Origin of the sequence: Rhizobium sp. CBN3, assembly GCF_030518245.1 — a bacterium.
Taxonomy (GTDB): Bacteria; Pseudomonadota; Alphaproteobacteria; order Rhizobiales; family Rhizobiaceae; genus Rhizobium; species Rhizobium aethiopicum_A.
The window spans coordinates 1-55,760 of record NZ_JAULSE010000022.1; the positions used below are offsets into that span (position 1 = coordinate 1).

General features: G+C 61.7%; 54 protein-coding genes, 1 tRNA gene and 1 pseudogene. 23 read left to right on the forward strand and 33 right to left on the reverse strand.

The window, feature by feature from the left end:
* Positions 1 to 145: 145 nt before the first annotated feature.
* Positions 146 to 1,534, reverse strand: coding sequence for a dipeptidase (locus QWJ46_RS25000; protein WP_302754443.1), 1,389 nt, complete (start codon positions 1,532 to 1,534; stop codon positions 146 to 148).
* A 210-nt stretch (positions 1,535 to 1,744) separates the two neighbouring features.
* Here QWJ46_RS25000 and QWJ46_RS25005 point away from each other — a divergent pair, with 210 nt between their 5' ends.
* Positions 1,745 to 4,129, forward strand: a complete 2,385-nt coding sequence (locus QWJ46_RS25005; RefSeq protein WP_302754445.1) for an EAL domain-containing protein — start codon at positions 1,745 to 1,747, stop codon at positions 4,127 to 4,129.
* Positions 4,130 to 4,135: 6 nt separating this feature from the next.
* Here the strand turns inward: QWJ46_RS25005 and QWJ46_RS25010 are convergent, their stop codons facing one another.
* Positions 4,136 to 4,552, reverse strand: coding sequence for a MarR family winged helix-turn-helix transcriptional regulator (locus QWJ46_RS25010; protein ID WP_302754447.1), 417 nt, complete (start codon positions 4,550 to 4,552; stop codon positions 4,136 to 4,138).
* A gap of 411 nt (positions 4,553 to 4,963) precedes the next feature.
* On the opposite strand from QWJ46_RS25010, the gene polA reads away from it, so the two are divergent.
* Positions 4,964 to 7,963 (forward strand): DNA polymerase I, encoded by a 3,000-nt coding sequence (gene polA, locus QWJ46_RS25015; protein WP_302754449.1) that lies wholly within the window; start codon positions 4,964 to 4,966, stop codon positions 7,961 to 7,963.
* Positions 7,964 to 8,133: 170 nt separating this feature from the next.
* Entirely contained in the window at positions 8,134 to 10,500 is a 2,367-nt protein-coding gene (locus tag QWJ46_RS25020) for a DNA translocase FtsK (protein WP_302754451.1), read from the forward strand.
* A gap of 35 nt (positions 10,501 to 10,535) precedes the next feature.
* Here the strand turns inward: QWJ46_RS25020 and QWJ46_RS25025 are convergent, their stop codons facing one another.
* The 15 genes from QWJ46_RS25025 to phnG form a co-directional block, all read right to left on the reverse strand.
* Positions 10,536 to 11,042 carry a GrpB family protein gene (locus tag QWJ46_RS25025; RefSeq protein ID WP_302754453.1) on the reverse strand — a complete coding sequence of 169 codons (507 nt, stop codon included), beginning with the start codon at positions 11,040 to 11,042 and terminating at the stop codon, positions 10,536 to 10,538.
* A 9-nt stretch (positions 11,043 to 11,051) separates the two neighbouring features.
* A complete protein-coding gene (gene phnN, locus QWJ46_RS25030) occupies positions 11,052 to 11,657 on the reverse strand; it encodes a phosphonate metabolism protein/1,5-bisphosphokinase (PRPP-forming) PhnN (RefSeq protein ID WP_184458661.1) in 606 nt (201 codons plus the stop codon).
* On the reverse strand, positions 11,654 to 12,793 hold the full coding sequence (locus QWJ46_RS25035; RefSeq protein WP_302754455.1) for an alpha-D-ribose 1-methylphosphonate 5-triphosphate diphosphatase: 1,140 nt from the start codon (positions 12,791 to 12,793) through the stop codon (positions 11,654 to 11,656). The genes phnN and QWJ46_RS25035 overlap by 4 nt, the downstream gene beginning before the upstream one ends.
* Positions 12,794 to 12,806: 13 nt before the next feature.
* Positions 12,807 to 13,502, reverse strand: coding sequence for a DUF1045 domain-containing protein (locus QWJ46_RS25040; protein WP_302754456.1), 696 nt, complete (start codon positions 13,500 to 13,502; stop codon positions 12,807 to 12,809).
* A 141-nt stretch (positions 13,503 to 13,643) separates the two neighbouring features.
* Positions 13,644 to 14,987 carry a phosphonate ABC transporter, permease protein PhnE gene (phnE, locus tag QWJ46_RS25045; RefSeq protein WP_302754457.1) on the reverse strand — a complete coding sequence of 448 codons (1,344 nt, stop codon included), beginning with the start codon at positions 14,985 to 14,987 and terminating at the stop codon, positions 13,644 to 13,646.
* Between the two features lie 7 nt (positions 14,988 to 14,994).
* Complete coding sequence (gene phnE, locus QWJ46_RS25050) at positions 14,995 to 15,954, reverse strand: phosphonate ABC transporter, permease protein PhnE (protein WP_302754458.1); 960 nt, start codon at positions 15,952 to 15,954, stop codon at positions 14,995 to 14,997.
* A 64-nt stretch (positions 15,955 to 16,018) separates the two neighbouring features.
* On the reverse strand, positions 16,019 to 16,924 hold the full coding sequence (phnD, locus tag QWJ46_RS25055) for a phosphonate ABC transporter substrate-binding protein (RefSeq protein ID WP_064800255.1): 906 nt from the start codon (positions 16,922 to 16,924) through the stop codon (positions 16,019 to 16,021).
* A gap of 87 nt (positions 16,925 to 17,011) precedes the next feature.
* The gene (gene phnC / locus QWJ46_RS25060; protein ID WP_302754662.1) at positions 17,012 to 17,857 is read right to left on the reverse strand and encodes a phosphonate ABC transporter ATP-binding protein; all 846 of its coding nucleotides are present in this window, start codon (positions 17,855 to 17,857) and stop codon (positions 17,012 to 17,014) included.
* Between the two features lie 118 nt (positions 17,858 to 17,975).
* Positions 17,976 to 18,593, reverse strand: a complete 618-nt coding sequence (locus QWJ46_RS25065; RefSeq protein WP_302754460.1) for a DapH/DapD/GlmU-related protein — start codon at positions 18,591 to 18,593, stop codon at positions 17,976 to 17,978.
* Entirely contained in the window at positions 18,590 to 19,297 is a 708-nt protein-coding gene (gene phnL / locus QWJ46_RS25070) for a phosphonate C-P lyase system protein PhnL (RefSeq protein WP_302754462.1), read from the reverse strand. The genes QWJ46_RS25065 and phnL overlap by 4 nt, the downstream gene beginning before the upstream one ends.
* A gap of 24 nt (positions 19,298 to 19,321) precedes the next feature.
* Positions 19,322 to 20,098, reverse strand: a complete 777-nt coding sequence (gene phnK, locus QWJ46_RS25075) for a phosphonate C-P lyase system protein PhnK (protein ID WP_302754464.1) — start codon at positions 20,096 to 20,098, stop codon at positions 19,322 to 19,324.
* Positions 20,095 to 20,970: an alpha-D-ribose 1-methylphosphonate 5-phosphate C-P-lyase PhnJ gene (locus tag QWJ46_RS25080; RefSeq protein ID WP_302754466.1), complete on the reverse strand. Its 876-nt coding sequence runs from the start codon at positions 20,968 to 20,970 to the stop codon at positions 20,095 to 20,097. Before QWJ46_RS25080 ends, phnK begins: the two co-directional genes overlap by 4 nt.
* The gene (locus QWJ46_RS25085) at positions 20,967 to 22,073 is read right to left on the reverse strand and encodes a carbon-phosphorus lyase complex subunit PhnI (RefSeq protein WP_302754467.1); all 1,107 of its coding nucleotides are present in this window, start codon (positions 22,071 to 22,073) and stop codon (positions 20,967 to 20,969) included. The genes QWJ46_RS25080 and QWJ46_RS25085 overlap by 4 nt, the downstream gene beginning before the upstream one ends.
* Positions 22,074 to 22,077: 4 nt before the next feature.
* A complete protein-coding gene (gene phnH, locus QWJ46_RS25090; RefSeq protein WP_302754468.1) occupies positions 22,078 to 22,686 on the reverse strand; it encodes a phosphonate C-P lyase system protein PhnH in 609 nt (202 codons plus the stop codon).
* A complete protein-coding gene (gene phnG / locus QWJ46_RS25095) occupies positions 22,686 to 23,162 on the reverse strand; it encodes a phosphonate C-P lyase system protein PhnG (RefSeq protein WP_302754470.1) in 477 nt (158 codons plus the stop codon). Before phnG ends, phnH begins: the two co-directional genes overlap by 1 nt.
* 110 nt (positions 23,163 to 23,272) lie before the next feature.
* Between phnG and phnF the strand changes: the two genes are divergently transcribed.
* Positions 23,273 to 24,010 (forward strand): phosphonate metabolism transcriptional regulator PhnF, encoded by a 738-nt coding sequence (gene phnF, locus QWJ46_RS25100; protein ID WP_302754472.1) that lies wholly within the window; start codon positions 23,273 to 23,275, stop codon positions 24,008 to 24,010.
* A 44-nt stretch (positions 24,011 to 24,054) separates the two neighbouring features.
* Here phnF and QWJ46_RS25105 read toward each other — a convergent pair whose 3' ends face one another.
* From QWJ46_RS25105 to mepA, 6 genes and pseudogenes are all read right to left on the reverse strand, one after another.
* The gene (locus tag QWJ46_RS25105; RefSeq protein ID WP_183705438.1) at positions 24,055 to 24,690 is read right to left on the reverse strand and encodes a 2,3-bisphosphoglycerate-dependent phosphoglycerate mutase; all 636 of its coding nucleotides are present in this window, start codon (positions 24,688 to 24,690) and stop codon (positions 24,055 to 24,057) included.
* A gap of 21 nt (positions 24,691 to 24,711) precedes the next feature.
* Positions 24,712 to 25,536, reverse strand: a complete 825-nt coding sequence (gene dapB / locus QWJ46_RS25110) for a 4-hydroxy-tetrahydrodipicolinate reductase (RefSeq protein ID WP_302754476.1) — start codon at positions 25,534 to 25,536, stop codon at positions 24,712 to 24,714.
* Between the two features lie 15 nt (positions 25,537 to 25,551).
* Positions 25,552 to 27,339, reverse strand: a complete 1,788-nt coding sequence (locus tag QWJ46_RS25115; RefSeq protein ID WP_302754478.1) for an ABC transporter ATP-binding protein — start codon at positions 27,337 to 27,339, stop codon at positions 25,552 to 25,554.
* 125 nt (positions 27,340 to 27,464) lie between these two features.
* Positions 27,465 to 28,490 carry a glucokinase gene (locus QWJ46_RS25120; RefSeq protein WP_302754479.1) on the reverse strand — a complete coding sequence of 342 codons (1,026 nt, stop codon included), beginning with the start codon at positions 28,488 to 28,490 and terminating at the stop codon, positions 27,465 to 27,467.
* Positions 28,491 to 28,507: 17 nt separating this feature from the next.
* Complete coding sequence (locus QWJ46_RS25125; protein ID WP_302754480.1) at positions 28,508 to 28,888, reverse strand: methylglyoxal synthase; 381 nt, start codon at positions 28,886 to 28,888, stop codon at positions 28,508 to 28,510.
* An 86-nt stretch (positions 28,889 to 28,974) separates the two neighbouring features.
* Positions 28,975 to 30,047: pseudogene (mepA, locus tag QWJ46_RS25130) on the reverse strand (penicillin-insensitive murein endopeptidase).
* Positions 30,048 to 30,300: 253 nt separating this feature from the next.
* Between mepA and QWJ46_RS25135 the strand changes: the two are divergent.
* The 7 genes from QWJ46_RS25135 to pncB all read left to right on the forward strand — a co-directional run bounded on the left by QWJ46_RS25135 (position 30,301) and on the right by pncB (position 39,118).
* Entirely contained in the window at positions 30,301 to 32,133 is a 1,833-nt protein-coding gene (locus tag QWJ46_RS25135; RefSeq protein WP_302754482.1) for an extracellular solute-binding protein, read from the forward strand.
* 150 nt (positions 32,134 to 32,283) lie between these two features.
* Complete coding sequence (locus QWJ46_RS25140; protein WP_064800271.1) at positions 32,284 to 33,372, forward strand: microcin C ABC transporter permease YejB; 1,089 nt, start codon at positions 32,284 to 32,286, stop codon at positions 33,370 to 33,372.
* Positions 33,372 to 34,520, forward strand: coding sequence for an ABC transporter permease (locus QWJ46_RS25145; RefSeq protein ID WP_302754484.1), 1,149 nt, complete (start codon positions 33,372 to 33,374; stop codon positions 34,518 to 34,520). Before QWJ46_RS25140 ends, QWJ46_RS25145 begins: the two co-directional genes overlap by 1 nt.
* Positions 34,517 to 36,154 (forward strand): ABC transporter ATP-binding protein, encoded by a 1,638-nt coding sequence (locus QWJ46_RS25150; protein WP_302754485.1) that lies wholly within the window; start codon positions 34,517 to 34,519, stop codon positions 36,152 to 36,154. Before QWJ46_RS25145 ends, QWJ46_RS25150 begins: the two co-directional genes overlap by 4 nt.
* Positions 36,155 to 36,162: 8 nt before the next feature.
* A complete protein-coding gene (locus tag QWJ46_RS25155; RefSeq protein ID WP_302754486.1) occupies positions 36,163 to 37,122 on the forward strand; it encodes a glyoxylate/hydroxypyruvate reductase A in 960 nt (319 codons plus the stop codon).
* Between the two features lie 149 nt (positions 37,123 to 37,271).
* Positions 37,272 to 37,628, forward strand: coding sequence for a hypothetical protein (locus QWJ46_RS25160; RefSeq protein ID WP_302754488.1), 357 nt, complete (start codon positions 37,272 to 37,274; stop codon positions 37,626 to 37,628).
* 185 nt (positions 37,629 to 37,813) lie between these two features.
* Complete coding sequence (pncB, locus tag QWJ46_RS25165) at positions 37,814 to 39,118, forward strand: nicotinate phosphoribosyltransferase (protein WP_302754489.1); 1,305 nt, start codon at positions 37,814 to 37,816, stop codon at positions 39,116 to 39,118.
* On the opposite strand, the gene QWJ46_RS25170 is transcribed toward pncB, so the two are convergent.
* Both QWJ46_RS25170 and QWJ46_RS25175 read right to left on the reverse strand, forming a co-directional pair.
* Positions 39,100 to 39,339, reverse strand: coding sequence for a CrpP-related protein (locus tag QWJ46_RS25170; RefSeq protein WP_302754665.1), 240 nt, complete (start codon positions 39,337 to 39,339; stop codon positions 39,100 to 39,102). The genes pncB and QWJ46_RS25170 overlap by 19 nt on opposite strands.
* Before the next feature lie 358 nt (positions 39,340 to 39,697).
* A complete protein-coding gene (locus QWJ46_RS25175) occupies positions 39,698 to 39,907 on the reverse strand; it encodes a KTSC domain-containing protein (protein WP_302754490.1) in 210 nt (69 codons plus the stop codon).
* A gap of 222 nt (positions 39,908 to 40,129) precedes the next feature.
* On the opposite strand from QWJ46_RS25175, the gene QWJ46_RS25180 reads away from it, so the two are divergent.
* Positions 40,130 to 40,381 carry a type II toxin-antitoxin system ParD family antitoxin gene (locus QWJ46_RS25180; protein ID WP_302754491.1) on the forward strand — a complete coding sequence of 84 codons (252 nt, stop codon included), beginning with the start codon at positions 40,130 to 40,132 and terminating at the stop codon, positions 40,379 to 40,381.
* A gap of 2 nt (positions 40,382 to 40,383) precedes the next feature.
* Positions 40,384 to 40,674 carry a type II toxin-antitoxin system RelE/ParE family toxin gene (locus QWJ46_RS25185; protein ID WP_302754666.1) on the forward strand — a complete coding sequence of 97 codons (291 nt, stop codon included), beginning with the start codon at positions 40,384 to 40,386 and terminating at the stop codon, positions 40,672 to 40,674.
* Positions 40,675 to 40,707: 33 nt separating this feature from the next.
* Here QWJ46_RS25185 and QWJ46_RS25190 read toward each other — a convergent pair.
* Positions 40,708 to 40,797, reverse strand: a tRNA-Ser gene (locus QWJ46_RS25190).
* Positions 40,798 to 41,024: 227 nt separating this feature from the next.
* Here QWJ46_RS25190 and QWJ46_RS25195 point away from each other — a divergent pair.
* The 9 genes from QWJ46_RS25195 to deoA all read left to right on the forward strand — a co-directional run bounded on the left by QWJ46_RS25195 (position 41,025) and on the right by deoA (position 49,610).
* Entirely contained in the window at positions 41,025 to 41,342 is a 318-nt protein-coding gene (locus tag QWJ46_RS25195; RefSeq protein ID WP_011423579.1) for a hypothetical protein, read from the forward strand.
* A 314-nt stretch (positions 41,343 to 41,656) separates the two neighbouring features.
* Positions 41,657 to 42,649, forward strand: coding sequence for a BMP family protein (locus QWJ46_RS25200; RefSeq protein WP_302754493.1), 993 nt, complete (start codon positions 41,657 to 41,659; stop codon positions 42,647 to 42,649).
* A gap of 83 nt (positions 42,650 to 42,732) precedes the next feature.
* Positions 42,733 to 44,244 (forward strand): ABC transporter ATP-binding protein, encoded by a 1,512-nt coding sequence (locus QWJ46_RS25205; protein WP_302754494.1) that lies wholly within the window; start codon positions 42,733 to 42,735, stop codon positions 44,242 to 44,244.
* 7 nt (positions 44,245 to 44,251) lie between these two features.
* Entirely contained in the window at positions 44,252 to 45,355 is a 1,104-nt protein-coding gene (locus QWJ46_RS25210; RefSeq protein WP_302754495.1) for an ABC transporter permease, read from the forward strand.
* Between the two features lie 10 nt (positions 45,356 to 45,365).
* On the forward strand, positions 45,366 to 46,337 hold the full coding sequence (locus QWJ46_RS25215) for an ABC transporter permease (RefSeq protein WP_184458690.1): 972 nt from the start codon (positions 45,366 to 45,368) through the stop codon (positions 46,335 to 46,337).
* Positions 46,338 to 46,339: 2 nt separating this feature from the next.
* A complete protein-coding gene (locus QWJ46_RS25220; protein ID WP_064800281.1) occupies positions 46,340 to 46,729 on the forward strand; it encodes a cytidine deaminase in 390 nt (129 codons plus the stop codon).
* The gene (locus tag QWJ46_RS25225; RefSeq protein WP_302754497.1) at positions 46,726 to 47,532 is read left to right on the forward strand and encodes a purine-nucleoside phosphorylase; all 807 of its coding nucleotides are present in this window, start codon (positions 46,726 to 46,728) and stop codon (positions 47,530 to 47,532) included. Before QWJ46_RS25220 ends, QWJ46_RS25225 begins: the two co-directional genes overlap by 4 nt.
* Entirely contained in the window at positions 47,525 to 48,301 is a 777-nt protein-coding gene (deoC, locus tag QWJ46_RS25230) for a deoxyribose-phosphate aldolase (protein WP_302754499.1), read from the forward strand. Before QWJ46_RS25225 ends, deoC begins: the two co-directional genes overlap by 8 nt.
* 1 nt (position 48,302) lies before the next feature.
* Positions 48,303 to 49,610, forward strand: a complete 1,308-nt coding sequence (gene deoA, locus QWJ46_RS25235) for a thymidine phosphorylase (RefSeq protein WP_302754501.1) — start codon at positions 48,303 to 48,305, stop codon at positions 49,608 to 49,610.
* A gap of 6 nt (positions 49,611 to 49,616) precedes the next feature.
* On the opposite strand, the gene QWJ46_RS25240 is transcribed toward deoA, so the two are convergent.
* The 7 genes from QWJ46_RS25240 to QWJ46_RS25270 all read right to left on the reverse strand — a co-directional run bounded on the left by QWJ46_RS25240 (position 49,617) and on the right by QWJ46_RS25270 (position 55,074).
* Positions 49,617 to 50,186 (reverse strand): TIGR02281 family clan AA aspartic protease, encoded by a 570-nt coding sequence (locus tag QWJ46_RS25240; protein ID WP_302754503.1) that lies wholly within the window; start codon positions 50,184 to 50,186, stop codon positions 49,617 to 49,619.
* A 126-nt stretch (positions 50,187 to 50,312) separates the two neighbouring features.
* A complete protein-coding gene (gene upp, locus QWJ46_RS25245) occupies positions 50,313 to 50,942 on the reverse strand; it encodes a uracil phosphoribosyltransferase (protein WP_020920114.1) in 630 nt (209 codons plus the stop codon).
* A 102-nt stretch (positions 50,943 to 51,044) separates the two neighbouring features.
* Positions 51,045 to 52,013, reverse strand: a complete 969-nt coding sequence (locus tag QWJ46_RS25250) for an adenosine deaminase (RefSeq protein WP_302754506.1) — start codon at positions 52,011 to 52,013, stop codon at positions 51,045 to 51,047.
* Positions 52,010 to 53,230 (reverse strand): phosphopentomutase, encoded by a 1,221-nt coding sequence (locus tag QWJ46_RS25255; protein WP_302754508.1) that lies wholly within the window; start codon positions 53,228 to 53,230, stop codon positions 52,010 to 52,012. Before QWJ46_RS25255 ends, QWJ46_RS25250 begins: the two co-directional genes overlap by 4 nt.
* A gap of 103 nt (positions 53,231 to 53,333) precedes the next feature.
* On the reverse strand, positions 53,334 to 53,915 hold the full coding sequence (locus QWJ46_RS25260; protein WP_302754510.1) for a TadE/TadG family type IV pilus assembly protein: 582 nt from the start codon (positions 53,913 to 53,915) through the stop codon (positions 53,334 to 53,336).
* Complete coding sequence (locus QWJ46_RS25265; RefSeq protein WP_302754512.1) at positions 53,915 to 54,550, reverse strand: TadE/TadG family type IV pilus assembly protein; 636 nt, start codon at positions 54,548 to 54,550, stop codon at positions 53,915 to 53,917. The genes QWJ46_RS25260 and QWJ46_RS25265 overlap by 1 nt, the downstream gene beginning before the upstream one ends.
* Before the next feature lie 113 nt (positions 54,551 to 54,663).
* Positions 54,664 to 55,074: a pilus assembly protein N-terminal domain-containing protein gene (locus tag QWJ46_RS25270; RefSeq protein WP_064809269.1), complete on the reverse strand. Its 411-nt coding sequence runs from the start codon at positions 55,072 to 55,074 to the stop codon at positions 54,664 to 54,666.
* Between the two features lie 380 nt (positions 55,075 to 55,454).
* On the opposite strand from QWJ46_RS25270, the gene QWJ46_RS25275 reads away from it, so the two are divergent.
* On the forward strand, positions 55,455 to 55,640 hold the full coding sequence (locus tag QWJ46_RS25275) for a Flp family type IVb pilin (protein WP_302754514.1): 186 nt from the start codon (positions 55,455 to 55,457) through the stop codon (positions 55,638 to 55,640).
* Positions 55,641 to 55,760 lie beyond the last annotated feature (120 nt).

A 55,760-nucleotide genomic window follows, 5' to 3' on the forward strand; every position in this document is an offset into this window, starting at 1 on the left:
GAATGCCCAGACTCGCGTAAACCTCAATCTCTCGAACCGCCCGGTGCGGACCCGCATGCCGGGTGGTGTGGCAGGGGTGCGATCACATCGATCGCCCCCTATGCCGATTTCTGGTTTTGGCGCCGATAGGGCGCGTCATTGCCCTTCAGCCGGCGAGCGCCTGAAGGATCCGCACCCAGGAGCGGATGCCCTTATGGTAGGAGACAAGCTCGTACTTCTCGTTCGGCGAATGGATACGGTCATCGGCGAGGCCGAAGCCGACGAGCAGCGATTCCATGCCGAGCATCTTCTGGAAATCTCCGACGATCGGGATCGAGCCGCCCATGCCGATGACGATGGCAGGTTTCGGCCACTCGTCGGAAAGCGCCGTCTTCGCCTTGGTCAGAACAGGCGAATCATAGGAGAGATGAATCGCCGGCGAGCCGCCATGCGGATGGAATTCCACCGAGCAGTCGCCCGGAATTTTCGACCTGACATAGCTGCGGAAAGCCTCGCGGATGGCGGCCGGATCCTGGGTGCCGACGAGCCGGAAGGAAACCTTGGCCGAGGCCTTTGCGGCGATGACCGTCTTGAAGCCTTCGCCGGTATATCCGCCCCAGATGCCGTTGATTTCGGCCGTCGGCCGCGCCCAGGTGAGTTCCAGCACCGACCGGCCCTTTTCGCCGGAGGGAATGGAAAGGCCGACTTCACCGAGGAAGCTCTCCGCCGTTTTGCCGAGCGTATCCCATGACGCCTTGATGTTGTCGGGCGTTTCCTCGACGCCGTCGTAAAAGCCCTCAAGCGTGATGCGGCCGGTCTCGTCATGCAGGCCGGCAAGCGCCTCGACGAGAATATGGATCGGATTGGCCGCAGCACCGCCGAAAAGGCCCGAATGCAGGTCGCGGTCGGCGGCCGTCACGACCACCTCCTCGCCGACGAGGCCGCGGAGTGCCGCGGCGATTGCCGGCGTATCGCGGTCCCACATGCCGGTATCGCAGACAAGCGCATAATCGGCCTTGAGTTCGGCGGCGTTGGCTTCGAGGAAAGGCTTCAAGGACGGTGAGCCCGATTCCTCCTCGCCCTCGAACAGAATGGTGATGCGGCAGGGAAGTGCGCCATTGATCTCCTTATAGGCGCGGCAGGCTTCGACGAAGGTCATCAGCTGGCCCTTGTCGTCGGAGGTGCCGCGCCCGGTCAGGATCTTGCGGCCATCGCCGACATCCTTGATCGATGGCTCGAAGGGATCGTTTTCCCAGAGCTCGACCGGGTCGACCGGCTGCACGTCGTAATGACCGTAGAAAAGAACATGGGGCGCGTCGGCGGAAGCGCCGGCATGGTGGGCGACCACCATCGGGTGGCCCGGTGTGTCACGCACCGAGGCGGTAAAGCCGAGGCTTTCGAGATAGGCGACCAGCCATTCGGCCGCCTTCCGGCATTCGGTCCGATAGACGGGATCGGTGGAAATCGATTGGATGCGCAGAAGCTCGAACAGCTTTTCGAGGCTTGAGGAAAGGTTCTGATCGGCGCGCGCAAGCACCTGTTGTAGATCCGTCATTTTCGACTCCTTTTTGAAATTTGGCCGGACGATAGACCAAACGATGAAGGCAGGCGAGGCGGAAAAGCAAAATGGGCGGCGCGAAAGCGACCATATCCAGATCGGGTGCAAGAAGATTGCCGGATAATATAGAAGAAGCTGCTAATTCAATTTACAGTTATTTAGTACAACCTAAATAGTCTGACAGAATTCAGCTGTTCGGGGGGACGGATGTTTTCGGTCATTACATGTATTCGGGACGATCACGATTGGCGGCTGGTGCTCGCGGCCGCCGCGGTTTGTCTGATCGGCGCAATGGCAGCGATGCTGCCGCTTTCGCGCGCTCAAGGATGCGATGCCGGGCGCCGCAGGCTCTGGATCGGCGCCTCGGCTTTCGCCTTCGGCACCGGCGTATGGGCAACGCACTTCATCGCGATGCTGGCCTATGACGGCGGCATGCCGATCAGCTACCAACTGGGGCTGACGGCGCTTTCCTTCCTCCTGTCGGTTGTCGGTTCGTGGGCGGCGATCGTCGTCGCTTCGGAGAGCCGCGGCAGGCTTTCGCGCATCCGCGGCGGCGTCCTGATGGCGCTCGGCATCGCCTCGATGCACCTGACCGGTATGCAGGCGATCGAGACACAGGCGGTCATCGTCTACGATCCCTACATGACGCTGAGTGCGGTTCTGGCGGGGGCGCTGCTGTCGAGCGCTGCCTTCGATGCCTTCTTCCAGTGGAGGGGCCTGAGGCGGCTCCTCACCTCGTCCGTCATCTTCGTTCTTGCAATCTGCGCTCTCCACTTCATTTCGATGGCAAGTATCACGCTGGTGCCGGATCCCGGCAAAGAGGTCCCGGCGATGGTGCTCGATACCAGCCTGCTGGCAGCGATCGTGGTGGTAGCGGCGACGGCTCTCATTCTGACCGCTATCGCGGTGGTCTTTATCGACAGCCATCTGACGGATCTGAGAGGGCTCGCCAATGCCTCGCAGGAAGGGTTGCTGATCCTGCGCGAAGGCAGGGTCATCGATGCCAATGAACGGTTCCAAACTCTTTCCGGCTGGAAGCTTGCCGATCTTATCGGCAAGGCGCCGTCCGCTGCTTTGACCGCCATCCAGGGGCAGAACAGGCCCGGCGAGACCTTGCTCAGCACCAGCAGCGGCAAGGAGATCGCCGTCGAAGTCAATACGAGCAGGATCGTCTATCGCGGGCACAATTGTGACGTGCTGGCGGTGCGCGATCTGACGGAGCGCAGGCAGGCCGAGGAGATGATCGAACATCTCGCCCACCACGATGTTCTCACCGATCTTCCAAACCGGTCGTTGTTCGATACGCGCATCCGCCAGGCGCTGCAGATGGCCGAACGAAAGAGCAGCAAGGTGGCCCTCTTCTATATCGATCTCGATCGGTTCAAGAGCGTCAACGATATTTTCGGCCATGCCGAGGGCGACCGAATTCTCCGCAAGGTTGCCTCCATCCTCCGTCGCGTCGCCGATGAAAGCGATACGATCGCCCGTCTCGGTGGCGATGAATTTGCCATCATTCAGCCCGCCGGACAGCAACCGGCGGCCGCGCAGAAGCTCGCAGCCGCGATCCTCGACGAATTCGCCGCCGAGATGGATACGGCACGCGACCCCACAGCCGTCGGCGTCAGCCTCGGCATCGCCCTTTATCCGGCCGACGGACGTGATGTGGACGAGATCTGCAACAATGCCGATATCGCACTCTATCGGGTCAAGCACGGCGGCCGCGGCAAGGCCTGTTTCTTCGACGCGGAAATGGACGAGGCCACGCGAGCCCGCCGCCAGATCGAAAGCGAACTGCGCCACGCCATCACCCGCAATCAGATCCATGTCAGCTATCAGCCGATTTACGGCGCACTTAGCGGCGAGGTCAGCGGTTATGAGGCCTTGATGCGCTGGAACCGGCCGGGGCACGGCATCAGCGAGCCGGATGTCTTTATTCCGATCGCCGAGGAAAGCGGATCGATCGTCCAGCTCGGCGAATGGGTGCTGCGCGAGGCCTGCGCAGAAGCTGCGCGCTGGCCGCATCCGCTGACGATCGCCGTCAACGTCTCGCCGGTGCAGTTCATGCTGCCGAACCTTTGCGAGCGGATCGAGGCAATCCTCGAGGAAACGGGGCTCGCGCCCGACCGGCTGGAAATCGAAATCACCGAGGCCGCTCTCATCCGTGACCGCGATCGGGTGATGGCCACGCTGCAGCGCCTGCGCAGTCTCGGTGTTCACATCGTCATGGACGACTTCGGCACCGGTTTTTCCTCGCTTTCCAACCTGCGAACCTTCCCGTTCGACAAGATCAAGGTCGACCGCAGCTTCACCGGCATGCTGGAACATGACGCGGCGTCACGTTCGATCGTGCGCGCAATCATCGGTCTCGGCCACAGCCTCGGCATGCCTGTCGTGACGGAGGGCGTCGAAACCGAGACGCAGCGCCAGATCGTCCTCGAAGAAGGCTGCGCGCAGGTGCAGGGCTTTTTGCTCGGCAAGCCGGATATCGAGCCGAGCATCAAGCTCGCCGCCAAAAGCCTTCTGTCCTCGACGGCCGACGCTGACGCGTCGCCGCATCCGTGGCGGCGATCTACGCGTCTTGCCGGTGAATAATCTCGATCAGAGCGTCTTGGCGTTTTCCAGCAGCCGGCGGATATATTCGAGCGTCAGCTCGCGTTCGAATCCGCGAAAGCCTTTGAACAGCGCGAGGTCCGCCTCACGCGCGGTCTCGATCGCCTCAGCCTCCATTGCACGCGCCTTCGGCGTCAGGAAAATCAGCTGCGCCCGCTTGTCGGACGGATGCGGTCGGCGTTCGATCAATCCGTCACGGGCCATGCGCGAAAGCGTATTGGCCATGGTTGCCTGTTCGATAGCGACTCGGTCGAGAAGCTGTTTCTGGGTCAGCCCATCCTCGGCCCAGAGTTCCAGCAGGATGGGAAACTGGCCGGGAGAGAAACCAAGTCCGACCGCACGCTGGTGCAGCGAGCGGGCAAAACCTTTCGCCAGCTGGCTGGCAAGGTAAGCTCCCGAATCCATGCGGTTAAATCCCATGATTGCAAGTTAGGCTCAAAACCGTGCCGGAGACAATGCAGCAAATCGCAGAGGATGCTGCAAAAAATGCAAGCCGCGATCAGACCTGCGCGAGCCTGGAAAAACAAAAGCCGCCATGACCTGGAGGTTGGCCATGGCGACTTTAAAATGGGGACAAAGGCCCGGAGAGGGGGATAAGGCCTTTGTCCAAGCCTGATGCGGCGGGGGACAAGCCGGTAATCAGACCCGCGACGCGATCAAGCGCCGGTGACATGCATTTGTGGCTACGAATGTGGTTTTTCAAGGGTCACGGTACGTTACAAATCGGTAACAGTTTGGTGAGCGGAAATCCTTTCCGCTCTTGGCGCACCGAACTTTATATGGACCTGGTTTCCTGCCCGCGCTATCCATGCACGCATGAAAAATGGCGATCATCTCTTCCTAGTCGACGGTTCCGGTTTCATCTTCCGGGCGTTTCACGCATTACCGCCGCTGACGCGCAAGACCGACGGTCTGCCGGTCGGCGCCGTTTCCGGTTTCTGCAACATGCTGTGGAAGCTCTTGAGGGATGCGCGCAACACCGATGTCGGGGTAACGCCGACCCATCTTGCCGTCATTTTCGACTATTCCGCTAAGACATTCCGCAAGGATCTCTACGACGCCTACAAGGCGAACCGATCGGCCCCGCCGGAAGAGCTCATCCCGCAATTCGGCCTTATAAGAGAGGCGACCCGCGCCTTCAACCTGCCCTGCATCGAGACCGAAGGCTTCGAGGCCGACGACATCATCGCCACCTACGCCCGCCAAGCCGAGGCCGCGGGCGCCGATGTCACTATCGTTTCCTCCGATAAGGATCTGATGCAGCTCGTCACCTCCAATGTCCATATGTATGACAGCATGAAGGACAAGCAGATCGGCATTCCCGACGTTGTCGAGAAATGGGGCGTGCCGCCGGAAAAGATGATCGATCTGCAGGCGATGACCGGTGATTCCGTCGACAATGTTCCCGGCATTCCGGGAATCGGCCCGAAAACCGCTGCCCAGCTCCTTGAGGAATATGGCGATCTCGACACGCTGCTCGATCGCGCCACCGAGATCAAGCAGGTCAAGCGGCGTGAGACGATCCTTGCCAATATCGAGATGGCGCGGCTTTCGCGCGAACTCGTGCGGCTGCGCACCGACGTGCCGCTTGATCTCGATCTCGACGCGCTGGTGCTGGAAGCGCAGAACGGCCCGAAGCTCATCGGCTTCCTGAAGACGATGGAATTCACGTCGCTGACCCGACGCGTCGCCGAAGTCTGCGATTGCGATGCGAGCACCATCGAACCGGCGGTCGTCCCTATCGAGTGGGGCAAGGCGGCCCATGGTCCCGATCTCGACGCGGCCGAGCCGGAACCTGTTGCCGGCGGCATTCCGGACGTATCGGGCGAATCGGTGCCCGTGCCGCCGCGCGCGAAGGCAAAGAGCGGCGTCGAAGGCGCTTTTTCGCCGGCCGATCTCGCCAAAGCGCGGGCCGAGGCATTTGCGACGCTGCCCTTCGATCATTCGAACTACGAGACGATCCGCGATCTGGCGACGCTCGACAGATGGATCGCCGATGCGCGCGACACCGGCCTTGTGGCTTTCGATACCGAGACGACGTCGCTGGATGCGATGCAGGCCGAGCTGGTCGGCTTTGCGATGGCGATCGCCGACAATGTCAGCGATCCCACCGGCACGAAGATTCGCGCCGCCTATGTGCCGCTCGCCCACAAGAACGGCGTCGGCGATCTGCTCGGCGGCGGCCTTGCGGAAAACCAGATTCCCATGGGTGACGCCTTGTCGCGGCTGAAGGCATTGCTAGAGGATGAATCGGTCCTCAAGGTCGCCCAGAACCTGAAATACGACTACCTCTTGATGAAGCGTTACGGCATCGAAACGAAGAGTTTCGACGACACGATGCTGATCTCCTACGTGCTCGACGCCGGCACCGGCGCTCACGGCATGGACCCGCTCTCGGAAAAATTCCTCGGCCATACGCCGATTCCGTACAAGGACGTGGCCGGCAGCGGCAAGGCGAACGTCACCTTCGACCTGGTCGATATCGACCGCGCCACCCATTACGCCGCCGAAGACGCCGACGTGACGCTGCGCCTTTGGCTGGTGCTGAAGCCGCGGCTGGCGGCGGTGGGGCTGACCAGCGTTTACGAGCGGCTGGAGCGGCCGCTGCTGCCGGTGCTGGCGCATATGGAAGCGCGCGGCATCACCGTCGATCGGCAGATCCTGTCGCGGCTGTCCGGCGAACTGGCGCAGGGGGCGGCGCGTCTGGAAGACGAGATCTACCAGCTCGCCGGCGAGCGTTTCAATATCGGTTCGCCGAAGCAGCTGGGCGATATCCTGTTCGGCAAGATGGGCCTTGCCGGCGGCAGCAAGACGAAGACCGGACAATGGTCGACCTCCGCCTCGGTGCTCGAGGATCTCGCCGCCGCCGGTTTCGAGCTCCCGCGCAAGATCGTCGATTGGCGCCAGCTCACCAAGCTGAAATCCACCTATACCGACGCGCTTCCGGGCTATGTCCATCCGGAGACCAGGCGGGTCCATACCTCCTATTCGCTGGCTTCGACGACCACAGGGCGCCTGTCCTCGTCCGAACCGAACCTGCAGAACATTCCAGTGCGCACCGCAGAAGGCCGCAAGATCCGCACCGCTTTCATCTCGACGCCGGGTCACAAGCTGATCTCCGCCGACTACAGCCAGATCGAACTGCGGGTGCTTGCCCATGTGGCCGAGATCCCGCAGCTGACCAAAGCCTTCGAGGATGGCGTCGACATTCACGCCATGACCGCGTCGGAAATGTTCGGCGTGCCGGTCGAAGGCATGCCGGGCGAAGTGCGCCGCCGCGCCAAGGCGATCAATTTCGGCATCATCTACGGCATCTCCGCCTTCGGCCTCGCCAACCAGCTGTCGATCGAGCGCTCGGAAGCCGGCGATTACATCAAGAAGTATTTCGAGCGTTTTCCCGGCATTCGCGATTATATGGAGAGCCGCAAGGCGATGGCGCGCGACAAGGGTTATGTCGAGACGATCTTCGGCCGGCGAATCAACTATCCCGAAATCCGCTCGTCCAATCCGTCTGTGCGGGCCTTCAACGAGCGTGCGGCGATCAACGCGCCGATCCAGGGTTCGGCTGCCGACGTCATCCGCCGAGCGATGATCAAGATGGAGCCGGCGCTCGCCGAAGCCGGTCTTGCAGAGCGTGTGCGCATGCTGCTGCAGGTGCATGACGAGCTGATTTTCGAGGTCGAGGACGAGGATGTCGAAAAGGCGATGCCGATCATCGTCTCGGTCATGGAAAACGCCACGATGCCGGCGCTCGAAATGCGCGTGCCGCTCAAGGTCGATGCCCGCGCCGCCACCAATTGGGACGAGGCGCATTAACCGCCTCCCCAAAACGAAAAAGATTTTTCCGTTTCTCCTAACTCACTGAAATCACGACCATGTACCTCCCCAGGCCGTATCGGAACGATACGGCTGGAAGGAACTTATTAACCTTCCTTTTCTATCCCGGTAGGGTCGTAATTTGTTAGGCATGAGTGAGTAGCGGACGCATGCGTTTTCCCAGAACCAATTTGACGGATGCCGCAGATTTTTCCAGCGGCATTGAAACGGAGCTTCCGGAAGAAAATCCAGGCGAGAGGCCGCCGGCGCCGATCTGGCAGAGCAACTTCTCGCTCGCGCCGAATGTTCGCTTCACCCGCACGCCCGAAACGCTGATCAGCCGCCGCCGCCCGTCGAACGAGCCCGTTCGCAGTGAACCGGAAGCGGAACAGCAGGCGATACGGATAGAACCGGTCGCGGTCGACGTGCCCTTCGATATCTACCTGCCAGAGCCCGCTGAACCTGCCGTAGTGCAGGCTGAGATCGAGACGCTGCAGCCGCCGGCGGCCGCGGTGGAGGCTCCCACCCTGCGCGTCGCTTCCGAACTGTCTTCGATTTCCGATTTTGCCTTCTGGGAAGTCATGGCCTTCGAGGAGGGCGAACCGGTGCGCGTGCCCTCGATCATTCTTCCGAAGATCGAGACCGCGCCCGAATCGATCACCTCGCTGTTTCGCGTCATGGAATGGCGTCCGGGCGCGCTGAAGCCCGCTCAGGCGGCATCCCGACCGGTCCAGCCACCGGCTGCAACGCCCGCGCCGGTAGCTTCGCGCCTGCCGGCGGTGATTTCCCTGGAAAGGCCCGTGCGGACCCGCGAGGCGGCGATTACGCCGGCGCAGCAGGTCGCGCCCCAGACTGCGCCGATGCCTCAGGTCACGCCGGTGCCTCAGGCCGCCCCGGTGTCTCAGACTGCCCTCGTGCCTCAGGCCGCCCCCGTGCCTCGGACTACGCCCCCCGTCGCCGCGGTCCTGCCGTCGCCGCGCCTTGCGGCGAGGCCTGAAAAGATCGATGCATCAGGTTATGAATTCCCGCCGCGCGCTCTTTTGCAGGAGCCGCCTGAACGTCTCGGCGAGATCATGTCGCAGGAGACGCTGGAGCAGAATGCCGGTCTTCTGGAAAGCGTGCTTGAGGATTTCGGCATCAAGGGCGAGATCATTCATGTCCGCCCCGGCCCCGTCGTCACCCTTTATGAATTCGAGCCGGCGCCCGGCGTGAAGTCGTCGCGCGTCATTGGCCTGGCCGATGATATCGCCCGCTCGATGTCGGCGCTGTCGGCCCGCGTCGCCGTCGTTCCCGGCCGCAACGTCATCGGCATCGAGCTGCCGAACGTCACCCGCGAAACCGTCTATTTCCGCGAGATGATCGAGAGCCAGGATTTCGACAAGAGCGGCTATAAGCTGGCGCTCGGCCTCGGCAAGACGATCGGCGGTGAGCCTGTCATCGCCGAGCTCGCAAAGATGCCGCACCTGCTCGTCGCCGGCACCACCGGCTCGGGCAAATCGGTCGCCATCAATACGATGATCCTGTCGCTGCTCTACCGTATGACGCCGGAACAGTGCCGGCTGATCATGGTTGACCCGAAGATGCTCGAACTCTCCGTCTATGACGGCATTCCGCATCTGCTGACACCCGTCGTCACCGATCCCAAGAAGGCGGTCATGGCGCTGAAATGGGCTGTGCGCGAGATGGAGGAGCGTTATCGCAAGATGTCGCGCCTCGGCGTGCGCAACATCGACGGTTACAATGGCCGCGTCTCCCAGGCGCGCGAAAAGGGCGAGACCATCCACATCATGGTCCAGACCGGCTTCGACAAGGGAACCGGTGCGCCGATCGAAGAGCAGCAGGAGCTGGATCTCGCGCCGATGCCTTATATCGTCGTCATCGTCGACGAAATGGCCGATCTGATGATGGTCGCCGGCAAAGAGATCGAGGGTGCGATCCAGCGTCTGGCGCAGATGGCGCGTGCCGCGGGTATTCACCTGATCATGGCGACCCAGCGTCCGTCGGTCGATGTCATCACCGGCACGATCAAGGCGAATTTCCCGACCCGCATTTCCTTCCAGGTCACCTCGAAGATCGACAGCCGCACCATCCTCGGCGAGCAGGGGGCCGAACAGTTGCTCGGCCAGGGCGACATGCTGCATATGCAGGGCGGCGGACGCATCGCCCGCGTCCACGGTCCCTTCGTCTCCGATGCCGAAGTGGAGAAAGTCGTTGCGCACCTGAAGACGCAGGGACGCCCTGAATATCTCGACACCGTGACGGCCGACGAGGAGGAAGAGCCGGAAGAGGAAGACGCCGGCGCCGTTTTCGACAAGAGCGCCATGGCCTCAGAGGATGGCAACGAGCTTTACGAGCAGGCGGTCAAGGTCGTCATGCGCGACAAGAAGTGCTCGACCTCCTATATCCAGCGCCGCCTCGGCATCGGCTATAACCGCGCTGCTTCACTGGTCGAGCGCATGGAGAAGGAAGGTCTTGTCGGTCCGGCAAATCATGTCGGCAAGCGCGAGATCGTTTCCGGGCGGAGCGACGGCGATTGATTGACGATAACCGAAGTGCGCAACGCCCTTCGGTCTCATCTTCTCAACGTAGTCAACCCCACCGTTTCATTGACGAAGGCTGATTTTCCGCCGGTATAGAAATCCCAATCGCCGTCTGCCTCCGCGGCCAGCCGGCGTTTCAAGTCGGCATAGGCTTTGGCCCTGTCGGGATGGTCTCTGAGATAATCGCGAAACAGGATGCGTTCTTGATGCGCGCGATTGTCGGGACCGCAAAGATAGAGTCTGAAACCATAACACTCGCGATTCCGGGTAAAGACCCAGCGGCCGTCTCCATGAGGGTCGCCGTGAAAGATGAAGTGGGCGGCGCGTACCAATTCGATTGCTGGCGGTAGCGCTTCATCGGATATCGCGACGACATCGAGGTCGATCTTCGGCTTGGCCGCAAGGCCGGGCACCGATGTGCCGCCGATATGGTCGATGGACAGCACGAGATCACCGAGCAGGATGGAGACTTCGACGCTGATTTCGGCAAAGAGCAGCGGCCAGGAGGGGTCGTAATCGACGACTTTGATGGCGCGCATCCTGCCTCTCTACTGTGTCGAATTCACTTCGGCCAGCAATCCGTCCAGGATCGCGATCATCTTTTGCTCGGCCTCTTCGAGCGAGCCGCTATTGTCGAGCTCCGTCACGTCATAGTCGCCACGCACGGTCAGCGGGCCGCGGGCGAGCCTGGCCATGATGTCCTCATGTGTCTCGCGGCCGCGCGCTTCCAGCCGGCTGGCGAGCACGTCGGGGCTGGCCGTGACATTGATGACCTTCAGCCGCGGGAAAGCGGCCTGGAAGCGGTGAAGCGCCGAGCGCGAGCCGTTGGCCACGACGACATGGCCTCTCGACAGCGCCACCGACACTTCGGCCGGAATGCCGTATCTCAGGCCATGCGCTTCCCACCAGACCGCGAAGGAGCCTGACTGCTCCATGGCGGCAAAGCCTTCGAGGGAGACGGAAAGATGATCCTCGCCGCCGGCATTACGGTGGCGGGTGATGACGCGGCGGGCGAAATGCACGTTGTCGCGGCCGGAAAAACGCCGTGCAGCGAGGTTCATCAGCGTGTCCTTGCCGGCGCCGCTCGGCCCGACGACGACGACCATGATGCCGCGTTCGGCTCCGGCTGCAGCATGGGGTTCGTGCGGGGTCATGCGACACGGCGTCCCTGGCGCCAGACGGAGCGTGTGACCGGCACGCCGTGCGAGCGGTGGACACGGACGAGATCGGCCCGCAGCCCGGTCGCGATCCGGCCGCGATCGTCGAGGCTGACGGTGCGGGCAGGCGTCGACGTCACCATCGCGATCGCTTTCGGAAGGGTGATGCTCTCCACCTCGTCGGCGAGAATGAAAGGAGCATGCAGCAGGCTGAGCGGCACGTAGTCGGAGGACAGCACGTCGAGCACGCCCATTTCGGCGAGATCACGGGCGGCGATGTTGCCGGAGTGGGATTTGCCGCGCACGATGTTCGGCGCGCCCATCAGCACGCTCATGCCGTGCTCGTGCGATGCCCGGGCGGCATCGAAGCTGGTCGGAAACTCGGCAAGCCGCACGCCATTGTCGATTGCCTCGTCGACATGGGAGAGCGTGGCGTCGTCATGGCTTGCGACCGTGATGCCGCGCTCGGCGCAGACCTTGGCGATGGCATTGCGATGCGGGGTTGAATTGCGCGCCGATTCCGCCTGGCGCTTGGCAACGAAACGGGCGAAGGCCTCGTCGCTCAGGCCCCGCTTCTTCTGGTAGTAGAAGATATATTGATCCATCGTCTGAAACTGCCGCTGGCCGGGCGCGTGATCCATCAGCGAGACGAGCCGCACGTGCGGATCCTTTTCGAAATCGGCGAAATGTTCGAGTACGTTGTCGGCCGAAACCTCGCAGCGAAGATGGATGAGGTGCTCGGCGCGCAGCCGGCCTTCCTTCTCCGCCGATTGGATGGCGTCGGCCATCTCGCGCATCTCGCCATGTTCGAAACCGCCGTCCTCGTCCGCGCCCATGCGCAGGCAGTCGAAGACCGTCGTGATGCCCGATGTGACGATCTGGGCATCATGCGCTTGGATGGCAGCCGTCTTGTGCCAGCGGATGCCGGGGCGCGGCTGATAATGGCCTTCGAGATGGTCGGTATGCAGTTCGACCAGGCCGGGAATGATGTAGTCGCCCTCGAAATCTTCGCCGGCTACCGAATTACCTTCAGAAATATCGGCGATCTTGCCGTCGCGGATGAGGATCGATCCTGAAAAGATGTCGTCCTCGAGAACGATGCGGGCGTTGGAAAAGACGGTCTCTTTGCTCATATCGTCGGGTCTTTCAGCTTTTGGCGCCGGAAAGCGGCAGCCAGGAATGAACTTTGAACGGGGCGCCGCGCGTCTCCTCGATGAAGACGGCGAGCCCGGAGATCGAAAGCGGCCGGCCGGTGAAACCGGCAAAACGTTCCGCCAGGATTGCTCTCATCACCTCGGCGCGCTCTGCGGGCACCTGGCCGCTCAGCGTCATGTGGAAACCGAAATCCTCCATGACGTAAGGATAGCCCCAGCGCTGCAGATTGGCGCGCTGGCTGTCGCTGAGCCTTTCCGGATTGCGGCGCGCGATATCGGCCTCGGACAGCGTTGCGCGGAACGGCTCGAAGGACTTTACCACCTTCGCTGCGAAATCCTGAAGAGGTTGATGAAGAGAAGCCGGAACAAGGGCAAAAAATCGACCGAGCTGACCGAGGGCGAGCTGAGGTATCTCGAAGGCCGGGGTCCGCGCGGCAAGCTCCTCGGCAAAGGCCATGAGATCGCTTTCGGTGACTGAAGCGGCAAGCGAAAACGGCGCCTTGATCGTCGCATGAAAGCCATAGCGCCGTGGGTCGGCGGTCAGCTCGAACTGCTCTGCCGCACTCAGCGTCTCGTGTTCGGGTGCAGGATAGGTTTCGCCGGTGAAAGCATCGCGACCGAGCCAGCGCGAAGCCGCGCCGGTCAGGGGATCATCATTCGGCGGCGAAAAATAGAGGGCGTAGCGCAAGGCTTTTTTCCTGGGGATTGTCGAAACGGGGAGGGCAATGTGCAGTGATTTGGCGGCGAACCGCAAGCAGGCTCCCGGCTAAAAGATTTCCGTGACAGAATGATGATGACGGCTAAGCCGCCATCGCCCTTCATCGAGTGCTCAGTGCGTCTTCGTGCCCATCAGCCGGTGGCGCAGCGCGTTCGAAGCGGCGTCGAACAGGAAGACCACGATCAGGATTAGAATGACCATATAGGCGACGTTTTCCCAGTTGGCGTTGGTGCGCATCGCCTCCCAGAGTTTAAGGCCGATGCCGCCCGCGCCGACGGCGCCGATGATCGTGGCGCCGCGCACGTTCGATTCCCATTGATAGAGCGTCTGGCTGACGATGACGGGAACGATCTGCGGCATGATGCCGTAACGGTGGACGAGCACCGTTTGGGCGCCGGTCGATTTGATGCCTTCCCGCGGCTTGTTGTCGATGTTCTCGAGCCCCTCGGAATAAAGCTTGCCGAGCGTGCCGGTCTCGGTGAGGAAGATCGCGCCGCTGCCGGCAAGCGGCCCTGGGCCGAAGGCGCGAGTCAGGAACAGCGCCCAGATCAGCATGTCGACCGAGCGCAGGAAATCGAAGAAGCGCTTGAGGATCTGGTTCAGGAGGCGGTTCGGCGTGATGTTGCGCGCCGCCAGGAAGGCGAGCGGAAAGGCGGCAAGCGCGCCGAGCAGCGTTCCGAGAAAGGCCATGACGATCGTCTGGAAAAGCTTGGTCCAGACGTCGCCATGCTGCCATTCGTTGTTGTTCCAGATATCCGCGAAGGCGAGCGACAGGTTGGTCTGGTCGGGCTTGATGCGCGGGCCGGAGACAATGAGGCCGATGACTTCGCCGACCGGCTTGTCGAAGAAGGAGGATTGCGTGTCGAAGAGGAAATTCGCCCAGCCGAGGAAGCGTTTGCGAATCTTGACGCGATCGACGGAAATGCTGACATCGCCGGCAAAGCCGAGATCTGCGAGCACGTTGTCGTCATAAACAGTCATCCAGCTCGGCACCGGCCCGACCACCTCAGGCGCGCCGCTCGAAACGTTGACCGGGACGCTGACGCCGTGCGCGGTCACGATCGTTTCGCTCTTCGAAACGGTGACGCTGCGACTGGTGCCGCTGACGGAAACGGTGATGCTGCCGTCGGGATTGTTGACCACCCAGTCCGGATCCGGATTGTCGCCGAGCGGGGAGAAGCGGGGATAACGCACCTCGATCGAGCCGTCATCCTGGATGCGGAAGTCCGGCTGCACATCGTAGCTCACCCATTGGCTGAGATAGATGCCGACGCGCTCCCAGTGGGCTTCGGCAAGAAGCTTGGGCAGGTCAAAGAACCAGACGGCGTAAAGGCCGTACAGCAGTGTCGCGATCAGAATCATCAGCCCGCCGAAACGCTGGCGGAACGACCGGTGGAAACAGTCCGGATAGCGCGCTTCGATCTCATGCATGCGATTTGCGTCGATCACCGTCATGGCGGCCTCAATGTTCCAGAAGGAAAGCATGCTCGCCGACAAGACGGCGGCGCAGCCATGCGGAGAACTGGTCGACGGCGAAGATCGTCACGAACAGCAGCAGCACGAGCGCCATCGTCTTGGCGCCGAAGCCGCGTGAGATCGAAAGCTTCAGCTCCTCGCCGATGCCGCCGCCGCCGACGGCGCCGATAATGGTCGAGGCGCGCACGTTGACCTCCAGGCGTAGCAGGGCATAGGAGGCGAAATTCGGCAGCACCTGCGGCAGGGCGGCGAAGCGCACGCGCTCCCACCAGTTGGCGCCGACGGCCTTCATCCCCTCATGCGGCTTCATGTCGATGTTTTCGGCGACTTCGTAGAAGAGTTTGCCGAGCGCGCCGATCGTGTGCAGGGTGATGGCGATGATGGCGGCGACCGGCCCGATCGACAGGATCGCCGAAAACAAGCCGGCGATGACGATTTCGGGGAAGGCGCGCAGGAACTCCATCAGCCGCTTGGTGAAGATGCGCAGCGGCCATGAACTCGTGAGGTTGCGGGCGGCAAAGAAGCTCAAGGGAACCGCAAAGATGAAGGCGATAATCGTCGAAATCAGCGCCACGTTGATCGTCACGATCATCAGCTCGAAATATTCCGGAATGTAGAAGGCGCCCCAGATATAGACGCGGCCCTTGATGAAGTTGAATTCCTCGCCGCCTTTGTCGTTGACGCTCGCTATGTCGAAAAGCGCGCGCCAGACGTCGTTCCAATCCTTGGGAATGAGCCAGCTCAGGAAGTCGAAGAGGTGCGGCATGCGTTCGAAGAAATGGCCGGCATTACTCTCGTCGGCAAAGCGGACGGAGCTCAAGAAAGCCGCGATGAGGATAACCAGGCCGAGAATGGTGTAGAAGCGGCGCCTGGCGATCATCCGATCCCAGGCGGTGCCGATCTCCTGCGTGCTCTGCATGTGCGGCTGTGTATCGGCAATGGTCATGGACGCTCCGCGCGGTAATAAACAAAGGGCGGCCGTTGCCGGCCGCCCCGCATTGAAAAGGCGATCAGCCGCCGATGGCCGCCTTGCGAACTTCGACGACAGCATTGTAGAAGTCGTGCTTGACGGGGGCGTAGCCCTTGTAGTCGCCGCCTTCGACGGCCGAGAAGCACTTGTGATCCTTTTCCGGCAGGGCCGTGAAGAAGGCTGCGAGCTTCGTCTGCCACTCTTCGCCGAGGGCGTTGCGCACGACGAGCGGGCCGTTCGGGATCAGCGGCGAACGCCAGACTTCAACGAGCTTGTTCGGGTCCACGGCGCCCTTGTCGACTTCCTTGCGGAAGGTGCCGGAGGTGTAGCCGTCCTTGAAATCGCCGATGCCCGACGAGTCGTCGACGGCAACGTCGACCTTGCCGTCATAGGCGGCAAGCAGGTTGTTTTCATGACCGCCGTTGAACTGGGTCGAGGCAAAGAACTTGTCGTTCGGCATGCCGGTGTCCTTGGGGATCTGCGTCAGCGGCACGAGGTAACCGGAGGTGGAGTCCGGATCGGCGTAGCCGAGCTTCTTGCCCTTGGCGTCCTTGATGGTCTTGATACCGGAGGACTTCAGTGCGAGGCCGATCGAGTGGTAACCCGTCGAACCGTCCTTCTGCTGCGTCGTCAGGATCGGCGTAACGGCCTTCGGGTCCTTGAGGTAGACGGAGGCGTAGCCGGAAGCGCCGAGTTCGGCGAAGTCGAGCGTGCCGCCGAGCAGGCCCTGGATAACGCCGTCATAATCGGCGGCCGGGAACAGCGAGACCTTTTCGAAGCCGAATTCCTGCTTCAGGTGGTCGGCGAGGCAGGCATAATTGCGCAGGCGGTCGGTTTCGTTTTCGCCGCCAAGGATGCCGATGCGGAATTCCTTGAGATCTGCGGCATTGGCGGCGCCGGCGAGCGCGAACAGCGCCGTTGCTGCAAAGAGTGCTTTCTTCAACATGCGTTCTCTCCTATCGACCGGTGTTCCGGCCTTCCCGTTACGAAGAAATGTGCCCTTGACGCGGGCGTTCGATCGCGGCCGTCCCGCTCAGAGGCCGGCCAATGCCAGCGGTTGAGCGCCGGCGGATTGATTGTCTGCCCTCTCGGAAGCGATATTGATGGACGTCGACGTCATGGTTTCGTCGATGCCGGCGCCATCCTTGTCCGTTCCGTAGATTTCCTTCACTGCTTCGGCCGTCAGTTCCGAAGGCTTGCCGTCGAAGACGACGCGGCCGCCGGCCATGCCGACGATGCGCTCACAATAGTTGCGGGCGGTGTCGAGCGTATGCAGATTGGTGATGACGGTGATGCCCTCGCGCTCGTTGATATCGCGCAGCGCATCCATGACGATCTTGGCGTTCAGCGGGTCGAGCGAGGCGATCGGCTCGTCGGCGAGGACCATCTTCGGGTTCTGCATCAGCGCGCGGGCGATCGCCACGCGCTGCTGCTGGCCGCCGGACAGCGTGCCGGCCGGCTGCAGCGCCGTCTGCTCGATGCCGAGGCGTTCGAGCGCGACAATCGCATGCACGCGTTCCTCCCGGGTGAAGATGTTGAGGAGGCTAAGAAGCGTCGAGCGGTGATTGAGGCGGCCGAGCATGACATTGGTCAGGACATCAAGGCGCGGCACCAGATTGAACTGCTGGAAGATCATCGCACAGTCGCGCTGCCAATTGCGCAATGCCCGGCCGCGAAGCCCGGAGACCTCGACGCCGGCGAAATGGATGGAGCCAGCGCTCGGCTCCTGCAGGCGGTTGATCATACGCAGCAGCGTCGACTTGCCGGCTCCGGAGCGGCCGATGATGCCGACCATCTCGCCTTGAGGAATGGTGAGCGTCACGGCATCGACGGCGAGCTTGTTTCCGAAACGGCGGGTGACATCCTTCAGCTCGAACATCATGCTCTTCCCTTGCACTCCAGGCCTCGGTCAGCATCGCATTAGTCCCGCTTCATGAACCTCAAATGTCATATTTGTGTAAGAACTGTCACAAATCTCCGCGCTGCGGAGGCGGTGTCTAGCCCTCGTAGCGGGCGAGAAAATCTTGCGCGCTTAGGTTGCGGAAATCCTGCAGGGCCAGGCGCAACCGCTCGTGCTGCCAGTCCCACCAGGCAAGCCTGTCCATGCGTTCGCCGATCTCTTTCGGGAAGCGTTCGCGGATGAGCTTTGCCGGCACACCGCCGACGATCGTGTAGGGCGCAACGTCCTTCGATACGACGGCGCCGGCACCGATGACGGCGCCGTTGCCGACGTTGACGCCGGGCAGGATGGTCGCGCCATGGCCGATCCAAACGTCGTGGCCGATCGTCACCCGATTTGCCCGCCGCCAGGCGAAGAAGTCCGTCTCCATGTCGGCGTCCGGCCAGTAATCGGCGGCGCGATAGGTAAAATGATGCAGTGTCGCCCGCCAGGTCGGATGGTTGGTGGCGTTGATGCGCACGGCGGCGGCGATATTGACGAACTTGCCGATCGCCGCGCACCAGACGGAACCGTCCTGCATGATGTAGGAATAGTCGCCGAAGGTGGCTTCGCTGATGCGGCAACGTTCGGAAACCTCGGTATAACGCCCGAAAGTGGAGCCGCTGACATCGGCCGTTTCGTGGATATAGGGCTCGATGCCCAACTGGCGGCTCATGCGGCGATCTTCCGAGGCGAGAACTGCTGGACGTCGAGGATGCGGTCGGCGACCGCCTCGCGCACTTCCTCGTCGTGGAAGATGCCGAGAAGGGCGACGCCCGCCTTCTTCTTCTCCGCGATCATGCCGACGACGACGGCGCGGTTTTTCGCATCGAGCGAGGCTGTGGGTTCATCGAGAAGCAGGATCGTATGCTCGGTGATGAAGCCGCGGGCGATGTTGACGCGCTGCTGCTCGCCGCCGGAGAAGGTGGCGGGTGGAAGCTGCCAAAGCGTCTCCGGCAGGTTGAGCCTGGCAAGCAGGGCGCCTGCCTTTTCCCGTGCAACGACGACTTCTTCGCCGCGCGCCACGAGCGGCTCGGCCACCACGTCGATCGCCGCCACGCGCGGTACGGTGCGCAGGAACTGGCTGACATAACCGAGCGTATCGCGGCGAACTTTGAGCACGGTGCGCGGATCGGCGGCGGCGAGATCGACGATCCGCCCGTCATGGCGGATGAGGATCTGGCCGGTGTCGACGGCATAATTGCCGTAGATCATCTTCAGCAGCGAGCTTTTGCCGATGCCGGAGGGGCCGCCGAGCACGACACATTCGCCCGACGAGACCGAGAAGGCGACATCGGAGACGACGGGCAGCCTGATGCCGTCGCGCAGGTGCATGGTGAAGCTCTTCGAGACTTCGGAAACGACGAGGGGCGTTGGCATGATTTGGTTTTCCTGGTTTCTAGCTCAGACCTGCAGGATCGAGGAGACGAGCAGCTGCGTGTAAGGCTCTCGGGGATCGTCGAGTACGCGGTCGGTGAGGCCCTGTTCGATGACGACGCCGTCCTTCATCACCATCATCCGGTGCGACAGCAGACGGGCGACGGCAAGATCGTGGGTGACGATGATCGCCGAGAGGCCAAGGTCGTTGACGAGGCCGCGCACCAGATCGAGCAGTCGCGCCTGCACCGAAACATCGAGGCCGCCAGTCGGCTCGTCCATGAAGACCAGACGCGGGCCGGTGACGAGATTGCGGGCGATCTGCAGGCGCTGGCGCATGCCGCCGGAAAAGGCGCGCGGCTGATCGTCGATGCGATCGACATCGATCTCGACGCGTTCGAGCCAGTTGATGGCGGTGGAGCGGATCTTGCCGTAGTGCCGGTCGCCTATCGCCATCAGCCGTTCGCCGACATTGGCGCCGGCCGACACGGTCATGCGCAGCCCGTCGGCCGGGTTCTGGTGCACGAAGCCCCAGTCGGTGCGCATTAGGAAGCGACGTTCGGCCTCGTTCATATGATAGAGGTCGCGGTAGCCGCCGTCGCGCATATGGTATTCGACGCTGCCGGTCGTCGGCATCAGCCGGGTGGAGATGCAGTTGAGCAGTGTCGTCTTGCCCGAACCGGATTCGCCGACGATGGCCAGCACCTCGCCGGGCCAGAGCTCGAAGGAGACGTTCCGGCAGCCGATGCGCTTGCCGTAGAACTTCGAGAGGTCGTTGACCTTGAGAAGCGGTATATCGGTCATTCTGCAGCCTCCCGGGACAGCATTTCGCCGGCGTGCCCCTGGGCCCGGCGGTTTTCGCAATGGTCGGTGTCGGAGCAGACGAACATGCGGCCGCCCTTGTCGTCGAGGATGACCTCATCGAGGTAGACATCCTCTGCGCCACAAAGCGCGCAGGGCCTGTCGAAGCGCTGGATCTCGAAGGGATGGTCTTCAAAGTCCAGGCTGACGACATCGGTATAGGGCGGTACGGCATAGATGCGCTTTTCGCGGCCGGCGCCGAAAAGCTGCAGCGCCTCCGATCTGTGCATCTTCGGATTATCGAACTTCGGCGTCGGCGACGGGTCCATGACATAGCGCCCATGCACCTTGACCGGATAGGCATAGGTCGTGGCGATGCGGCCGTTGCGGGCGATATCCTCGTAGAGCTTCACATGCATGAGGCCATATTCCTCGAGCGCATGCATTTTGCGCGTCTCGGTCTCGCGCGGTTCGAGGAAACGCAGCGGCTCGGGGATCGGCACCTGATAGACGAGCACCTGGCCGGGCCCGAGTTTTTCCTCCGGAATGCGGTGGCGCGTCTGGATGATCGTTGCATCGCTCGTATGCGTCGTGACCGCCACATTGGCGACCTTCTGGAAGAAGGCGCGGATGGAAACGGCGTTGGTCGTGTCGTCGGCGCCCTGGTCGATGACCTTCAGCACGTCATCGGGCCCGATGATCGAGGCCGTCACCTGCACGCCGCCGGTGCCCCAGCCATAGGGCATCGGCATTTCTCTGCTGGCGAAGGGCACCTGATAGCCGGGAATGGCGATGGCCTTTAGGATGGCGCGGCGGATCATCCGCTTGGTCTGTTCGTCGAGATAGGCGAAGTTATAGCTGGCGAGATCGCTCATTCGGCGGCTTCCTTCATGTCTTCGCCGGCATTGCGGGCGGCTTCGAATTCGCGGCGCATGCGGCGGACGAGATCGAGTTCCGCCTGGAAATCCACATAATGCGGCAGCTTCAGGTGCTCGACGAAACCGGTCGCCTGGACATTGTCGGAATGGGAAATGACGAATTCCTCGTCCTGGGCCGGCGCGGTGATGTCCTCGCCGAGTTCTTCCGCGCGCAGCGCCCGATCAACAAGCGACATCGCCATTGCCTTGCGCTCGCTCTGGCCGAAGACCAGGCCGTAGCCGCGGGTGAATTGCGGCGGCGCCTTGGCCGAACCCTTGAACTGGTTGACCATCTGGCATTCGGTGATCTGGATCGTGCCGAGCGAGACGGCGAAACCGAGCTCCGGCACGTCGAATTCCACCTCGACTTCGCCGATGCGGATCTCACCGGTGAAGGGGTGATTGCGGCCATAGCCGCGCTGCGTGGAATAACCGAGCGCCAGCAGGAAGCCTTCATCGCCGCGGGCGAGCGCCTGCAGGCGCAGATCGCGGGTCATCGGGAATTCCATCGGCTCGCGGGTCAGATCGCCGATCTCGTGATCTTCGGGCATGTCGCCGTCGGCCTCGATCAGGCCCTCCTCGCCGAGGATTTCGGAGACGCGCATGACCCGGCCGGTCTCGGCCGGACGCTGGGCCGGCGCCTCGACCGCCTCGTCGGACAGCAGCGAGGGGTCGAGCAGCCGGTGGGTATAGTCGAAGGTAGGCCCGAGCAGCTGGCCGCCCGGCAGATCCTTGTAAGTTGCCGAGATTCGGCGTTCGATCGTCATATCTGCCGTATCGAGCGGCTTGGAATAACCGAAACGCGGCAGCGTCGTGCGATAGGCGCGCAGCAGGAAGATCGCCTCGATCATGTCGCCGCGCGACTGGCGCACAGCGAGTGCTGCGAGCGTTCGGTCGAAAAGTGAGGCTTCGGCCATGACACGGTCGACGGCGAGCGCCAGCTGCGCCACGATCTGGTCGATGCCGATCGCCGGCAGCGAACGGTCGCCGCGGCGGCGGTCGGCGAGCAGCCGGTGGGCATTGGCGATGGCGGCCTCGCCACCTTTGACGGCAACATACATGAGCTCAGATCTCCGTTGCTGTGATCTTGGTGGTGCGCGGCAGGCAGACGAAGCGTCTGCCCGAGGTCAGCACGATGTCGATGCCGCGCGGGAAGAGCGCACGGTTCTCGGTCCAGAGTCTGAGAAAGGTTTCCGGCAGGCCGGACGGTGCGATCTCCGCGACGCTCTGGATGCCCGGACCCATCAGCGCCAGCCTGCGTCCGCCCTCGAGTTCGGGAAGTTCGATGACAACAGTCGTCGAGCGGTCGGGATATTCCTGCGTGCCTGATGCAAACAGGCCGAAGGAGCAAAGCGCAGTGCCCGTCTCGATGAAGGCAAAGCGGGCATCGGCCTTTTCGGCGGTCAGGGGCGCGCCGGTATGAAAGCCGAGCCACTCCGGCACGGTGGATTTCGCCAGTCCCGAGGTAAGCCAGACCGGTGTGTCGTGGTCGCAAAGGGTGAGCGCGATCGCGCCGGCGGCAATGCCGAGTGGCGCCGGCGGATCGACATCGGGCTCAACGGTCTGAATGGTGCCCGGGCGGGCCATGCCGTCCATCAGCATTTTAAAGACGCTCTGCGCATGGAAAACCGGCTCGGCAAAGCCGCCGGTCAAGGCTTCTGTCGCAAGGCCCATCAGTTGTCTCCCCGTACCATGGTGAAGAAATCGACGCGGGTTGCCGCTGTCTCATCCGCCTTGCGGAGCTCAGTGGCGGCGATGCGCGCGGCGATCGGCGAAAGCAGCGCCTGTTCGACGAAATCCCTGGTCGCTTCCTCCTGCCAGAGCGCGTCGAAGATCGCCGCAAGACGGGCCTTCTCCCGGTCGGTGCCGAGCGCCTGCGCATGACCGATGGAACCGGACTCGAGCCGCACCGTTGCGCGCGTCACCGTCACCTCGCCGAGATTGAAGGGAGCTCCGCCGCCGCCGATGCGGCCGCGCACCATCACCAGTCCCGTCTCCGGCCCGCGCACCGGATAAGCCACGGGCTTCTGCGGCAACGCATCCCAGGCTGCCTGGAGTTCGCCCCGTTCCGCGCGCGCCAGCAGATCGGCGGCGCGTTTGCGCTCCGGGACCGTCTGCGACGCGGCGTCTGTCTTGTCCGCTGATATCATCGCTGCTTTCCTCGAAATGTCTATTGATATAGACAACCATACAAGCTATACCTAGCCTTAAATCGGTGTCGTGACAAGCGTGTGACATCGTGGGGCAAGGCAGGGGCAGAATGGCAGGACTGAAGCAGGTGCAGAGGCAGACAGGTGTGGCGCTCTGGCGTCAGATCGCCGATCGAATTCGCGAGGCGATCGGCAACGGAGCATATGACGAAACGGGAATGGTGCCGCCGGAAACGGTGCTGGCGCTGCAATTCGGCGTTAACAGGCATACGGTGCGCAGTGCGCTGGCGGCGCTAGCGCAGGAGGGGATCGTGCGTGCGGTTCAAGGCCGCGGCACTCTTATCGAGCGCAAGGAGCGCTTGAACTTCCCCATCACCCGGCGCACGCGCTTCACCGCGGGCATCGGCGATCAGGCGCGCGAGATGCGCGGTCTTCTGCTGGATGAGGCCAAGGAGGAGGCGAGTGCCGAGATCGCTCGCTGGCTGGGCCTGAATCCGGGAGCACAGGTGATCCGGCTGGAAACGCTGCGCGAGGCGGACAAGCGGCCGGTTTCAAAGGCGACGAGCTGGTTTCCCGCTGAACGCTTCGCCGGGATCGGCGAGGCCTACCGAAAGCATGAATCGATCACCAAGGCTTTCGCCGAGCTTGGCCTGGTGGATTATGTCCGCGCGACAACCGAGGTGACGGCCGCCCATGCTGCGACAGCCGACCTTGCCGACCTGGAACTCACCCCCGGCGCGATCCTTCTGATCGCCAAGGCGATGAACACCGATCTCGACGGCGTGCCGGTGCAATATTCGATCAGCCGTTTCGCAGCCGACCGGGTGCAGTTCACGATCGAGAACTGAGGGCTTGGCGTGCCGACCGATTTCGGTGGCACGCCTCACAGAATTCAGTGCGCGCCGGACATATCGCCCAGCACTTCCTTGGAAGCCACGGTGGAATCCGCGTTCAGCTTGTAGACCATCGGAACGCCGGTCGCGAGATTGAGGGCGAGCACGCCTTCTTTGGTCAGCTTGTCGAGCACCATGACCAGCGAGCGCAGCGAATTGCCGTGGGCGGCGACCAGCACCTTCTCGCCGCGCAGCACGCGCGGCAGGATTTCCGTGAGGTAGTAGGGCCAGACACGGGCGCCGGTGTCGCGCAGGCTCTCGCCGCCGGGCGGCGGCACGTCATAGGAACGGCGCCAGATATGCACCTGTTCCTCGCCCCACTTGGCGCGCGCGTCATCCTTGTTGAGGCCGGAGAGGTCGCCGTAATCGCGCTCGTTCAGCGCCTGGTCGCGGATCGTTTCGAGATCGGGCTGGCCGACCTTGTCGAGGATGAGCTTCAGCGTGTGCTGCGCGCGTACCAGCGCCGAGGTATAGGCGACGTCGAATTTGATCCCGTATTCGGCAAGCGCGGCGCCGCCGGCCTTGGCTTCCTGGATGCCAAGTTCCGTCAGGTCAGGGTCCTTCCAGCCGGTGAAGAGATTCTTCAGGTTCCAGTCACTCTGACCGTGGCGAACGAGGACGAGGGTACCGCTCATGAATATGCCTCCGATATGTCGTTATTGGGAAGAAAGCCCGAGCACGTCGAGCATGGAATAGAGACCCGGCTTCTTGTCGCGCGCCCAGAGCGCCGCCTTGATGGCGCCGCGCGCGAAGATCGAGCGGTCTCCCGCGCTGTGCGACAGGGTGACGATTTCGCCTTCGCCGGCAAAAAGCACGGAATGCTCGCCGATGACCGAGCCGCCGCGCAGCGTCGCAAAGCCGATCGTGCCCGCCTTGCGGGCGCCGGTGTGACCGTCGCGGACCCTCACCGATTTCGGGGCGAGATCGATATTGCGGCCCCTGGCGGCCGCTTCGCCGAACAGGAGAGCGGTGCCGGAAGGGGCATCCACCTTGTGCTTGTGGTGCATTTCCAGGATTTCGATGTCCCAGTCTGCGGGATCGAGCGCCCGTGCCGCCTGCTCGGCCAGAACGCTGAGCAGATTGACGCCGAGGCTCATATTGCCCGACTTGACGATGCGGGCATGGCGGGCCGCGGCGGCGATCTTCGCGTTGTCCTCGGTCGAGCAGCCTGTCGTGCCGATGACATGGACGATGCGGGCCTGAGCGGCGAGACCTGAAAACTCCACCGTGGCGGCAGGCGCGGTGAAGTCGAGCACGCCTTCGGCATGCAGGAAAGCTTGGAGCGGGTCGTCGCCGATGATGACGCCGCTTGGACCGAGCCCGGCGATTTCACCGGCATCCTTGCCGACGAAAGGCGAGCCGGCGCGCTCGACGGCGGCATGCAGCACCACGCCCTCGATGGAATGAATGAGCCGGATCAGCGTCTGCCCCATGCGTCCAGCTGCCCCGACCACCACCAGTTTCATCGCAGCATCGCTCATGTCAGTCTCACCAGGTTAGTATGAGTCCGAGGCCGAGGGCCTCTGAAGATTGTTGAGGCGAGCGTAAAGACCGTCGCTGACCTTCGCAAGCGTCTCATGATTGCCTTCCTCGACGACCCGGCCCTGCTGCATGGCGACGATCTTGTCGGCGCGCACGACGGTCGAAAGCCGATGGGCAATAACAACGACGGTGCGCCCGGTCATCGCCTCGTCGAGCGCCTTCTGCACGGCGGCCTCGGATTCGGTGTCGAGCGCGGAAGTCGCTTCGTCGAGCAGCAGGATCGGCGCGTTGCGCACCAAAGCGCGAGCGATCGACAGCCGCTGGCGTTGGCCGCCCGAAAGCGTCACGCCGTTTTCGCCGACCGGCGTATCGTAGCCCTGCGGCTGCGCCGAGATGAAATCATGCGCATAGGCAAGCCGGGCCGCCTCCTCTACCTCGGCATCGGTCGCTTCCGGCCGGCCATAGCGGATATTGTCGCGGATCGTGCCTTCGAACAGGTAGGGCTGCTGCGAGACATAGGCGAGCTGCTGGCGCAGCGACTTCTTGGTGATGTGGGCGATATCCTGGCCATCGATCAGGATCTCGCCTTCGCGCGGATCGTAGAAGCGCGGAATGAGGCTGATGACGGTGGATTTGCCCGCACCCGAGGGGCCGACAAGCGCCGTGGTCGTTCCGCCCTCGGCGACGAAGCTGACGCCGTTCAGCACGCTTTCATTGCCGTAGGCGAAGGAAACATTGCGGAATTCGACTCTCGCCTGCGTCACCGTCAGCGGCCTGGCATCCGGCAGGTCGCGCTGGCGCGGCTCCATGTCCAGCAATTCGTAGATCATCCGCGCATTGACGACGGCGCGTTCCATCTGCACCTGCAGGCGGGCAAGGCGGCGGGCCGGGTCATAGGCAAGCAGCAGCGCCGTCACGAAGGAGAAGAAGGCGCCCGGGGCGACATTGTAATAGATCGAACGATAGGCGGCATAGGCAAGCACGCTGGCGACGGCAAAGCCCGCGAAGCTCTCCGTCAGCGGCGAGGTTCGCTCGGAAAGCCGGGCAATCCGGTTCGCCCGGTTTTCGGCGGCCGTGATGAGCTTGTTGACCTTGTTCTCCAGCTCCTCTTCCATCGTGAAGGCTTTGACGATGGCAATACCCTGGATCGTCTCCTGCATGGCCCCCAGCACGTGGCTGTTCAGATGCACGGCCTCGCGGGTTGCCGAGCGAAGGCGTTTCGAAACATAACGCAGCGCGTAAAGCAGCGGCGGCGCCATGATGAACACGGCGAGGCTGAGCAGCGGGTCCTGGAGGACCATCACGCCGATCAGCGAAACGAAGGTCAGGAGGTCGCGCACCGTCGAGGTGATCGTCAGGTTGAGCACGTCACGGATGCCGCTGACGTTCTGGCTCACCTGCGCGGCGATATGAGCCGAGCGTGCCTCGCTGAAAAAGCCGACGGAAAGCGTCATCAGATGCGCATAGAGGCGGCGCTGATATCGGGCGACGATATTGTTGCCGACCTTGGAAAGTGCCACGGCCTGGCCGTAGCTGGCAAAGCCGCGCAGCACGAAGGCAATGAAGATCGAAAGACAGATGATCCAGACGACGTCGGCGCGGCGATTGGCGAAGGCCTCGTCGATGATCGCCCGCATGATCCAGGCGGTGAACGCCGTCGAAAGCGCCACGACCACGAGGCAGACGATCGCGAAGACATAACCCCAGAGATGGTCGCGGCCGTTTTCAGCGATGATGCGCTTCAGGATGCCGGTGACGGTATCGCTGCTGACGCTCTGCTTTCTGCTTTCCACGGCTTCCAAATATCAAGCTTCCTGTCCGAGACTGAGCGCGTCGTGTACGTGGCGCGCACTTTGGCCGGCTCTATAAAGAGTTGGGACTGGTTTGGCTAGACCGCGGGTGCGGCCCGCGGGGAGGGGCGCTGGGCTCAGCGCCGCCACCGGCGGCCTTCCGTCGATACGCCGAAATTGGCCGGCATGCGCGCATAGGACGAAAGCCCTGCGAGCGCCGCCAGCGGATGCGTCACGACATAGGTCGGAATAGTGCGAAGCAGGGCGCTATGCGGCGCCTTGTCTTCGAAAGCCTGCCGGAATTCCGGTTTCTTCAGAGCCGGGAGGATCTTCTGTGAGATGCCGCCGGAGAGATAGACGCCGCCGCGCGCCATGAAGACCATTGCCATATCGCCGGCCACGCGGCCGAGATAGGTGGCAAACAGCGAAACGGTCTCGACGGCGGCCTTGTCACTGCCATCAAGCGCATGTGAGGTGATCTCGGCCGGATCCTTCATCGTCGGCTGGATGCCGTCGACCACGCAGATGGCGTTGTAGAGATTGACGAGGCCGCGTCCGCAGAGGATCTGTTCGGCCGAAACACGACCTTCGATCGTCTCGATATGCGGAAAGATCTGATAATCGCGCTTGCTGCGCGGCCCAAGATCGATGTGGCCGCCTTCGCCGGGAACCGGGATCCAAGTATGCTGGGCATGCACAAGCCCGCCGACGCCGAGGCCGGTGCCGGGTCCGAGCACGACGCGCGAGGCGATCATGTCGCCGGTGGCGCTGCCGATGCGTTCGCGGTTTTCATCCGACAGGGCTGCAATCGCCAGCGCCTGCGCCTCGAAATCGTTGACAACGAGCACGTCCTCGATGCGGAGGCCCTCGATCATCGTCTTGGGCCGCACCACCCAGTCGCAATTGGTCAGGGGGATCTCGTCGTCGTTGATCGGGCCGGCGACGGCGAGGATCGCCGAACGCGGCTGCACCGCTGTCTTGTCGAGCACGCCCTTCTGGATCGCTTCGTCGATCGTGGCAAAATCCGCGGTGCGCACGTTTGGAAACTGCTTCGGCTCGGCATAGGCGTCGGTCAGGATGGAGAAGCGGGCATTGGTGCCACCGATATCGCCGATCAGGATCGGGAAGGGAAGCGGAGCGGTGCTGTGGCTGGGTTTGGGCATGGCCGGTTCCGTGCTGATCAGGCTTCGAGTGTGGGAAGGAGCTTTATAGCGGTCGCGTCGTTGAGCGCCATCGGAATGTCGTAGACGATGGCGAGCCGCATCAGCGCCTTCACGTCGACATCATGCGGCATCGGCGTCAGCGGGTCGACGAAGAAAATCAGCGCGTCGATTTCGCCGGTCGAGATCAGCGCGCCGATCTGCTGGTCGCCGCCGAGCGGGCCGCTTTTCAGCCTGGTGACGTCGAGATCGGGAGCGGCATCGAGCACGCGACCGCCGGTGGTACCCGTCGCGACGATCTTCCAGCGCGAGAGAAGGTCCTGATTGGCGCGGGCGAAAGCCGCCATGTCGTCCTTCTTCTGGTCATGCGCGATCAGCGCAAGGCATTTGCTGCCGGCCATGAAGTGAATCTCCGCCCCAACAATTCAATCGATTTGATCGCTTTATACCAAGTATTTGCGATTTGAAAGACAATGCGTCCGCCCCTTCATTGGATCGCCGGCTTATCGTTCGGGACCGGACCGACATCCGGCAACGCCTCGTCATCATCAGCCGGGGCGGCTGCCGGAGCGGCGGCGAAGGCGCTTGCGGCGGAAGGCCCGCCATAGGTGGCCGCCTGCATCGAAGCGACGGAAGCGGCATCGAGCACGGCAGAGCAGGCCTTCGGCAGGTCGGAGACCATCATCTCCCGCGGCGGCTTCGGCGGCTTGGCGCCGGGTTTGGGCGGTTTCGGCGGTGCCCAAGGTGCCGGCGTGAACCAATAGGCGAGCGACTTGTCGCAGCCGTCCCCTGAGGCGACAGGAGCTTGCGGCGTACATCCGGCAGCACCGGGCGGGCATTTGATGCGGATGTGGAAATGCGAGTCATGGCCGTATATCGGCCGGAGCTTGCCAAGGTTGGTGCGGTCGCCGGTCCAGGTGTCGCACATCTTCTTCTTGATCGCCGGATTGACGAAGATGCGCTCCACTTCGGGATAGCTTGCCGCCAGCATCAAGAGCCGCGCGCGCGATTCCGTCCATACTTTGGGGTTGACGGTGAGGAACTTGTCCTTCTGCAGCATGCTGGTGAAGGGCAGGTCCTCGCGCTCCTCAGCCGTCATGCGGTGCGCCGGCATCGGGGTGAACCAGATATCGGCATCGAGGCCGATCTGGTGCGAGGAATGGCCGTTGAGCATCGGCCCGCCGCGCGGTTGCGCGACATCGCCGACGAGGATGCCCGGCCAGCCGGCATATTTGACCGCATCCTGCGAAAACCGTTCCAGAAGCGCAATCATCGCCGGGTTGCCCCATCGGCGGTTGCGTGAAAGCCGCATCGCCTGCCAGGTCGGCCCGTCGGTCGGCAGCGCCACCGCGCCGGTCATGCAGCCCTTTGCATAAAAGCCGATCGGCTGCGCCGGCCCCTGCGTCGGCAGGCTGACGCCTGCGAATAGCGCCTTGGCGCTCCCGGGCTTGGCGTTTTCTGCTCGGCGACGACCTCGCCGGCGGCAAGGCCGGCGCCGATCGCGCCGGCAAGCGCCAGTCTGCCGAATGTCCTGAAAGCCTGAGCGAAGCCGAAAGCCATGCTGTTCCCTTACGTCGATGTCGAAGTGATTTGCGCTAGAATCTATCGTGAAAAGCGATTTTGGTGAATCGATGATTTGGCGATCGAACGCAGCAGGAGCCGGGGACGGATCGCCGCGGCGCCCAAGCACTGGCGTTCCTAACGGGACTGGCTGCTCAAAATTTCGCGAGCCGATCAAAAACCAAACTCTCTCCTGTTTTTCGCCCCTATTTCTCGTATTGTCGAATCCATCAATATTCAGGGGAATGCGTGAATGGCGACTTTGTGGTCGAAAATCGGTCTGTTTCTATCGCTTATGGGTGCTTTGACGCCTTTGACGGCAATGGGTGAAGAGCAGCCGTTTCAGATCGGAAGCTCGGTCATCAGCGAAATGAAATATAAGCCGGGCTTTGCTCATTTCGACTACGTCAATCCAAATGCCCCAAAGGGCGGAGATCTGCGCCTTTCCGCGAGCGGTGCCTTCGACACCTTTAATCCGCTTCTTGCCAAAGGTCAGACGGCGGTAGGTCTGACGCTCGTATACGATACGTTAATGAAGCCCGCCGATGACGAGCTGCTTGTGTCCTATGGCCTGCTCGCCGAAGGGCTGTCCTTCCCTGCCGACGTCTCGAGTGCGACCTTCCGGCTGCGCCAGGAGGCGAAATGGGCGGACGGGCAGCCGGTAACGCCCGAAGATGTCATTTTCAGCCTGGATAAGACCAAGGAGCACAATCCCGCCACCGCAAACTACTATCGCCACGTGGTAAAGGCCGAAAAGACCGGCGATCGCGACGTGACCTTCACTTTCGACGAGAAGAACAACCGCGAGCTTCCGAATATTCTCGGCCAGTTGGTCGTCGTGCCGAAACATTGGTGGGAGGGGCAGGGACCGGACGGCAAGCCGCGCGACATCTCAAAGACGACGCTCGAACCAGTGATGGGTTCAGGGCCCTACAAGATCGCGTCCTTCTCGCCCGGAGCGACGATCCGTTATGAACTGCGTGACGACTATTGGGGCAAGGATCTCAATGTGAATGTCGGCCAGAACAATTTCCGCAACGTCATCTACACCTATTTCGGTGATCGGGACGTCGAATTCGAAGCCTTTCGCGCCGGCAACAGCGACTTTTGGCAGGAGACGACGGCTGCCCGCTGGGCGACGGGATATGATTTCCCCGCCGTCAAGGAAGGCCGCCTCAAGAAGGAAGAGGTTGCAAATCCGCTGCGCTCCACCGGCATTCTGCAGGCTCTGGTACCCAATATGCGGCGTGACCTCTTTAAGGACGAGCGCGTCCGCGAGGCACTGAATTACGGTTTCGATTTCGAGGAGCTGAACCGCACGGTTGCCTTCAACAGTTACAAGCGCATCGACAGCTATTTCTGGAACACCGAGCTCGCCTCCTCCGGCCTGCCCCAGGGTCGTGAACTGGAAATACTGCAAAGCATGAAGGACAAGGTTCCGCCGGAGGTTTTCACGACACCCTATACCAATCCCGTTGGCGGCGATCCGCAGAAGAGCCGCGACAACCTCCGAAAGGCGATTGCTCTTCTGAAAGAAGCCGGCTGGGAGCTGAAGGGCAATCGCATGGTCAATACCAAGACCGGCCAGCCAATGAGTTTCGAGATATTATTGTCGAGCCCCATATTGGAGCGCTGGGCAGTGCCTTATGCCAGCAATCTCAAGAAAATCGGCATCGATGCGCGAGTTCGGACGGTCGACGCTTCGCAAGCTGTCAACCGCGAACGCAGCTTTGACTTCGATATGATCTGGAATGTCTGGGCGGAGACAATGAATCCGGGCAACGAGCAAGCCGACTATTGGGGATCCGCCTCTGTCAACCAGCAGGGTTCTCGCAACTACGCCGGCATTGCCAACCCAGCCGTCGATGAGCTCATCCGCATGATTATCTTCGCGCCGAACCGCGATGAACAGGTCGCTGCGATCAAGGCAATGGACCGGGTCTTGCTGGCAAATCACTACGTCATCCCGCTGTTCTACCGCGATACGGTTAATATTGCCTATTGGAACACAGTCACGCATCCTGCCGAATTTCCGGCCTATAGCCTTGGTTTCCCCGATGCCTGGTGGTCGACCTCGGCAAAATGAGCGGGCTTGCATTAACGGCGCCCTGGGCTCCAAATGGCACGAGCGAATCACGACAAGCCGGCGGGGCCGGCAAGGGAAGGCTGGCGGATTGAGCGGCATTGGACTGAACGGCGTGCAGACAAGAAATACTTTCCCGGAGGCTGAAGGCTGATGGGTGCCTATGTCATTCGCCGCCTGCTTTTGATGATCCCGACCATTATCGGCATCATGGCAATTTCCTTCATCGTTGTTCAATTTGCACCCGGCGGCCCGGTCGAGCAGGTGATTGCCCAGCTGACCGGCCAGGCCGACAGCGCCGATCAGCGCCTGTCCGGCGGCGGCGATCTCCTCGGTGGCGGCGGCAGCGACGAAGGTTCGAAATATCGCGGCGCCCAAGGGCTTGATCCGGAGCTGATCGCCAAGCTCGAAAAACAGTTCGGCTTCGACAAGCCGCCGCTGACGCGCTTTGGCGAGATGATGTGGAATTACATCCGTTTCGATTTCGGCGAGAGCTTCTTCCGCAACACCTCCGTGCTCGACCTCATCAAGGAGAAGTTGCCGGTGTCGATCTCGCTCGGCATCTGGATCCTGATCTTCTCCTATGCGATCTCCATCCCGCTCGGTATCCGCAAGGCGGTCAAGGACGGATCGACCTTCGACGTCTGGACCTCGGGCGTCATCGTTATCGGTTATGCCGTTCCGAGCTTCCTCTTCGGCATCCTGCTGATCGTGCTCTTCGCCGGCGGCTCCTTCTACGACTGGTTCCCGCTGCGCGGCCTCGTTTCCGACAATTTCGGTGAGCTCGCCTGGTGGCAGAAGCCGCTCGACTATTTCTGGCACCTTACTCTGCCGCTGATCTCGCTTTCGCTGGCCGCCTTCGCCACCACAACGCTGTTGACCAAGAACTCCTTCATCGAGGAGATCAAGAAGCAATATGTCGTCACCGCCCGCGCCAAGGGCCTGAACGAGCGGCAGGTGCTTTACGGCCATGTCTTCCGCAACGCCATGCTGATCATCATCGCCGGTTTTCCCGGCGCCTTCATCTCCGCCTTCTTCACGGGCTCGCTGCTGATTGAAAATATCTTCTCGCTCGATGGCCTCGGCCGCCTCGGCTATCTCTCGGTGGTCAACCGGGATTATCCGATCGTTTTCGCGACGCTCTATATCTTCTCGCTGCTCGGTCTGTTCGTCAGCCTGATTTCCGACCTGATCTACACCTGGATCGATCCGCGCATCGATTTCGAGCGGAGGGACGTCTGATGGACGCCGCCGCAAATCCCGCCACCGCAACTCCGGTGAAACCGCCGCGCAAGGGACTGCTGTCGCCGACCAACATCCGCCGCTGGCAGAATTTCCGGGCGAACGGCCGCGGCTACTGGTCGCTGTGGCTGTTCCTGCTGCTGTTCGTGCTCAGCCTGTTTGCAGAATTCCTCGCCAACGACCGGCCGATCATCGCCTCCTACAAGGGCGAAATCCTGTTTCCCGTCCTGATCGACTATCCCGAGGAAAAATTCGGCGGCTTCCTCGCCGAAACCGACTACCGCTCCTCGGTGATATCGGACGAAATCAACGCCAATGGCTGGATGATCTGGCCGCCGATCCGCTATTCCTACCGCTCGGTCAACTCGAACATTCCGCATTCGGCGCCCACCGCGCCCTTCTGGCTGATGACCAAAGAGGAACGCTGCTCGGGTTATCCGCAAGGGGCGAATGATCCCGGCTGCACGCTCGGCAATCTCAATTGGCTCGGCACCGATGACCAGGCGCGTGACGTGCTGGCGCGCGTCATCTACGGCTTCCGCATATCGGTGTTGTTCGGCCTGGCGCTGACCATCTGCTCGGCAATCATCGGCGTGACGGCAGGGGCGGTGCAGGGCTATTTCGGCGGCTTGACCGATCTCTTGCTGCAGCGCTTCATCGAGATCTGGTCGTCGATGCCGGTGCTTTACATCCTGCTGATTATCGCAGCCATCCTGCCGCCCGGCTTCTTCGTGCTGCTCGGCATCATGCTGCTCTTCTCCTGGGTCAGCTTCGTCGGTGTGGTGCGCGCCGAATTCCTGCGCGCCCGCAATTTCGAATATGTCCGCGCCGCCCGTGCGCTTGGCGTCAATAATCGCACCATCATGTGGCGCCACCTGCTGCCGAACGCCATGGTGGCGACGCTCACCTTTCTGCCCTTCATTCTCTCAGGCTCGATCACGACGCTGACTTCGCTCGATTTCCTCGGCTTCGGCATGCCGCCCGGCTCCCCTTCGCTCGGCGAAATGATCGCTCAGGGCAAGACCAATCTGCAGGCGCCCTGGCTCGGGCTGACGGCCTTCTTCGCCATGTCGATCATGCTTTCCCTTTTGATCTTCATCGGCGAAGCCGTGCGCGACGCCTTCGACCCGAGGAAGACGTTTCAATGAGTGACATGACAGAACCGCTTCTTTCCGTCCGCGATCTCTCGGTTGCCTTTCATCAGGGCGGCGAAACGTCGCTTGCCGTCGATCGAGTCTCCTTCGATATCGCCAAAGGCGAGGTCGTAGCGCTCGTCGGCGAATCCGGCTCAGGCAAATCGGTCTCGGCTAACTCAATCCTGCGGCTTCTGCCCTATCCCTCGGCAAGTCATCCCTCCGGCGAAATCCTGTTCAAGGGCAGGGATCTCTTGAAGGCATCGGAGCGGGCGCTACGAGAGGTGCGCGGCAACGACATCACTATGATCTTCCAGGAGCCGATGACCTCGCTCAATCCGCTTCATACGATCGAGAAGCAGATCGCCGAGATCCTCGCTCTGCACCAGGGGCTTACCGGCCAGCCGGCGCGCGAGCGGGTGCTGGAACTGTTGAACCAGGTTGGCATCCGCGAGCCGGAGAAGCGGTTGAAGGCCTATCCGCACGAGCTCTCCGGCGGTCAGCGCCAGCGCGTCATGATCGCCATGGCGCTTGCCAACCGGCCGGAACTGCTGATCGCCGACGAGCCGACCACGGCGCTCGACGTCACCGTGCAGGCGCAGATCCTCGAGCTTCTCCGGCAGTTGAAGACGGCGCACGGCATGTCGCTGCTGTTCATCACCCATGATCTCGGCATCGTCCGCAAATTCGCCGATCGCGTCTGCGTCATGACCAAGGGCAGGATCGTCGAGACCGGAACCGTCGAAGAAGTCTTCGCTAATCCGAAGCACGAATATACCCGCCATCTTCTCGCTTCCGAACCGCGCGGCGAGCCGCCGCTGGCCGATCCGTCGAAGCCGGTGGTGATGGAAGGGTCTGACATTCGCGTCTGGTTCCCGATCAAGGCGGGGCTGATGCGCCGCGTCGTGGATCATGTGAAGGCGGTCGACGGCATCGATCTTTCCCTGCGCGCCGGGCAGACGCTCGGCGTCGTCGGTGAATCCGGCTCCGGCAAGACCACGCTCGGCCTGGCGCTCACCCGTCTGATCTCTTCTCAGGGACGGATCGCCTTTGTCGGCAAGGATATAGCCGGCTATTCGTTCAGCGAAATGCGGCCATTGCGCAACCAGCTGCAGATCGTCTTTCAGGATCCTTACGGTTCGCTCAGCCCGCGCATGTCGGTCGGCGATATCATCGCCGAAGGGCTGAAAGTGCACGAGCGCTCATTGACGGCAGAGGAGCGCGACCAGCGTGTCTGCTGGGCGCTGGAGGAGGTCGGCCTCGATCCCCTGACGCGCTGGCGATATCCGCATGAATTTTCCGGCGGCCAGCGCCAGCGCATCGCCATTGCCCGGGCCATGGTGCTGAAGCCGCGTTTTGTCATGCTCGACGAGCCGACCTCCGCGCTCGACATGAGCGTGCAGGCCCAAGTGGTCGACTTGCTGCGCGATCTGCAAAAGAAACACGACCTCGCCTATCTCTTCATCAGCCACGACCTGAAGGTGGTAAAGGCGCTTGCCAACGATGTGATCGTCATGCGGTTCGGCAAGGTGGTGGAGCAAGGTCCCTCCGCGGAAATCTTCCGTGCGCCGAAGGACGATTACACCAAAGCGCTGATGGCGGCCGCCTTCAACATCGAGGCGGTGCCGACGCCCGCCGTGCAGCAGTAAAGAAGATCATGTCCGTACCTCCTCCCGTTCTTGTCGACATCAAGTTCAATCCCGAAGGCGTTTCCCGTGCGCTGAAGACGGCGTTTCCCGATCGCGGCAGCATCAATCTCGCCGATCCGGCTGATGTCGCGCGTGATCTTCATGCTGCCGAATATGCTCTTCTCTGGAAGCCGGATGCCGACCTTTTCAGCCGGGCGCCAAACCTCAAGGTCATCTTCTCGGGCGGTGCCGGTGTCGATCACATCATCGGCATGGCCGGCCTGCCTGATATTCCGATTGTCCGTTTCGTCGACCGCAGCCTGACGACCCGCATGAGCGAATGGGTCGTCATGCAGTGCCTGATGCATCTGCGCGGGCAATATGCCCATGACATCAAGCAGCGGCGGCGCGAATGGGCCAAACTGATCGCGCCGGAAGCGGCGGAGGTGACCGTCGGCGTCATGGGGCTCGGCATTCTCGGCCAGGATGCGCTCGCCAAGCTGAAAGTAATCGGCTTCAACGTCATCGGCTGGTCGCGCACCCGTAAAACAATCGACGGCGTCGAGACCTTTGACGCGGGCGAACTGGACCGGTTTCTTGCCAAGACCGACATTCTGGTCGGCCTGCTGCCGCTGACGCCTGAGACGACCGGCTTCTATAATAGCGGGCTATTTAAGAAGCTCCGCCGCGACGGTGCGCTCGGACTGCCGGTCTTCATCAATGCCGGCCGCGGCAAGAGCCAGATCGAGACCGACATCGTCTCGGCCATCAGGGAAGGGACCCTCGGCGGCGCTTCTCTCGACGTTTTCGAAGTGGAGCCGCTCGCCGCCGACAGCCCGTTGTGGGAATTGGAGAATGTGTTCATCACCCCGCATGACGCGGCGGTCTCCGAAGAGAACGCGCTGTTCCGCCATGTCGAGATGCAGATCGCCCGTTTTGAGCGCGGCGAGCCGCTGCAGTTCGTGATCGATCGCGCCGCCGGTTATTAGATTTAAGCGGCATCTCGCGCCAAAGCTGCGGCGGTTTGGCTATTCCCAAGACCGCGGCACGTGTCAGCCCGGAACCTTCCAGACGGCCACCCGTTTTCCTTGCGAAGTTCTTTGCGGCCGGATCGGCCGCCAAGGCAGCGAAGGAGACGATGATGGCGCATCAGACCGAAACACGCTGGGAAAAATCCGACGGAAAGCTTCACAAGGAACAGCAAATCCCGCCGGTCAAGGCAAAGCAGGGGCGTATGGGTTATCGTATCCTGACCGTGCTGCTCGTGGCGCTGATCCTTGCTTTCGTGGTCTGGATTCCAGTCGAGATCTGGGGCCGCCGCGAGGCGAACGAGGTGGCGCCGCAGCAGCCCGGCCAACAGCTCCAGCAGCAGCAGTCGGACGCAGCACGCGCGCCGACCATGCAGAATGGCAATGCGGTCCAGACCGAGACGCCGCAAACGGCGCCGGCCCCGAATACCGCTCCTGTGGCCCCGGCTCAACCTCCGGCCCAATAGGCGTTCGACAGATGATCTCCCGCATCCCGTCGCCACCATGCGGCGGGATGTTTGTTTTGTCTGGACTTTCTCCGCCGAGTTTTCGATAAGAAGGCGCACGAGCCGGTTTCGTGCGCCGGCCCGGAACTTGGCAGCACCTGGGAATTTGGCAGCACCTGACCGGAGTGGACAGGGGCAGGAATCTCATGGCCAAGACCGATATCGCGAGACGCGTCTACAATCACGCCTGGAAACTCGACCCGATCATCCGCAGCCTGATCGATACCGACTTCTATAAGCTGCTGATGCTGCAGATGATCTGGAAGCTCTATCCTGATGTGAACGCCTCCTTCACCCTCATCAACCGCACCAAGCGCGCGCATCTCGCCGAAGAGATCGATGAGGGCGAATTGCGGGAGCAGCTCGACCACGCCCGCACGCTGCGGCTCTCCAAGAAGGAGATGATCTGGCTGGCGGGTAACAGTTTCTACGGCCGCGCGCAGATCTTTGAGCCGGAATTCCTGGCCTGGCTGTCCAATTTCCAGCTCCCTGAATACGAGCTGTCGAAGAAGGACGGGCAATATGTGCTGGACTTCCATGGGTCTTGGAAGGAAACCACGATGTGGGAGATCCCGGCGCTCGCCATCGTCAACGAGCTGCGTTCGCGCTCGGCGATGAGGGCGCTCGGTCCTTTCACGCTGGATGTGCTCTACGCCCGCGCCAAGGCAAAGATGTGGTCGAAGGTCGAGCGGCTGAAGGAGTTGCCCGGCTTACGCATCTCCGATTTCGGCACCCGCCGCCGCCACAGCTTTCTCTGGCAGCGCTGGTGCGTCGAGGCGCTGAAGGAAGGTATCGGTCCGGCCTTCACCGGCACCAGCAATGTATTGCTGGCGATGGATTCCGATCTTGAGGCGGTCGGCACCAATGCCCACGAGCTGCCGATGGTGGCAGCCGCCCTGGCGCAGACCGATGAGCAACTGCGCAACGCCCCTTACAAGATCCTGCGCGACTGGAACAAGCTCTATGGCGGCAACCTGCTGATCGTCCTGCCGGACGCCTTCGGCACCGCGGCCTTCCTGCGCGACGCCCCCGAATGGGTCGCCGACTGGACCGGCTTCCGTCCGGACAGCGCGCCGCCGATCGAAGGCGGGGAAAAGATCATCGACTGGTGGAAGAAGATGGGCCGCGATCCGCGCCAGAAGCTGTTGATCTTCTCCGACGGTCTCGATGTCGACGCCATCATCGATACCTACCGGCATTTCGAAGGCCGCGTGCGCATGAGCTTCGGCTGGGGAACCAACCTGACGAATGATTTTGCCGGCTGCGCGCCGACGGAAATATCAGGCCTCAATCCGATCTCGATCGTCTGCAAGGTCAGCGACGCCAACGGCCGTCCGGCGGTGAAACTCTCCGACAATCCGCAGAAGGCGACCGGCGAACCGGCGGAGGTCGAGCGTTACCTGAAATTCTTCGGTGCCGAGGATCGGGTCGATCAGACCGTCCTGGTATAGGCACGAGATGAAGCGCGGCCATGACGGGGCGCATCGATATGCCCCGCCATCGCATCCTCGATCGACCAACCGAAGCGCCAGGCGTCGAACATCGAATACCATTCCTGCAGATCGGTGATCGGCAGCACATCCGGCTTCGACATTGGATTGTCCGCGAGGCTGCGGCCACGAGCACGGTCGCGCACGCCACGCTCCTGCATTTCAAGCAGATTCTCGAACATCATCACCCGGCCTCCCGTTCCATGGGTTTATGCAATCATGCTAATGAAGCATTGTCGAGTCCGGATGTGAGCATTCCGGTTTTTCACAGGATTAGCCCCATTTCGCTATTTCAAGGCAATCGAAGGCGACCTCGGATGATCTGGCGAATTGGATTGGGCGTGACGGGGAGGCCCGGCTTCCTGGCTGGGGTCCGCCACCGAGCCTCCCGGCTGACCGAACCTCTGAAAGCGGCAGCACTGACAATTGCCGCTTTCCACTCGGGCCGATCCAACGGTGATGAAGGCGAGAGTTAGCCAGTGGTTAATATCCACCGGCCCCGTCTCAATCCGGCGCAATTTCCAGCCGGGCCGACGGATTTCAGGCGGCCAGTCTGCGAAACCGCGTCCTGATCCGGTCGAGATAATAATGTCCGGGAGACGGCGCCGACGTCATCGCATAGGCTTCCGAAGAGGGCACGCCTTCGAACAGACGCTCCTCGCCGTTCTTGAAGCAGATCCTGAGCCGCCCGTCTTCCTGACTGAAATAGACGGATTTGATGATCTTCGATTTCACCGAAAGTTCTTCCACCTGCTTTACCTCTGTTTTTGGTTTGGCAGAACCTAAACTCAAACGTGCAAAGACGCGGTGAAGCAGCGTGGTAAAAATTCAGGAATCTTTCTGGTCAGCACTACACTTCATTCGGTGGGATCGGGTCTTCGCTTCCTTGCCAGACTGTGAAAGAGCGTGCCGTGCGGCGACATTTGACAAACTTTGCCAAACAATACAAATTTCGTGAAACGGAGACCTGAAATGGCGACTATGAATGTATCCCTGCCCGATCCCATGAAAGACTGGGTGGAAGCGCAAACCAAAACAGGCCGTTATGCCAATGCGAGCGATTATGTCCGCGACCTTATCCGGAAAGATCAGGAGCGAAACGACAAGATCGCCGCTATGCAGCGCTTTGTCGATGAAGGCTTGAAGAGCGGCATCGGGTCGCGGTCGAAAGACGATCTGTTTGGGGCGGCGCGGGCGCGGGTGGAAAGCCCTCGCGGCAATTGATGATTGGCTTTCGCCTTTCGGAAGAAGCGGAAGAAGACGTGATCGGCATAGCCGAAACGGGCATCCGTCTATTTGGTTCAGCGCAGGCTCGGCAATATCACGATGAACTTTACGCCATCTTCGATCTGATTGCCGCCAATCCCCGTATGGCGCGTGAACGGCATGAAATTTCTCCTCCGATGCGCGTTCATCCGTTCAAGGCCCATCTCGTCGTCTATATGGTTACAGAGAGCGAGGATGTTCTCATTGTCCGTATTCGCCATGGACACGAAGATTGGGCCGCCCAGGCTTAAAATTCAATCTCTTGGAAGATCCAGATGTGAAGATGGCGGACAGGGAGGGATTCGAACCCTCGGTACGCTTTCACGTACACACGCGTTCCAGGCGTGCGCCTTAAACCACTCGGCCACCTGTCCTTTGGCGTTCGCGCCCGGATAGGAGCAAATCGTCGGAACGGCGCGATATATACCGATGAATTTTTGCCGATCAACCCAAATCTAACAGTTTTTTGACTTCTTCCGATAAAACTCCCTTCGGCCCATCCCATTGTGCTTCACCTCATCGATGACTATGTAATTCTCAAGGTGGAGAATGGCGCGGGCTCGCCGGAATTGTCCGGCATATCGAAGCGTCGGAGGGATTGATGCGTTTCCTGTTGCGTCTGGCGAGTCTTGTCGCGCTTGCGGCAGCCGTTATTGCCGGGACCATCGATTCGATCCAGTCGGTTGCGGCGTCGGCCGTGGTGATGACGCCGATGTCGGATGCCTGGCAGGATGTGAGCCCGGACACGCTGACGTCGTTGCAATCCGCGCTTTCCTACTATATCCACCCGCGCTTCTATGCCTTCATCTTCCAGTGGCTGATGCTGCAGCCGGCCTTTGCGGTTTTTCTGGTGATCGCGCTGCTTCTTTGGATGATCGGCTACAAGAAGCCGCCGGTGGCCGGTCGTTTCACGGCATAGGCAAGCTGTCTTGCCGCCGGCGCCCGGCCGGAATTCGGTCGCCGCCGATCTTTCCGTGACCCTGACATCGCTGTCGGATTGGCGGGAAATTTTGCATCCAGGCAGCGGAAATGTCCAAAAATCAGCCGGCAAGAACTGATTTTCAGCAATCGCTGCAAATCTTTACCAGCCGAAAAATTTCTGGTGAATTTTTCCGTGAGCCATGCAAGGATGCGCGCAGCCAGGCCTCCGGGGGGAGGTCGGTGGTTCCGCAGACATGTCCGAAAAGGGCTTGCGGGAGGACCCCAAACAAATAGCAACAACAGGGCTGCACAATGAAAAAATCCCTTCTCACTCTCCTTGCCGTGGCTGCCATGTCGACGACGGCGTTGGCCGCCGATGTCAAGCCGGCGCTGGTTTACGGCACCGGCGGGAAGTTCGATAAGTCTTTCAACGAAGCGGCCTATAACGGCGCCGAGAAGTTCAAGGCCGAGACCGGCATCGCCTATCGCGACTTCGAGCCGACCGGCGACACCCAGGGTGAACAGGCCATCCGCAACTTCGCAAGCCGCGGTTTCAATCCGGTGGTCGCCGTTTCCTTCGCCTGGACTTCGGCAATCGAGAAGGTCGCAGCCGAATTCCCCGATACCAAATTCATCATCGTTGATTCCGTCGTCGACAAGCCGAACGTCCGCTCGGTCGTCTACAAGGAAGAAGAAGGCTCCTACCTTGTCGGCATTCTCGCCGGTATGGCATCCAAGACCGGCAAGGTCGGTTTCGTCGGCGGCATGGACATTCCGCTGATCCGCAAATTCGAATGCGGTTACGAGCAGGGTGCGCGCGCTGCCAAGGCCGATGTCGAGGTTTTCCAGAACATGACCGGCACGACGGGTGCAGCCTGGAATGACCCGGTTCGCGGCGGTGAGCTCACCAAGAACCAGATCGACCAAGGCGCCGACGTCATTTACGCGGCAGCCGGCGCCACCGGTCTCGGCGTTCTGCAGACCGCCGCCGACAACAAGAAGCTGTCGATCGGCGTCGATTCCAACCAGAACCATCTGCATCCGGGCTCGGTCCTGACCTCGATGGTCAAGCGCGTCGACCTCGCCGTCTATAACGCCTACACCGACACCAAGAACGACAAGTTCACCGCTGGCGTTCAGGCCCTCGGCGTCAAGGAAGATGGTGTTGGCGCTGCGATCGACGACAACAACAAGTCGCTGATCACGCCGGAAATGCAGGCTGCCGTCGACAAGGCCAAGGCCGATATCATCGCCGGAACCGTCAAGGTTCACGATTACACCTCGGACAACGCTTGCCCGAAGTGATCAGCGCCCTGATGTAATATCGAGATCGGGCGTATGGCGGAGGGGATTTTCGCCATACGCCCTTTTCTTATTTGGAGCCTGCAGTGACAGATAAGCCCGCTATCGAGCTTGTCGGCATCGATAAGAAATTCGGTGCCGTCCATGCCAACAAGGACATCAACCTCACCGTTGCCAAGGGGACGATCCACGGCATCATCGGTGAAAACGGCGCCGGGAAATCGACGCTGATGTCGATCATCTATGGTTTCTACCACGCCGACAGCGGCGAGATCCGCGTCAACGGCAATCCGGTCACCATCCGTGACAGCCAGGCGGCGATCGCCGCCGGCATCGGCATGGTGCACCAGCATTTCATGCTGGTCGACAATTTCACTGTGCTCGAGAACATCATGCTCGGCGCCGAAGGCGGCTCGCTGCTGGCCAGAGGCGTCGCATCGGCCCGCGCCGAGCTCAAGCGGCTGGAAACCGAATACGGTCTTGAAGTCGATCCCGACGCACTGATCGAAGAGCTGCCGGTCGGCTTGCAGCAGCGCGTCGAAATTCTGAAAGCCATGTATCGTGGCGCCGAGATCCTGATCCTCGACGAACCCACAGGCGTGCTGACGCCGGCTGAAGCCGATCACCTCTTCCGCATCCTCAAGGTGCTGCGCGACCAGGGCAAGACGATCATCCTCATCACCCATAAGCTGCGCGAGATCATGGCGATCACCGATACGGTCTCCGTCATGCGCCGCGGCGAGATGGTCGCCACCCGCAAGACGACGGAAACGACGGTGGAGGAGCTTGCCGAGCTGATGGTCGGTCGTCGCGTGCTGCTGCGCGTGCAGAAGGGCGAAGCCAATCCGGGCGCCGCCGTACTCTCCGTCCGCAACCTGACGGTCAAGGACAACCGCGGCGTCACCATGGTCGACAACGTCTCCTTCGAGGTGCGCGCCGGCGAGATCGTCGGCATTGCCGGTGTCGCCGGCAACGGCCAGTCCGAATTGCTGGAGGCGATTGCCGGTATCCGGAAGCCTGTCTCCGGCGAAATCCTTCTCGACGGCCAGACGATCGACAAGGCCGATCCCGCCCGCCTGCGCGACCTCGGGCTTGCCCATATTCCTGAGGACCGGCACCATATGGGGCTGGTGCTGAAATTCGAGGAATATGAAAACTCCGTCCTCGGCTATCACCGCCGTCCGGGCTACAGCAAAGGGCCGCTGCTCGATCTCGACGCGATCCGCCAGGATGCGATGGAGAAGATCGAAAAATATGACATCCGCCCGCCGAATCCGCGGCTGAAGACGGCCAATTTCTCCGGCGGCAACCAGCAGAAGATCGTCGTCGCGCGCGAAATCGAACGCGATCCGAAGATGCTGATCATTGGCCAGCCGACACGCGGCGTCGATATCGGCGCCATCGAATTCATTCACCGCCGGATCATCGAGATGCGCGACGCGGGCAAGGCGATCCTGCTCGTCTCCGTCGAGCTCGATGAGATCCGCGCCCTTTCCGACCGTATCCTTGTCATGTTCGCCGGCCATGTCGTCGGTGAGAAGACGCCCGATGCCGGTGAACAGACCCTCGGCCTGATGATGGCCGGCATTGCCGCGTGAGGCCTTTATGAGCACTGCTTCCGTTCCGCTACCCAATTGGATCAATTACGGTCTGATCCCGCTTTTAAACCTCGTCGTCGCCTTCCTGATCTCAGGCTTCGTCGTCTGGCTGATCGGCGAGAGCCCGCTCGGTGCGCTGTCGCTGCTGCTCGAGGGTTCGCTCGGCAATGGCGAATTCATCGGCTTCACGCTGTTCTACGCGACGAGCTTTATCTTCACCGGTCTTTCCGTTGCGGTGGCAATCCATGCCGGCCTCTTCAACATCGGCTCCGAAGGTCAGGCCTATGTTGGTGGCCTCGGCTGCGCTTTGGTGGCGCTTTCGCTCGACAATTACCTGCCATGGTATGTGACGATGCCGGTTGCGGTCGTCGGCGCTGCCCTCTTCGGTGCGATGGCCGCCTTCATTCCGGCATGGCTTCAGGCGAAACGCGGCAGCCATATCGTCATCACGACGATCATGTTCAACTACATCATCGCCTCGCTGATGAACTATCTGCTGGTGCACGTACTGATCGTGCCCGGCAAAATGGCGCCGGAAACACGCACATTCCTCGAGGGCGGGCAGTTGCCGAAGCTAACATGGCTGATGGAGATATTCGGGACAAAGCTCGGTGCTGCCCCGTTGAACGTTTCTTTCATCATTGCGCTGGTCATGTGTTATGCCGTTTGGCTTCTTATCTGGCGCACGAAGCTTGGTTTCGAGATGCGCACGCTGGGCGTTAGCCCGACGGCCGCTTCCTATGCCGGTATGCCCTATGTACGGATCGTGATGATCGCCATGATGCTTTCCGGCGCGCTCGCCGGCATGATGGCGCTCAATCCTGTCATGGGCGCCTCCGCCCGCCTGCAGGTGGGTTTCGTTAGCGGCGCTGGCTTCGTCGGTATCGCCGTATCGCTGATGGGCCGCAACCATCCGCTTGGCATCATTTTCGCAGCCATCTTGTTCGGTGTTCTCTACCAGGGTGGCGACTGGATCTCTTTCGAAATGCCGAACATCACCCGAGAAATGATCCTCGTCATCCAGGGTCTGGTCATCCTGTTCGCCGGCGCGTTGGAATATATGTTCCGGCCGGCGATTGTGCGCTTCTATCAACAGTTCAAGCGAGCCTGAGGAGCGGACGATGGATTATTATGAAATCTTCATCAGCATCTTGGCGTCCACTATCCGCCTGTCGATCCCGCTGATCTTCACCGCGCTCGCCGGTCTGTTTTCGGAGCGCGCCGGCATCTTCGATATTGGCCTTGAGGGGAAGATGCTGGGATCGGCCTTCGCCGCCGCCTGTATCGCCTATCTCACCGATTCCGCCTGGCTAGGGCTAGGCGCGGGCGTCGTCTGCTCGGTGGCGCTCAGCCTGGTGCACGGCTTTGCCTCGATCACCAATCGCGGCAACCAGATCGTCTCCGGAGTCGCGATCAACTTTTTCATTGCCGGCATCACCATTGTCCTCGGCCAAGCCTGGTTCGGTCAGGGCGGCCGCACGCCGCAGCTGGCGCCTGAGGCCCGCTTCGCGCCGATCATCCTGCCGGGCGCCGATGCCCTCCACGACATACCGATCGTCGGTCCTCTCTATGCAAGCGTCATATCGGGCAACAATATCCTCACCTATCTCGCCTTCCTCGCCGTGCCCTTCTCCTGGTGGGTGCTTTACCGCACGCGTTTCGGCCTCCGGCTGCGCGCTGTCGGCGAAAATCCGGGCGCAGTCGATACGGCAGGCATTTCGGTTGCCTGGCTGCGCTACCGCGCCGTCATGTGCGCCGGCATCCTCTGCGGCTTTTCCGGCACCTATCTGGCGATCGCCCAGTCCGCCGCCTTCATCAAGGACATGTCGGCCGGCAAGGGTTATATCGCGCTCGCTGCCCTGGTCTTCGCCAAGTGGAAGCCGGTACCGGTGATGTTTGCCTGTCTGCTGTTCGGCTTCCTCGATGCTTTGGCGAACTTCATGCAGGGCAAGCAGGTACCATTGGTCGGTGAAGTGCCGGTCCAGGTTTTCCAGGCGCTGCCCTATATCTTGACCTGTATCCTGCTTGCCGGCTTCATCGGCGTCGCAATCCCGCCGAAGGCCGGCGGCGTGCCCTATACGAAGGAGCGTTGATCATGTCCCACGACCTGTTCGAGGCCGCTCGCGGCGCCATGGCCTTTGCTCATGCGCCCTATTCGAAATTCCCGGTCGGTGCGGCGATCCGCGCCGAAGACGGCAAGGTCTATACCGGTGCCAACATCGAAAATCTCTCCTTCCCGCAAGGATGGTGCGCCGAGCCGACGGCGATCAGCGCCATGATCATGGGCGGCGCCAGGAAGATCGTCGAAATGGCCGTGATCGCCGAGAAGCTGCCGCTCTGCCCGCCCTGCGGCGGCTGCCGCCAGAAGATCTCCGAATTCGCCGCCAAGGACACGAAGATCTATCTCTGCGATGAGGCGGGCGTGAAGAAGACCATGACGATGGAAGAGCTTCTTCCCTTCAGCTTCGAGACGGAACTCGGATGAGGACGACGGTCGACCTGCTCGCCGCATTGCTCGGCGCGATCAAGCCGCGCCACGGCATCGTGCTCGGCTCCGGTCTCGGCTCGCTCGTTGGCCAGTTGGAAGGCGCTGTCCGTATTCCCTATCGCGATCTGCCGGGCTTTCCGGTCAGCGCAGTCTCCGGCCATGCCGGCGAAGTCGTTGCCGGCCGCCTCGGCGGCAAGCCGGTCATCATGCTTTCCGGCCGCGTGCATTATTATGAAAAGGGCGATGCCAACGCCATGCGCCTGCCGATCGAGGTGCTGAAGGCGCTCGGCGTCGAGGCGCTGATCCTGACCAATTCGGCCGGGTCGCTGCGTGACGACATGCCGCCCGGTTCGGTGATGCAGATTACCGATCACATCAACTATTCCGGCATGAACCCGCTGATCGGCGAGGAGAGCGACCATCGCTTCGTCGGCATGACCAATGCCTATGACGCCGGCCTCGCAGCGGCGATGCGGAAGGCAGCGGCAAAGCTCAAGATAGAGCTGGGACAGGGCGTCTATATCTGGTTTTCCGGTCCGAGCTTCGAAACGCCGGCCGAAATCCGCATGGCGCGCATCCTCGGCGCCGATGCCGTTGGCATGTCGACGGTGCCGGAGGTGATCATCGCAAGAATGCTGGGTCTGAGGGTTGCGGCCGCTTCCGTTATCACCAACTATGGAGCAGGCATGACCGGCAATGAGCTCAGCCATGAAGAAACCAAGGACATGGCGCCCGTCGGCGGCGCCCGTCTCGCCGCCATATTGAAAGAGATGATTGCGGGAGAAAGCGAAAATGACTAGCCATTCAATCCGGGAAACGGCGGCGGTCGCCCTTTCCCTTCTCGACCTCACTAATCTGAAGGACGATTGCACCGAGGCGCAGATCGATACGCTCTGCGCCCGCGCGCAGACGCCCTACGGCAACAGCGCCGCGATCTGCATATGGCCGCGTTTCGTCGCCCATGCCCGCAACATCCTCGGCGCCGGCCATCCCGTGCGGATCGCAACGGTCGTCAATTTCCCAGCAGGCGATATGGAAGTGGCCGATGTCGCCGCCGAAACCCGTGAGGCGATTGCCGATGGCGCCGATGAGATCGATTTGGTCATCCCCTACCGCAAGCTCATATCAGGCAATGAGAAGGCGGTGACTGACATGGTCAAGGCGGTGCGCGCCGAATGCGCCGGCCCCGTCCTGCTGAAGGTGATCATCGAGACCGGCGAGTTGAAGGATGCGGCCCTGATCCGCCGTGCCTCCGAACTTGCTATTGAAGCCGGCGCCGATTTCATCAAGACCTCGACCGGCAAGGTCGCCGTCAACGCGACGCTCGAAGCCGCCGACATCATGATCCGGGCCATTCGTGAAAGTGGGCGCAAGGTCGGCTTCAAGCCGGCTGGCGGCATCGGCTCGGTGGCGGATGCGGCGCTCTATCTCAGCCTTGCCGAAACCATCATGGCGCCGGACTGGGCCATGCCCTCGACCTTCCGTTTCGGCGCTTCCGGCCTGCTTGATGATATACTGGCGGTTCTGAGCGGAGCGCAGCCGGCGCCGGCTGCGGCGTCGAGCTATTGAGATGATTCCGCAGGAGATCATCCGGCGTAAACGCGATGGCGAGGAACTCGACGCCGCCGATATCAGCTCCTTCATCGCGGCACTCGCCGCCGGGCAGCTGTCTGAAGGCCAAGTCGGCGCCTTCGCTATGGCCGTCTGGTTCAAAGGCATGTCACGCGAGGAAATCGTTGCCCTGACGCTGGCGATGGCCAATTCCGGCGACAGGCTGCAATGGGGCGATATCGACCGTCCGATCGCCGACAAACATTCGACCGGCGGTGTCGGCGATAATGTCTCGCTGATGCTGGCGCCGATCGCCGCCGCCTGCGGCCTCGCCGTCCCGATGATCTCGGGGCGTGGCCTCGGCCACACCGGCGGCACGCTCGATAAGCTCGAATCCATTCCCGGCTATAGGATCACCCCTGATGCGGAACTCTTCGGCAAGGTGGTGAAGGAGGCGGGATGCGCCATCATCGGCCAGACCGGAACCTTGGCGCCCGCCGACGGCAGGCTTTATGCCGTGCGCGACGTCACCGCCACCGTCGATTCCATTCCGCTCATCACTGCCTCCATCCTGTCGAAGAAGCTCGCGGCCGGACTTGAGACGCTGGTGCTCGACGTCAAGCTCGGCGGCGGCGCCTTCATGGCTGACCGCCGTCAGGCGGAGATGCTGGCGCATTCCCTGGTCGAGGTGGCGAACGGCGCGGGCGTCAAAACCTCCGCCTTGATCACCGACATGAACGAGCCGCTCGCCGATTGCGCCGGTAATGCGGTCGAGATGCGCAACTGCTTGGAGTTCCTGGCGGGCAGGAAGAGCGGCACGCGGCTTGAGACCGCGGTTTTTGCCTTTGCCGCCGAGATGCTGGTGAAATCGGGCATTGCCGCCTCCTCTGATGAAGCCGATGCAATAGCGCGCCGAGCCCTGTCATCTGGACAGGCGGCCGAACGCTTCGGGCGCATGGTTTCCATGCTCGGCGGACCGGCCGATCTCGTCGAAAATCCCGAGAGATACCTCGCCAAGGCGCCGGTCGAAAAACAAGTCCCGGCTGCCCGATCTGGCTGGCTGGCCGCCTGCGACGCGCGCGGTATCGGCATCAGCGTCATCGATCTCGGCGGCGGCCGCCGTCATCCGGCAGACCGGATCGATCACCGCGTCGGTTTCTCCGGCCTCCTGCCGCTTGGCACCCGGATCAATGCGGGCGATCCGATCGCTGTCGTTCACGCGGCCGACGAAGCCGCAGCCGAAAAAGCAGCTGCGGCCGTTGCCAGGCATTATCGCATTGCTGACGACAGGCCGGAACTGGCCCCCGTCATTGCTGGCCGGGTCTGATGCGGTTTACTGTTTGAGGCTGAGGGAGCCGTCGGCGACGGAATAGGAGGCGAGTTTCTGCAGGAAGCTCATGCCGACCAGCGTGGTCGTCAAGGCATCGTCCCTGAGCACGAAGGCCTCGACATTGCGGACGCGGATACCGCCGATTTCGACGCGGTCGAGGGTCACATGCGCCGCCTTCGTCTGGCCGTTCGCCGTGTTCACACCATAGCGGAAGTCGAGCTGGTTTGCGGTGTAGCCGAGCCGGCGGGCGAGTGTCTCGTTGAGGGCGACATAGGTGGCGCCGGTATCGATCAGCCCTGGCACCGGCTTGCCGTTGATCTTGAAGCTGCCGGTATAGTGCCCCTGCGCATCTGCCTGCAGGCGGATTGTACTACTACCGGAAGCGGGCGCCGGTGCAGCCGCCTGGCGGGCGTCGGCCGATACGTAATTGGCGGAGAGACCGTCGGCAGGTTGCTGGCGGACACTTCCAACGAAGGAAGGTACCTGTGTGGCCAACACCGCGGCGATGCTGGCGAATACGACGGTACGCACGAGCATGAAACAGAAATCCTTCCTGTATAAACCCCGCTTCATGCGGGGCCGCATGCTTCCAGCTTGCTAAGCCTCAAATCCTGATAACTTGCTAATATCGATAACAAAAGGCCCGGAGCGAACCGCCCGGGCCATAAAGTCTTGCGATTTGGTAAAGGAAGGCTGAAATTATTTGGTTCCGTACATGCGGTCGCCGGCATCGCCGAGGCCCGGCATAATGTAGCCCTTCTCGTTGAGATGGCTGTCGATCGCCGCGGTGAAGACCGGAACATCCGGATGCGCCGCGCGGAAGTTGCGGATGCCTTCCGGAGCGGCGAGCAGGCAGAGGAAGCGGATATTGTGGGCGCCGCGTTCCTTGAGCTTGTCGATCGCTGCAATCGAGGAATTGCCGGTCGCCAGCATCGGGTCGACGACGATGATCAGGCGCTCGGCCACGTCTTCCGGCGCCTTGAAGTAATACTCGACCGGCTGCAGCGTCTCGTGATCGCGATAGACGCCGATATGCGAGACGCGGGCGGAAGGCACGAGATCGAGCATGCCTTCGAGCAGCCCGTTGCCGGCGCGCAGGATCGAGGCGAAGACCAGCTTCTTGCCTTCGAGGATCGGCGAGTCCATCGTCTGCAGCGGCGTCTCGATCGTCGCCATGGTCAATTCGAGATCGCGGGTCACCTCGTAACAGAGCAACGTGGAGATTTCGCGCAACAGGCGCCGGAAACTTCCCGTCGATGTCTCCTTGCGTCGCATGATGGTGAGCTTGTGCTGCACAAGCGGGTGATCGATGACCGTGACGCCGTCCATGGGGAAGCCTTTCATTCTTTCTAACGAATGTTTCTTTCACGGAAATCGGCCCGACCGCAAGAGTGGAGCCGAATTTGTACCGATCTTCCCCAGCCTCTCGCCCTAAAGGCGGGCGAGCAGCGCCTGCCGCGTCTCCTCGTCGACGAAGGCAGCCTCGATTGCGGTGCGCGTCATGGCGTTGATTTCCGCGTCGGTGAATCCGAAAACGTCGGCAGCAAGCTCGTATTCCCGGTTGAGGGATGTATGGAAGAAAGGCGGATCGTCCGAGCTGATCGTCACCCGCACGCCGGCTTCCTTCAGCCGGCGCAGCGGATGGGACGCGAAATCCGGAAAGACCCTGAGGGCGATATTGGAGCCCGGGCAGACTTCAAGCACGGTGCCGAGATCGGCAAGCCGCTTCACCAGATCGAGATCCTCTATGGCGCGCACGCCATGCCCGATGCGCGCCGGGCGCACGGCATCGAGCGCGTCGGCAACGCTGAAGGCGCCGCAGACCTCACCGGCATGGATCGTCAACCCCAGCCCGGCATCGCGGGCGATATCGAAGGCTCTGATATAATCGGCCACACGGCCCATGCGCTCCTCGCCGGCGAGGTTGAAGCCTGTTATCAGGTGGTTGCCGGCCTTTGCCGCGTATTCGGCCGCTCCGATCACACTCTCCGGACCGAAATGCCGTTCCCCGGTGACGATCAGCCGGGCCTCGATGCCGCTTTTGGCCTTGGCCCGCCGGATGCCTTCACAGACGCCCGATATATAGGCATCGGCGCCGAGCCCGATGCGCTTGCCGTGGTCGGGCGACACGATGAGTTCGCTGTAGATCGTATTGATGCCGGCAAGTTCGTCGAGATAGGTTTCGGTCAGAAGCGCATAATCTTCCTCCGTCCTGTAGACCTCGGAAACCTTGTCGTAACATTCCAGAAAACTTGCGAAATCGTGCCAGACATAGGCGCCGTCGCGAAGCTCGCCGCTGATGTCGACGCCGTATTTCCGCGCCTGAGCCTCGGTCAATACAGGCGGTGCCGCGCCCTCCAGATGGCAGTGCAGCTCGACCTTCTTCAAATGCGATGTCACAGAAAACTCCTTCCATGCGCTCCGCCCGGGATGCCGAGATGGCGCGCAATGCTTTCGCCGATATCGGCATAGGTGCGGCGAACGCCGATGGAACGCGACCGGATGCCGGGGCCGTAGGCAATGATCGGCACGCGCTCGCGCGTATGATCCGTGCCGCGCCAAGTGGGGTCGCAGCCATGGTCGGCGGTCAGCACGACGAGGTCGCCGGGTTTCAACTTCTTGTGGACCTCAGGCAGACGCGCATCGAAGGCTTCGAGCGCCGCCGCATAACCGGGCACGTCGCGGCGATGGCCGTAGATCATGTCGAAATCGACAAAATTGGTGAAGACGAGATCGCCGTCCTCGGCCGCGTCGATTGCCGAGAGCGACGCATCCATCAACGCCTCGTTGCCGCTGGCCTTGATGACCCTGGAAATGCCTTGATGGGCGAAGATGTCGCCGATTTTTCCCACGGCATGCACCTGCCGACGCTGCTCGACCAGCCGGTCGAGCAGCGTCGGCTCCGGCGGCAGAACGGAAAAATCGCGCCGGTTTCCGGTGCGCTGGAAGGTGGAGGACGACTGCCCGATGAAGGGCCGGGCGATAACGCGGCCGATATTGTAGGAATCGAGAAGGGCGCGAGCCATGCCGCAGAAGGCAAGCAGCCGGTCCAGGCCGAAATGCGCTTCGTGCGCCGCGACCTGGAAGACCGAATCCGAGGACGTGTAGCAGATCGGCTTGCCGGTGCGGATATGTTCTTCGCCGAGCCTGGCGATGATTTCGGTTCCCGAGGCGTGGCAATTGCCGAGAATGCCGGGAATGTCGCCCTCCCGGCATAGGGCCTCGATCAGCTCCGGGGGAAAGGCATCGCCTTCCGTCGGAAAATATCCCCAATCGAAACTGACGGGTGTCCCCGCGATCTCCCAATGGCCCGATGGCGTGTCCTTGCCGCGGGAGATTTCGCTGGCAGCGCCATAAATGCCGTAGACTTTTTCCGGCAGGGGCATGCCGGCCGGAAATTGGCCGGAGGCGGCCCGGGCGATGTGCAGAAGCCCGAGTTCCGACATGTTGGGCAGGGAAAGCGGCCCGCTGCGCAGCCCAGCGCGGTCTCCGGCACCGGCCGCACAGAATTCGGCGATATGGCCGAACGTGTCGGCGCCCTCGTCGCCATAGGCTGCCGCATCCGGCGCTCCACCGACGCCGAAGGAATCGAGAACGAAAAGAAACGCGCGCGCCATTTTACCCCCGAAAGGACCGATCGCCGGCCTCCGGACCGTCGGAGGCTGAAGCCCACGCATATAGTGCCGCAACTGGCTTGGCAAATTCGAGATGGGGAAGGGGTCAGCAGTCGCCGCAGGGGATCGAGTCGCCTTGCCGCTGGCGATAGAAGTAACTGCGGCTGATGGTAATCGTGCGCATCCCATCCGGCATGAAGTTCGGCGCGAACAGGAACATCGTATAGGGGATGCTGAGTTCGGTCCGAACGAGGAAGCTGTTTGCCGTCTTCATATCGGCCGGCACGTCGCTCACCGTCCCATTCTTGGCGTAAGGCGCCGTTCCGTCCTGCGCCCAGGACCAGAGCACTTTCGCATTGGCGCCGGCGTCGATTGAAATTCCGGTGATTTTCAGCGTCAGCGATGTTGAATTGTAGGGCACGAACATCGCCGTTGCGACCGACGGCATCTGCGCGAGCGCGCTCTTCGTGACGGATTGCTGCTGAGTGATGAGATCGGCGATCGAACCAGCGGCGCGTGTCGCCCGCTTGCTGACGCTGAGGCCGATGGTGATCTCGAAAGCGCCGATATAGAGCATGATGAGCACGGGAAAGAGAATCGCGAATTCGATCGCTCCGGCGCCCTTGCGTTCTCGCGCCAGCCGACGCGCCTGCTGTACCAGTCTGGTGAACGGGTTGCGCATCGCCATTATGGATACTGCTCGTTCTGGAAGGCGGAGGTTGCGATAATCAGATATTGCGTCGGCATCGAACCGTCGGACGGACGGATCGTCGTGATATAGGGCCGGACCAGATCCGTGATGATTTCCCATCGATAGTAGGCGCGCAGCATGTTGATCGTGCCGGCCCCGCCAGGCGTATATTTGAAGGCCGCGGTGTTGATGTCGGCGTATCGGTCACTGGAAACCTTGGGGATCGTCGTCGGAATGGCCGAGAAGGTGCCGAACGTCTGCACATCCACGTAAAGCTTGCTCGGCGTGGCAGCTTCGCTGGTCGAGCAGCTGATCAGGATCGAGATCTCGTTGCAGAACGCCTGGCGGAATTGCGTCCGGCTCATATCGGTCGTACGGCCGAGATTGTAAGTGATCTGCCCGGTCCGCATCCGGCGGCTCATCGTATCGACGGCGTTGGAGACGAGTTCTTCGGCGGCGAAGGCGATGAAGGTTTCGAGGATCGCGAAGATTACCAGGAAGTACGGGATGGCAAGCAAGGCAAATTCGATCGCCGCTGCGCCGTCGCGCGAGCGGGCGACAGCGCGAAACTGGGAGAAACGGTTCGGCGCGAAGGCGCGCTCCCTATCCGTCTTCTGATCAACTACCGTCATTGCCTGGACCCGAGCGACATCTCTGTCTGCCACACTAGGGTCCGTTCGTTGATTTTCCGTTTCAGGTCGATACGACGATTTTAACGAATGGCAGAAGATCCGAGCCGGGCCGATCAGGGTGACGTGGTGCCGGCGGCCGCTTGCTGCGCATGCTGCTCGCAATTGGGCGTGCAGGACAGCACGGAGCGCTCGGTCTGCCGGTAGACGCGCACCGTGTTGCCCTCGTCTATCGACACAAGGATGCGCTCGTCCAGGATCGCGTTGCCGTCGGCATCCAGAAGAACCAGATTGGTGGTGCCGAAGCTGCGTCCTGTCAGCACGATCGTCTTGGCATCGGCTACGGTCGCGTCGGCGACCTGGGCGTTGCCAACGATGACCTTGCTGACGGGGCGGTCGAGCTTCAAGACGCGCGCGTGATCCATATAGACGCGCAGCATGTCATCGTCTGCGGCCGAGGAAACTCCCGAAATACCGGAAACGGCGATCATGCCGGCAAAGAAAATGGTTTTGCCGCTCGATGACATTTGGTCCTCTTTCACGATCACAGCGCAATAGGCGCATAGAATGGAAAAAAATGGTGAATGAAGCCTTAAACACACCATGCTGTTTCGCGGTGAAGCAGGATGATCTGATTTGGCACTGGCTCGGGCCGGGGTGTGTCGCGGCTGGATGCGGTGCCTGTGCTATTTCCGGATGAATCCGGTCGTTAACCTCTGAATATCATTAAATATCGAGCGAAATGAATAAGGTAAAGCTTACCCTGCAGGAGCCTCTGGCGGCTTTCACATGCGGTTAACTCTTTTTCTTAAGCCGATGGAAACGCCCATTCATTAGATTGCGGTTCATCCGATCAACGGCAACAGTTGGCGGACGTGCTGAACATCAACTGGAGTTAGGAGTACCCATGACCAAGCTTTTTAGCCGTTTTCTGAAGGACGAATCCGGCGCGACCGCAATCGAATACGGCCTGATCGCAGCTCTCATTTCCGTAGCGCTCATCGCCGGCGCCACGACCCTCGGCGAGAAGATCGGCAACACGTTCGAAGGTCTGAGCACCAAGATGGACGACGCCACTGCGAAGGCGAACTAAGCGAAGTGCCGCGAGGCGGCACCTCCCTGATTCTGGTCGGATCTGATCTGGCTGGTCTATCGAGCGGGCTCACGCGCTGAACGGCCGTGAGCCTTTTCGCATCTTGCTATGATCGGGTAT

Excerpts from the sequence above, each read along its gene's own strand:
- QWJ46_RS25000 (WP_302754443.1), bottom strand. The coding sequence starts at position 1,534 with ATGACGGATCTACAACAGGTGCTTGCGCGCGCCGATCAGAACCTTTCC.
- QWJ46_RS25005 (WP_302754445.1), top strand. The coding sequence starts at position 1,745 with ATGTTTTCGGTCATTACATGTATTCGGGACGATCACGATTGGCGGCTG.
- QWJ46_RS25010 (WP_302754447.1), bottom strand. The coding sequence starts at position 4,552 with ATGGATTCGGGAGCTTACCTTGCCAGCCAGCTGGCGAAAGGTTTTGCC.
- polA (WP_302754449.1), top strand. The coding sequence starts at position 4,964 with ATGAAAAATGGCGATCATCTCTTCCTAGTCGACGGTTCCGGTTTCATC.
- QWJ46_RS25020 (WP_302754451.1), top strand. The coding sequence starts at position 8,134 with ATGCGTTTTCCCAGAACCAATTTGACGGATGCCGCAGATTTTTCCAGC.
- QWJ46_RS25025 (WP_302754453.1), bottom strand. The coding sequence starts at position 11,042 with ATGCGCGCCATCAAAGTCGTCGATTACGACCCCTCCTGGCCGCTGCTC.
- phnN (WP_184458661.1), bottom strand. The coding sequence starts at position 11,657 with ATGACCCCGCACGAACCCCATGCTGCAGCCGGAGCCGAACGCGGCATC.
- QWJ46_RS25035 (WP_302754455.1), bottom strand. The coding sequence starts at position 12,793 with ATGAGCAAAGAGACCGTCTTTTCCAACGCCCGCATCGTTCTCGAGGAC.
- phnE (WP_302754457.1), bottom strand. The coding sequence starts at position 14,987 with ATGACGGTGATCGACGCAAATCGCATGCATGAGATCGAAGCGCGCTAT.
- phnE (WP_302754458.1), bottom strand. The coding sequence starts at position 15,954 with ATGACCATTGCCGATACACAGCCGCACATGCAGAGCACGCAGGAGATC.
- phnD (WP_064800255.1), bottom strand. The coding sequence starts at position 16,924 with ATGTTGAAGAAAGCACTCTTTGCAGCAACGGCGCTGTTCGCGCTCGCC.
- phnC (WP_302754662.1), bottom strand. The coding sequence starts at position 17,857 with ATGTTCGAGCTGAAGGATGTCACCCGCCGTTTCGGAAACAAGCTCGCC.
- QWJ46_RS25065 (WP_302754460.1), bottom strand. The coding sequence starts at position 18,593 with ATGAGCCGCCAGTTGGGCATCGAGCCCTATATCCACGAAACGGCCGAT.
- phnL (WP_302754462.1), bottom strand. The coding sequence starts at position 19,297 with ATGCCAACGCCCCTCGTCGTTTCCGAAGTCTCGAAGAGCTTCACCATG.
- phnK (WP_302754464.1), bottom strand. The coding sequence starts at position 20,098 with ATGACCGATATACCGCTTCTCAAGGTCAACGACCTCTCGAAGTTCTAC.
- QWJ46_RS25080 (WP_302754466.1), bottom strand. The coding sequence starts at position 20,970 with ATGAGCGATCTCGCCAGCTATAACTTCGCCTATCTCGACGAACAGACC.
- QWJ46_RS25085 (WP_302754467.1), bottom strand. The coding sequence starts at position 22,073 with ATGTATGTTGCCGTCAAAGGTGGCGAGGCCGCCATCGCCAATGCCCAC.
- phnH (WP_302754468.1), bottom strand. The coding sequence starts at position 22,686 with ATGGGCCTTGCGACAGAAGCCTTGACCGGCGGCTTTGCCGAGCCGGTT.
- phnG (WP_302754470.1), bottom strand. The coding sequence starts at position 23,162 with ATGATATCAGCGGACAAGACAGACGCCGCGTCGCAGACGGTCCCGGAG.
- phnF (WP_302754472.1), top strand. The coding sequence starts at position 23,273 with ATGGCAGGACTGAAGCAGGTGCAGAGGCAGACAGGTGTGGCGCTCTGG.
- QWJ46_RS25105 (WP_183705438.1), bottom strand. The coding sequence starts at position 24,690 with ATGAGCGGTACCCTCGTCCTCGTTCGCCACGGTCAGAGTGACTGGAAC.
- dapB (WP_302754476.1), bottom strand. The coding sequence starts at position 25,536 with ATGAGCGATGCTGCGATGAAACTGGTGGTGGTCGGGGCAGCTGGACGC.
- QWJ46_RS25120 (WP_302754479.1), bottom strand. The coding sequence starts at position 28,490 with ATGCCCAAACCCAGCCACAGCACCGCTCCGCTTCCCTTCCCGATCCTG.
- QWJ46_RS25125 (WP_302754480.1), bottom strand. The coding sequence starts at position 28,888 with ATGGCCGGCAGCAAATGCCTTGCGCTGATCGCGCATGACCAGAAGAAG.
- QWJ46_RS25135 (WP_302754482.1), top strand. The coding sequence starts at position 30,301 with ATGGCGACTTTGTGGTCGAAAATCGGTCTGTTTCTATCGCTTATGGGT.
- QWJ46_RS25140 (WP_064800271.1), top strand. The coding sequence starts at position 32,284 with ATGGGTGCCTATGTCATTCGCCGCCTGCTTTTGATGATCCCGACCATT.
- QWJ46_RS25145 (WP_302754484.1), top strand. The coding sequence starts at position 33,372 with ATGGACGCCGCCGCAAATCCCGCCACCGCAACTCCGGTGAAACCGCCG.
- QWJ46_RS25150 (WP_302754485.1), top strand. The coding sequence starts at position 34,517 with ATGAGTGACATGACAGAACCGCTTCTTTCCGTCCGCGATCTCTCGGTT.
- QWJ46_RS25155 (WP_302754486.1), top strand. The coding sequence starts at position 36,163 with ATGTCCGTACCTCCTCCCGTTCTTGTCGACATCAAGTTCAATCCCGAA.
- QWJ46_RS25160 (WP_302754488.1), top strand. The coding sequence starts at position 37,272 with ATGATGGCGCATCAGACCGAAACACGCTGGGAAAAATCCGACGGAAAG.
- pncB (WP_302754489.1), top strand. The coding sequence starts at position 37,814 with ATGGCCAAGACCGATATCGCGAGACGCGTCTACAATCACGCCTGGAAA.
- QWJ46_RS25170 (WP_302754665.1), bottom strand. The coding sequence starts at position 39,339 with ATGTTCGAGAATCTGCTTGAAATGCAGGAGCGTGGCGTGCGCGACCGT.
- QWJ46_RS25180 (WP_302754491.1), top strand. The coding sequence starts at position 40,130 with ATGGCGACTATGAATGTATCCCTGCCCGATCCCATGAAAGACTGGGTG.
- QWJ46_RS25195 (WP_011423579.1), top strand. The coding sequence starts at position 41,025 with ATGCGTTTCCTGTTGCGTCTGGCGAGTCTTGTCGCGCTTGCGGCAGCC.
- QWJ46_RS25200 (WP_302754493.1), top strand. The coding sequence starts at position 41,657 with ATGAAAAAATCCCTTCTCACTCTCCTTGCCGTGGCTGCCATGTCGACG.
- QWJ46_RS25210 (WP_302754495.1), top strand. The coding sequence starts at position 44,252 with ATGAGCACTGCTTCCGTTCCGCTACCCAATTGGATCAATTACGGTCTG.
- QWJ46_RS25215 (WP_184458690.1), top strand. The coding sequence starts at position 45,366 with ATGGATTATTATGAAATCTTCATCAGCATCTTGGCGTCCACTATCCGC.
- QWJ46_RS25220 (WP_064800281.1), top strand. The coding sequence starts at position 46,340 with ATGTCCCACGACCTGTTCGAGGCCGCTCGCGGCGCCATGGCCTTTGCT.
- QWJ46_RS25225 (WP_302754497.1), top strand. The coding sequence starts at position 46,726 with ATGAGGACGACGGTCGACCTGCTCGCCGCATTGCTCGGCGCGATCAAG.
- deoC (WP_302754499.1), top strand. The coding sequence starts at position 47,525 with ATGACTAGCCATTCAATCCGGGAAACGGCGGCGGTCGCCCTTTCCCTT.
- deoA (WP_302754501.1), top strand. The coding sequence starts at position 48,303 with ATGATTCCGCAGGAGATCATCCGGCGTAAACGCGATGGCGAGGAACTC.
- QWJ46_RS25240 (WP_302754503.1), bottom strand. The coding sequence starts at position 50,186 with ATGAAGCGGGGTTTATACAGGAAGGATTTCTGTTTCATGCTCGTGCGT.
- upp (WP_020920114.1), bottom strand. The coding sequence starts at position 50,942 with ATGGACGGCGTCACGGTCATCGATCACCCGCTTGTGCAGCACAAGCTC.
- QWJ46_RS25255 (WP_302754508.1), bottom strand. The coding sequence starts at position 53,230 with ATGGCGCGCGCGTTTCTTTTCGTTCTCGATTCCTTCGGCGTCGGTGGA.
- QWJ46_RS25260 (WP_302754510.1), bottom strand. The coding sequence starts at position 53,915 with ATGGCGATGCGCAACCCGTTCACCAGACTGGTACAGCAGGCGCGTCGG.
- QWJ46_RS25265 (WP_302754512.1), bottom strand. The coding sequence starts at position 54,550 with ATGACGGTAGTTGATCAGAAGACGGATAGGGAGCGCGCCTTCGCGCCG.
- QWJ46_RS25270 (WP_064809269.1), bottom strand. The coding sequence starts at position 55,074 with ATGTCATCGAGCGGCAAAACCATTTTCTTTGCCGGCATGATCGCCGTT.
- QWJ46_RS25275 (WP_302754514.1), top strand. The coding sequence starts at position 55,455 with ATGACCAAGCTTTTTAGCCGTTTTCTGAAGGACGAATCCGGCGCGACC.